Consider the following 56,625-nt stretch of genomic DNA (forward strand, 5'->3'; position numbering starts at 1 on the left):
CTTACGGGGTGGTGGGGTGGGGCGGGTTGGGGGTGCGGGTTGTCCCGTAGGGGGTGGGTGGGCCCCCGGGCTGATCCCTGCCCGGCGGGCGGCACGGGTACGGCGGGAGGGCCCCTGGGATCTCCCTGGGATCTCCCTGATCTCGCCCCGGGTCCTCCCGGGCGGGTCCTCCCGGGCGGGTCCTCCCGCTGGGCTGCCGGACGGTTCTCCCGCGACGCTCCCGGAACACCCCCGCGACGCCACCGGAACACCCCGCGACGCTCCCCCAGCTCCACCCCAGTTCTCCCCTCCCCTAGCTCTCCCTGATCTCCCGTACCCACCCCGTCAGCCCGGCCAGGAATCCGGCGCGTTCGTCGGGTGTGAGGGTGTCGAGGGCGCGCAGCAGGGGTTCGGAGCGGCGGGCGACGAATGTTTCGAGGGCCGGGCGGTAGGCGTCGGCGAGGTCGACCAGGATGCGGCGGCGGTTGGCCGGGTCCTCGGTGCGGGTGACCATTCCGGCGCGGTGGAGCGCGCCGACCAGTTCGCTCGCGGTCGGCAGGGACACCTGGAGCCGCCGCGCGATCTCGCCGACGGGCAGCGGGCCGCCGGAGAGCAGCTGCGGCAGGACCGCGCCGTGCCGGGCGGTCAGCCCGTGCTCCGCCATCGTCCGCCGCATCTTCTCCGGCATGAGGTCGGCGACGGCCCCGGCCCGGAAGAACGGCGCCAACAGCGGTACGAGGCCGATGACTTCGAGTTCCGCGGGGTTCGGCACCCGGGGGCTCTTCCCCGGCTCGTACGCATGAGGCATACTCCGATCCTAAACGCTTCGGATATCCAAACTGTTAAGGAACCCGAACTCAAGGAACCCGAACTCACTTCGGAGATCCGCACCGGACTCACTTCAGGGTTCCGCACCGAATCCACTTCAGGGATCCGCACCAACCCGCCCTCGCCCCACACCACCCAGAACGGGGAGACCATGCCGTCGACCGGATACCACGACGCCCTCAACGACGCCCTGGAGCGGATGGACGACCTCGGCTACGAACGCGGGCAGGGCGTCGACCTCGCCAGCCACGGTCCCATGGGCGCCGAGGCGCTCGCCGCGCTCGGCCACGAGGACGACGTCGCCCGCTGGGTCGGCCGCTACCGCAACGCCCTCGACCACCACGCCCCGCCCACCGCCCGCTTCCCCCTCGACCCCGCCGACCCGTCCTCCTGGCGCCCCGCCCTCGGCGCCTTCGACCGGGCGGGCGACTGGGAGGCCCTCTTCGCCCGGGAACTCGCCGACTCCCCCTGGCGCGACGTCCTCGTCCGCTGGTGGCCGCGGCTGCTCCCCGGCCTGTTCGCAGGGTTGACCCACGGTCTGATCCGTACCGCCCACGCCGTCCGTGGCCTGCACGCGACCGGCGCCGACGCCACCCCGCTCCAGCTCACCGAACTCGCCCGCGGCCTCGCCTACTGGGCCGCCCGCCACACCGAACTCCCCGGCGTGCCCCACCTGCACGGCACCTTCGCCCTCCCGTCCGCCGTCGCCGCCCTCCCCCGCGACCCGCAGGACGGCGGCCTCACCCCGGGCGCGGTCCGGCAGCGTCTGGACGCCCTCACCGACCACCCCGGCTACCACGAGAGCCTGGGCCGCCTCGCCCCCGAGCACGCGCCGCGCCTGCTCGGCGACATGACGCTCCAGTTCACCGACGTCTACCTCGGCCACCCCGAGGTCCCCCCGGTCCCCCTCATCCACGGCGTCACCGCCCCCGCCGCCGTCCGCCTCGTCCTGCCCCACCTCCCGTACGAGCTGTACGAGCCGACGCTGGCCCGGCTCTGGCAGGTGCACACCGCGTTCCTGCTGGCGTTCACCACCGACCGGCGCGGCGAGGGCACCGACGCCTGGCGCGACGAGGTCCCCGACCTGCCGCCCCTCGCCGATCAGGCCGGGCGCGCCGCCGAGCACGGCGACGAACACGTCATCAAGTTCACCGAGGCGTGTCTGCGCGAGTACGCGCTCCGCCCCGACCCCCGCTACCGGGCCGCCGCGCACGCCGCCCAGCAGCGCATCCCCCGCCTCGACGCGGGCGGCGCGGTCGGCACGGTGGCCCGCCGCGCGGTCTGAGGCAGCGGACCGGCCCTCACCGCTCCCCGGCCACCAGCACATCCACCACGTACCGCTCCTCGACCACCCCACCGGGAAATTCCGCCGCCAACCGCTCGCGCTCCGCGTCGAGGAAGGCGCGGCGCGCGGCCGGTGCGAGGACGAGGAGGGCGGAGCGGCTGCCGACGTTGGCGAGGTGGGTGCCGAGCGGCACGGCGCGCCCCCAGGGGAGCAGCCGCCGTACGACGCGCAGCTCCGTGAGGCCCGCCAGCCGGATCGCCGTCGCGTCGTCGGGCCGGGTCGCGGCGCGCGGGGCCACCCCGCAGTGGCGGGCGATCCGCTCGTGCTGCGCCCGCAGCCACGGCACATCGAAGGCGGTGGTGTTCCACCAGACCGCCAACGCCCCGCCCGCCCGCACCACCCGCCGCGCCTCCGGCACCGCCCGCGCGGTGTCGGTCCACTGCCAGGACTGCGCGTACGTGACGAGGTCGCAGCTGCCGTCGGCGAGCGGCAGCGCGTTGCCGTCGCCCCGGACCAGCGGCACCTGCGGCAACGCCCGCCGCAGCTCCGCCGCCATCGCCGCCCCCGGCTCCACCGCGACCACCGCGGCGCCGCGCTCCCGCAGCAACGCGGTCGCGATCCCGGTCCCCGCCCCGACATCGGCGACCCGGACCCCGGCCCAGGGCCGCCCCAGGCACTCCCCCACGAAGTCGAACAGCTCAGCCGGATACGAGGGCCTGCTCACCGCGTAGCGGACCGCATCCCCCTCGAACGCCAGGGCCCGCCCCCGACCGGTCACGTCACTCATCGCCCCAGCATCACCCGGAGCCCGGCGCCACGGGGCGGAAACCTCCGTACGGCGCACGTCCGATCACGCAGCCGCGGGGTGAGGGCCGTCGCCCACGTACTGGCCCCGTCCCTCTGCACCGCCGCGACGAACCGGTGCCGGGCCACCGCCGGAACCACGGGCCGGGGCCCACCCGGCGCCACCTTCAGGCCACGGACGGGGACGACGAGGCGATCCCCCGCCCCCGGGGCTTCGCCCCTCCGCCCCAACCGAAAGCCCCGTGCCACCTCCCCCACAGAGGTGACACGGGGTTCCAGTCTGACGCGCCGCGCGGGATGGCTCCATAGGGGGTAGCGGGTTTCTTACGGAGGAGTCAGGTCGCGTGGGTCACTTCGGGTGGCTCGTGTGGGCCGCCCGATCGGAGCGTGCGGGGCGCGCGGGGCCGCCCCCCGAGGGACGGGTCAGGGCCCCGTACGGGTCACCCCGACCCGGGCCCCGCCTCGTACAGGTCCTCGATCCGGTCGGTGAACTGGCGGGTCACCTCCGCCCGGCGGAGCTTGTGGGACGGCGTCAGCTGGCCGGCGCGTTCGGTGAACTCGACGGGGAGGACCGCGAAGCGGCGGATCGACTCCGGGCGGGAGACCAGGCGGTTGGCGTCGTCGACGGCGCGCTGGAGGGTGGCGCGGAGGTCCGGGTCGTCGACGAGGGCGGCGAGCGGGACGTCCGTCTTCCGGGCCCTGCGGCGCCAGTGGGTCAGGGCCTCGGGGTCCAGGGTGAGGAGCGCGGTGACGTAGGGGCGGTTGTCGCCGGTGACCAGGCAGTGGGCTATCAGGGGGTGCGCCCGGACCCGGTCCTCCAGGGGCGCCGGGGCGACCCGCTTGCCGCCGGTGGTCACGATCATGTCCGTCTTGCGGCCGGTGAGGGTGAGGTGGCCGTCCGGGTCCAGGGTGCCGAGGTCGCCGGTGGCGAACCAGCCGTCGGTGGTGGCGGGGACGGCCGTGGCGCGGGACGCCTCCCAGTACCCGGCGAAGACCTGGCCGCCGCGCAGCAGCACCTCGCCGTCGTCCGCGATCCGTACGGCACCGCCGGGCAGCGGCAGTCCGACGGTGCCGGGGCGCGGCCCCAGCGGCGGGGCGGCGGTGGCGGCGCCGCAGGTCTCGGCCAGACCGTAACCCTCCAGGAGCGTGACCCCGGCGCCGGTGCAGAAGTGCGCCAGATCCCGGTCGAGCGGGGAGCCGCCGCAGATCAGATGCCGTACGCGGCCACCGAGCGTCGCGGAAGGGGCGGTAGGCCACCGGCTCGTGGAGGCGGCGGGCCGCTTTCAGGCCGGGGCCCGGCCCTCTCCCGGTGCCGCGGTCGCGGGCGGCGACCGCCTCCCCGTAGCCGCGGGCGACGCGGACCGCCCGGTCGAAGGCGGCGCCCCGGCCCGCGGCCTCGGCGGCGGCGCGAGCGGTGCGGCAGACCTTCTCCAGGACGTACGGGACGGCGTGGAGGAAGGTCGGGCGGAAGTCGGCCAGGTCGGCGAGGAGGTCGTCGGTGCGGAGGCTGGGCGCGTGGCCGAGGCGTACCCGGGCGCGCAGGCAGACCAGCGCGGCCATCCGGCCGAAGACATGGGAGAGCGGGAGGAAGAGGAGGGTGGACGCCGGTTCGGCGCCGTCGGGGCGGAGGACGGGGCCGAGCAGCGCCACCGCGTTGTCGATCTCGGCGTGGACGTTGCCGTGGGTCAGCGCGCAGCCCTTGGGGCGGCCGGTGGTGCCGGAGGTGTAGACGAGGGTGGCGAGGTCGGCGGGGCCGATGGTGGCGCGCCGTTCGTCGACCACCGTGTCGGGCAGTTCCCGTCCGGCGGCGACGAGGTGGGCGACGGCGCCGGTGTCGAACTGCCAGAGGTGGACGAGGGCGGGCAGCCCGCCGCGGACGCCGGTGATCAGCCGGGTCTCCGTGACGCTCTCCCCGACGCAGGCGGCGGCCCCGGAGTCGTGGAGGATCCACGCCACCTGGTGGGCGGAGGCAGTGGGGTGGACGGGGACGGTGATCAGCCCGGCGGCCCAGGCGGCGCAGTCGATGAGGGTCCACTCGTAGGTGGTACGGGCCATGAGCGCCAGCCGGTCGCCGCGGCGCAGCCCGTGGGCGATCAGGCCCTTGGCGACGGCCCGGACCTCGTCCGCGAAGTCCGCGCAGGTCAGGTCGGACCAGCCGCCGTCGGCCTGCCGCCGGGCCAGCGCGACCGCCCCGGGCGCTTGGGCGGCGTTGACGAACGGCAGGTCACCCAGGGAACCGCGGACGAGCGGCGCCGCCAGCGGGGGCAGCGCGACCTCGCGGACGGTGCCGTCGTGGACCGTCAGCGCGGGCGCGGCGGGCGGGGGCGGGGCGGAATCCTGGCGGAACACGGGCGGCTCCTCGTCGGTGGTGGAGTCGCCGCCGGGCACGGTCGAACCCGACGGGCGGCGGCCACCACCGCGTACGCGGGGGACGGACGCGGGACGTGACCGGGTGCGCTACGTGGGGAGGGAGAGCGGGAGTGGGTGAGCGAGGGGAGCGGGGCGACGGGGCGCTTGATGAGCAGCCAACTGCCTTACGTATGACGGCAGTTGGGGTTTCGGCAGGTGGCGTTCGGCAGGCGGCAAGGGGTGGCCTGTGCCGACCGTTCGCGCCGACCGGCCGGTAACCTTACTTCGCGGTAAATTTACGCCAGGGTCGCGCGTCGGCCAATGCCTGACGCCGGGCTTTGTGCGCCGGATCCGGGCGCCGCCCCGCCGCCCGCCGCGCAGGGCTCACGGCTCGGCCCGGCGCTGCCACAGCATCTCCAGTCCCAGCACGATGGCGCACACCACCGCGACCGTGCCGGGAACGGCCACGAGCGCCACATGGATCGGGCTGCCCTCGTCCGGCAGGAAGAGATCCACCCACCCCAGGGCCAGGGCCAGCGCGGTGGCGATCCCGCCGACCCGGGAGGCGCCCTCGAAGAGGCGCGCGTGCCACGGTCCGGAGCCCGGCGACTCCCTCGCCCGCACATCGATGCTGAAGAAGATCAGCAGGACGGCGAGGAACGAGATCAAGGTGACCATCTCGGACGACGGCATCTGGCGCATGTCGCGCTCCCTTGGTGGGCGAGGGCGGCTCCGCCCCGGCGCCGCTCCCGCCGGGATGGACACCGGGCAACATAAGAGGCCGTGCGACCGATCGGGGAGAGCGGAAAAGCCCTCCGCTCCCGCTTCACCCGGATGGCGCCACGCCGCCCGGCCCGCCGGGCCACCGTCGTAACCGTCCCGGGCCGAGGGCGGGATCCCCGTACGGGTCCGCGTGTGGCACCCCGGGGCCCCCTCAGTCGCCCACCCCCGGCGACTCAGCGGCCACCCCCGGCCCCCACCGCTCCCCCGTCATCATCCGGTGCAGCCCGGTCCAGGCGAAGTTCATCAGCGTGGCGGCCGTGCGCTCCGCCGCCGCCCGCGGGTCCGCCGGGGGCGCATCGTCCGAACCGGCGCCCTCCGGTGGGACGTTGGCCCACTCCGCCAGCGATTCGGCCGCGCCGACCAGGGCGTGGGCGAGGCCCGCCACCTCGCGCGCGGGCAGATCGGCGGCGCACTCCGACTCCCGGGCGGCGGCGCCGATCAGATCGGCCACGAAGTCGACCAGCCCGGCGCGCATCGCGGCCACCTCGTGCGCGAACGGCTCGCCCTGTGTGCGCGCCTGCTGGTGGAGGACCGCCCAGCTGTCGGGGTGCGCCGCGGTGTGCGCGAAGAAGCCGGTCAGCCCGCTCCACAGCTGGCGGTCGGCGGGCGCGTGCGGCTCGACCGCCGCCGTCACCGCGGCGACCAGCGCCGCCGCCTCCCGCCGGATGACGGCGCTGAACAGCTCCTCCTTGGAGTGCAGATAGAGGTAGACGAGCGGTTTGGAGACACCGGCCAGCTCCGCGATGCCGTCCATCGAGGCGGCGCGGTAGCCGTGCCGGGCGAAGGTGATCACCGCCGCGTCCAACATCTGCTGCTCGCGGACCGCACGCGGCACCCGCTTCCCCTTCACCGCACCCACGCCGAACGTCCTTCCGTCCCACCCCTCGACCGCACCGAAGTTTACGATCTTCGGCTCGCACACCCCTTCCCTTGACGCCCTCCCCACTTAACGAGACGATACGTCTCGTTGCGAAGCGAGACGCCACGTCTCGCCTGACGTCGCCGCGCCGTGCCCGCGGACAGGCCCGCGAACGGGCCCGTACGCCCCTTCCCGTCACCGCCCCCGGAGGTCCCCCATGCAGCAGTACGTCGAAACCGCCCCCGGCGTCCGCCTCTGGACCGAGCAGCGCGGTCCGGCCGACGCGCCGCCGCTGCTCCTGGTCATGGGCGCGCAGGCGTCCGGCATCGGCTGGCCCGAGCCGTTCGTCGACGCGCTCGCCGAGCACCACCGCGTGATCCGCTACGACCACCGCGACACCGGCCGCTCCACCTGGTCGTTCGACACCGACCCCTATCCGATCTCCGCGCTCGCCGAGGACGTCGTCGCCCTCCTCGACGGGCTCGGCATCGCCCGCGCCCACCTCGCCGGGCTCTCCCTCGGCGGGATGCTGGGCCAACTCGTCCTCGCCGACCACCCCGAACGGGTCGCCTCCGCCACCCTGATGGGCACCAACGCGCTCAGCACCCGCCCGTACACCGCACCGGACGGCACCGAGACCCCCGTCGAGGAGTTGCCGGGCATCGCGCCGGAGATCCTGGAGTTCTGGGCGCGGCCGGTCGAGGACCACGGCGAGGAGGCCGAACTGGACCGGCGCGTCGCACACTGGCGGCTGCTCGCGGGCGGGCGGCTCCCCTTCGACCCGGAGTGGTACCGCGACCTGGAGCGGCAGATCATCGCGCACACCGGGACGTACACCCCGCCGAGCGCCCACTCCCGCGCCGACCCCGACGGACTGCTGCGCACCGAGGAACTGGCCGCCAACCGCGTCCCGGTGCAGGTCGTCGTGGCCCCCGCCGAGCCGGTGTTCCCGCCGCCCCACCCGCACCACCTCGCCCGGTGCCTCAACGCCGTACGGGTCACGGAGATCCCGGGCATGGGCCATGCGCTGCCCCCGGCCGTCCAGGGTCCGCTCGCCGCGGCGATCCTCGCGCACACCGGCGCCACGGGGTGAGCCCGCCGGTACGACGACGGCGCCCCCGGAACCACGAGGGTTCCGGGGGCGCCGTGGCGCGCGCGGACCGGGGGACGGACGGCCCGCGCGGACGGCTCAGCCCGCAGCCGCCGCGGCGGGCACCGGGGCGGGCTGCTCGGCGGGGACGACGTCCGCCGCGTCCGCCTCCAGGGTGCTGCCGTGGGCGGTGGCGTACGCGTCGCGGTCGAGGATCTTCTCCTTGGCGGCGACGATGATCGGGATCGCCGACTGGCCCGCGACGTTGGTGGCGGTGCGCATCATGTCGACGATCGGGTCGATCGCCATCAGCAGACCGACGCCCTCCAGGGGCAGGCCCAGGGTGGACAGGGTCAGGGTCAGCATGACCGTCGCGCCGGTCAGACCGGCGGTCGCCGCCGAGCCGATGACCGAGACGAAGGCGATCAGGACGTAGTCGCCGATGCTCAGCGGCACATCGAAGATCTGGGCGATGAAGATCGCGGCGATCGCCGGGTAGATCGAGGCGCAGCCGTCCATCTTGGTCGTCGAGCCGAACGGCACCGCGAAGGACGCGTACTCCTTGGGCACACCGAGGCGCTCGGTGACCTTCTGGGTGACCGGCATGGTGCCGACCGAGGAGCGGGAGACGAACGCCAGCTGGATCGCGGGCCAGGCGCCCTTGAAGAACTGGATCGGGTTGACCTTGGCGACCGTCGAGAGCAGCAGCGGGTAGACGCCGAAGAGGACCAGGGCGCAGCCGACGTAGATGTCGACGGTGAACGTCGCGTACTTGCCGATGAGGTTCCAGCCGTACGTCGCGATGGCGTTGCCGATGAGGCCGACGGTGCCGATCGGGGCGAGGCGGATGACCCACCACAGGGCCTTCTGGAGCAGCTCCAGACCGGAGCGGCTGATCTTGAGGACCGGTTCGGCCTTCTCGCCGAGCTGGAGGGCGGCGACACCGGCGACGGCGCCCATGAAGACGATCTGCATGACCTTCAGCTCGGTGAAGGGCGTGATCACGTCGGTGGGGACGATGCCGGTCAGGAAGTCGATCCAGGATCCGGCGTGGTCGGGCGCCTGCCCGTCCTTCGGCGTCAGGCCGGTGCCCGCGCCGGGGTGGGTCAGCAGGCCGATCGCGAGGCCGATGGCGACCGCGATCAGCGAGGTGACCATGAACCACAGCAGGGTGCGGGTGGCGAGCCGGGCGGCGTTGTTGACCTGCCGCAGGTTGGTGATCGACACCAGGATCGCGAAGAAGACCAGCGGGGCGACGACGAGCTTCAGCAGCTGCACGAACATGTCGCCGATGTGCCCCAGCGTGGACGTCAGCCAGGCGACGTCACCGCTCTTGGCGACCCAGCCGAGCAGGACGCCGAGGACCAGACCGGACAGGATCTGGACCCAGAACGGGATCTTGGGTATTCGGGGTCTCGCGGGCGCGGAAGTCTCGGAAGGCGTGGACAACGGACACACTCCTGGGCAGGTCAGGCTCGGGTGAGGTGCAGAGGTGAAGGGGCGTCAGGCCGCCCGGAGGTCCGTACGCGGATCTCCGGCCGCTCTCAGAGGTCAGCGGCGGCAACAAGCCGCGGAGACACAGCGGCAAAGATCGACGTGCAGGCGCGCCACGAGCCGGATGCCCGGCGGGAGCGTGTGCGCGGCTGCTGTCTTCATGTCGATTACGTTAACACTCAAGCTTTGAGGAACCCAAAGAAAATCTTTGGTCTCGGCGTCCACGGAACCGCTCATACATGCCGAACGCCCCGCCACGGAAAGGAAATTCCGGGGCGGGGCGTCCAGGACGGTGCGGTGCGGGTGTGAGGTGTCCGACACCCGTGGCGGACGGACCGGCGTGCGGCCCGGCGGCTTCAGAGGAGGCCGTCCTCCTGGCTGCGGTTGGCGGCCAGCCGCTCGCGCTGCCGGTCGACCTTGTCGACGATCTGTACGGACATCTGGTCCCGCTGCTTGCGCAGCAGCACCAGGCTGAGCGGCGCGGAGACCACGATGGCGACCAGCAGCAGCCAGATCACCTGCGAACCCTTGGTCGCGAGCGGGATGACCCCGAGCCAGGCGAGCCCCCACGCCACCACGAAGCAGGCGAGGAAGAGGCCGAGGCGAAGCGCGGTGTAGCGGAGTGTGGCGTACTTGGGGCTGCTCACGGTGCGGAACCTTCTTCTCAACGGCAACCAAAGGGTCGCCAACCAGTCAAGCACAGCGCCAGGGGCGATCTTCCGTGGCCCCGGCGGGCGTTGCCGGGCCGCCGGCAGGGCGTCCCGGACCAGCGAGAACGCCCCCCGGCCGGAGCCGGGGGGCGTTGTCGGTGAACGGCGTCAGACGCGCATCGCCTGCGGCGACTCACGGCGGTCCGGGTCCGGACCCGGGTACTCGCGGATCGCCTCGTAGCGGGTGTTGCGCTCGACGGGGCGGAACCCGGCGTCGCGGATCAGGTCGAGGAGGTCCTCACGGGTCAGCTTGTTGGGCGTCCCGTAGTTGTCCGCGTCGTGCGTGATCTTGTACTCGACGACCGAGCCGTCCATGTCGTCCGCGCCGTGCTGGAGCGCCAGCTGCGTGGTCTGCAGCCCGTGCATCACCCAGAAGCACTTGACGTGCGGGACGTTGTCGAAGAGCAGTCGGGAGACGGCGAAGGTCTTCAGCGCCTCGGCGCCGGTGGCCATCGTCGTACGCGCCTGGAGCTTGTTACGGACCTTGCCGTCCTGCATGTCGACGAAGTCGTGCTGGTAGCGGAGCGGGATGAAGACCTGGAAGCCGCCGGTCTCGTCCTGCAGCTCCCGCAGGCGCAGCACGTGGTCGACGCGGTGGCGCGGCTCCTCGATGTGGCCGTAGAGCATCGTGCACGGGGTCTTCAGACCCTTCTCGTGCGCGAGGCGGTGGATGCGCGACCAGTCCTCCCAGTGGGTGCGGTGGTCGACGATGTGCTGCCGGACCTCCCAGTCGAAGATCTCCGCGCCGCCGCCGGTCAGCGACTCCAGACCCGCCTCGATCAGCTCGTCGAGGATCTCGGAGGCGGAGAGACCGGAGATGGTCTCGAAGTGGTGGATCTCGGTGGCGGTGAACGCCTTCAGCGAGACGTTCGGCAGCGCCTTCTTCAGCTCGCTGAGGGAGCGCGGGTAGTAGCGCCACGGCAGGTTCGGGTGGAGCCCGTTGACGATGTGCAGCTCGGTGAGATTGTCGTTCTCCATCGCCTTGGCGAGGCGGACGGCCTCCTCGATGCGCATGGTGTACGCGTCCTTCTCGCCCGGCTTGCGCTGGAACGAGCAGTAGGCGCACGACGCGGTGCACACATTCGTCATGTTGAGGTGACGGTTGACGTTGAAGTGGACGACGTCGCCGTTCTTACGGGTACGCACCTCGTGGGCGAGACCGCCCAGCCACGCCAGGTCGTCGGACTCGTAGAGGGCGATGCCGTCCTCGCGGGTGAGCCGCTCACCGGCGTGGACCTTCGCCTCCAGCTCGCGCTTGAGCCCCGCATCCATCGACGCAGCCATCCGGTCGCCTCCCAGTCCTGCCGTGTCCGTGTCTGTCCCGTTCCGGCCCTGCGAACGAGCCGGACCGAGCCTACTCCCCCGCGCGCGAGGCGGGCGGAGACCCCTGACGGGCCCCCGCCCGGCCCCGGTCTGCTACGCGGGCTCCTCCGGCAGCTCACCGACGCGGTTCTCCCACTTGGTGGAGAGCACGATGGTGGTGCGCGTACGGGAGACGCCCTTGGTGCCGGAGAGCCGCCGGATCGTGGTCTCCAGGCCGTCGACGTCGCCGACGCGGACCTTGAGCATGTAGGAGTCGTCCCCGGCGATGAACCAGCAGTCCTCGATCTCCTCCAGGTCGCGCAGCCGCTGGGCGACGTCCTCGTGGTCGGCGGCGTCCGAGAGGGAGATGCCGACCAGCGCGGTGACGCCGAGCCCGAGGGACTTGGCGTCGATCGTCGCGCGGTAGCCGGTGATCACTCCGGCCGCCTCCAGACGGTTGATGCGGTCCGTGACGCTGGGCCCGGAGAGGCCGACGAGCCGGCCCAGCTCCGCGTACGAGGCCCGCCCGTTTTCGCGAAGTGCCTGGATGAGCTGCCTATCCACCGCGTCCATGCCCTCTAGCCTTCCAATCTTTATGAATTTTCGAGTCCTGCATGTAGAATCTAAGGCATACAGGGCCCGATGCCCTGTGATTCTCTCAAATGATCAAGGACGATCTTCACAGGAGTTGTCACCGTGTACTCGATCGAGATGGCCTACGCCCGCATGCGCGAGCTGCAGGACCGGGCCAATCGTTCCCGTGCTCACCAGCCCGCCGCCCCGCGGGCCCGGCGCCGTACGCTGCGCGCCGCCAAGAAGCGCTGATCCGCGCCCCGCGGGCGCCGCGCCACCGGCCGGACCGGCCCCCGCGGACCACTCACCGACGGACACCGGGGCCCTCCTCACGGGAGGCCCGCCCCAGTTCCCCCTCCCAGCGCCGGTACAGGCCGTGCGGCACACCCGCCGCATCGAGCACCCGGCCGGCGACGAAGTCCACCAGATCCTGGATGTGCGTCGCCCCCGCGTAGAACGCCGGAGAGGCGGGCAGCACCACGGCGCCCGCCTCGTCCAGCGCCACCAGCTGCTTCAGCGTCGGTCCGCTCAGCGGGGTCTCCCGCACCGTGACCACCAGCGGCCGCCGCTCCTTGAGCGTCACGCTCGCCGTCCGCTGGAGCAGATCCTTCGAGAGTCCGAGCGCCACCCCGGCGACGCACGCCGTGCTCGCCGGGACGATCACCATCCCCTTCGCCGGATACGAACCCGACGACGGTCCGGCCGCCAGATCCCCGGCCGGCCAGCACCGCACATCCGCCAGATCCGCCTCGGTCACCGGGAACGTCTCCGGTCGGCCGTCGGCGCCGCGCGCCAGCCACTGCCGAAGATCCGCCTGCCAGTGCGCGTCCCGGAAGGCGATGCCGGTCTCGTCCAGCAGCGTCAACCGGGACGCCCGGCTCACCACCAGATCGACCGCCTCCCCGGCGGCGAGCAATGCGCGTAGCACCGAGGCGGCGAACGGCGTGCCGGAGGCGCCGGAGACCCCGACGACCCACGGGCGGCGCGGGCCGGGGACCGGCTGCGGGGCGCCGGATGAACTGGTGTCGCTGGGCGTGAACTCCACGACATCGACCCTATCCGGCGGAACCACCGGCCCCGTCACGGCCGTTCTCCCACCGGAACCCCGCCGCCCGGGCGGGCCACCGCACCGAGGAGGCCGGACGATGAGCCGAGCGAGGCCCGCGCTCTTCCTGATGCTGGGCTGGACCGCGCTCCTGTGGGTCCTGGAGATCGCCGACACCGTCAGCGGCCACGCCCTGGACACCTTCGGGATCCGGCCGCGGGAGCTGTCCGAACTGGTCGACATCGTGCCCGCCGCCTTCATCCACTTCGGCTTCGACCACCTCCTCGCCAACACCCTGCCCCTCTTCGTCCTCGGCTTCCTCGCCGCGCTCCGCCTCGGCGTCCGCCGCTTCCTGTGGGTGGTCGCGCTGATCACCGTCGTCAGCGGGCTCGGCGTCTGGCTGACGGCCTTCCCGCACAGCAACACCGCGGGCGCCTCCGGCGTCGTCTTCGGCATCCTCGGCTTCCTCCTCGTCCGCGGCTTCACCGACCGCTCGCTGCCCGACGTCCTCATCGGTCTGGGCGTGCTGGTCGTCTACGGCTCGCTGCTGTGGGGCGTGCTGCCCGGCGCCGGGGACGTCAGCTGGCAGGGCCACCTCTTCGGACTGGCCGGTGGGGTGCTCGCCGCGTTCCTGCTCCGTGCGCTGCCGCGGCGCACCGCCCGGCCCGCTGTCGGACCCGTCCCGTAATCTCTCGGTAACGGCAGAGCGCCGGGCGGGGACGACCGTCCGGCCGCAGTACTACGGGGTGAGCAGATGTCCGACCAGCAGCCCGGTTACGGCTACGGCCCACAGGGCCAGCCGCAGCAGCCCTACGGCGCCCAGGGATGGCAGCAGTCCGCCCCGCCCGGCGGCTACGGCTATCCGTCCGCCGGTCCGTACCCGAGCCCGGGGTACGCCGCGCCGCCGCCGTCGGCGCCGTCCCACTCCACCGCGATGTGGGCGCATCTGAGCGCGCTGTTGACGGTCACCGCGGGCTCGGCGATCTGCTGCGGGATCGGCGCGTTCCTCGGCTGGATCGGCCCGATGTCGATGCGCAACGACTCCCGCAACAAGAACGACCCGTATCTGCGCCACCACACCACCGAGGCGCTGAACTTCGGGCTCACCCAGGCGATCATGGCCGTCATCGGCACCGTGCTCTACTTCAGCACGATGATCGTCTACGGCATGGTCGCCAACGCCGCGCAGCGGGCGTCCGCCGGGCTCGCCGTCCCGATGCTGACGATCATCGTGATGATGGGCGGCTACGCCCTCAGCAGCGTCGTCTGCTCGATCATCGCCACCATGAAGGCCAACCGCGGCGAGTGGTGGACCTACCCCCGCCTGGTCGCCTGGCCGATGCTCAAGCCGTGAGCCGCCCGCCCCGCCGGTGACGGCCGGGGCACGGCCCGCGAAGACAGCTACGGCCCGGAGCCTCCCGCTCCGGGCCGTACGCCGTTTCCGTGCCGTGCCGTCAGAGCGTCAGACCGCGGACCACCAGATCGGCCAGCGCGCAGACGAAGAGCGCGATACCGATGAAGCCGTTGACGCTGAAGAACGCGCGGTTCAGGCGCGACAGGTCGTGCGGCCGGACGATCGTGTGCTCGTAGAGGAACGCCCCGACGACGATCACCAGGCCGACCCAGAAGCACACCCCGGCGCCGGTGGCCAGCGCGTACCAGACCAGCAGTGCGGTGGTGACGGCGTGAGCGGCGCGGGCGCCGTGCAGCGCCGCCGGGATGCCGAAGCGGGCGGGGACGGACTTCACGCCGTGCGCCCGGTCCGCCTGCACGTCCTGGCAGGCGAAGATCAGGTCGAAGCCGCCGATCCACACCCCGACCGCCAGCCCCAGGATCACCGCGTCCCACGACCAGCTGCCGGTGATCGCCAGCCAGGCGCCGACCGGCCCCATCGCCTGCGCCAGCCCGAGGATCGCGTGCGGGAAGTGGGTGAACCGCTTGCCGTACGGATAGACCACCATCGGCACCACCGCGACCGGCGCCAGCGCCAGGCACAACGGGTTGAGCAGCGCCGCGGCGCCCAGGAAGACGACGACGGCGATCAGCGCGCCGGTCCACGCCGAGCGGACCGACACCGCGCCGGTCACCAGCTCCCGCCCGGCGGTGCGCGGGTTCCGGGCGTCGATCTCGCGGTCGATGATGCGGTTGGCGGCCATCGCGAACGTCCGCAGCCCGACCATCGCCACCGTCACCAGCAGCAGCCGCCCCCACTGGACGGTCCCGTCCACCTCGTACATCGCGGTCAGCGCCGCGATGTAGGCGAAGGGCAGCGCGAAGACCGAGTGCTCGATCATGACCAGGCGGAGGAACGCCTTGGTGCGGCCGGGGCGCGGGGGCGCGGCGGGCAGCTGCGCGCCGCCGTCGCCGGGGAGGGCTTCGCTGCTCACAGGCCGTACTCCTTCCACCGGCGGTCGACCAGCGCCGCCGTCCGGGCGTCCGACTCGACCATGTCCGGCCAGCCGCCGTCGCGGGTGTAGCCCTCCTCGGGCCACTTCTTCGTCGCGTCGATCCCCGCCTTGCCGCCCCAGAACTGCTGGTAGGAGGCGTGGTCGAGGTGGTCGACCGGGCCCTCGACGACGGTCAGGTCGCGGGCGTAGTCGGTGTTGCCCAGCGCCCGCCAGGAGACCTCGTGGAGGTTGTGGACGTCGCAGTCGGCGTCGACCACGACGATCAGTTTGGTCAGCGACATCATGTGGGCGCCCCAGATGGCGTGCATGACCTTCTGTGCGTGCTTGGGGTACTTCTTGTCGATCGAGACGATCGCGCAGTTGTGGAAGCCGCCGGACTCGGGCAGGTGGTAGTCGACGATGTCCGGGACGATGATCTTCAGCAGCGGGAGGAAGAAGCGTTCCGTCGCCCGGCCCAGCGGTCCGTCCTCCGTCGGCGGGCGGCCCACCACGATCGACTGGAGGATCGGCCGCTTCCGCATCGTCACGCAGTCGATCTTCAGCGCCGGGAACGGCTCCTGCGGCGTGTAGAAACCGGTGTGGTCGCCGAACGGGCCCTCCGGCAGCATCTCGCCGGGCTCCAGCCAGCCCTCGATGACGACCTCCGCCTGCGCCGGGACCTGGAGCGGGACGGTCTTGCAGTCGACCATCTCGATCCGCTTGCCCTGGAGGAACCCGGCGAAGAGGTACTCGTCGATGTCGCCGGGGAGCGGCGCGGTCGAGGCGTACGTGACGGCCGGGGGGCAGCCGAAGGCGATGGCGACCGGGAGCTTCTCACCGCGGCGGGCGGCGACCTGGTAGTGGTTCCGGCTGTCCTTGTGGATCTGCCAGTGCATCCCGATGGTGCGCCTGTCGTGGCGCTGGAGGCGGTAGAGACCGAGGTTGCGGATGCCGGTCTCGGGGTCCTTGGTGTGCGTCAGGCCCAGGTTGAAGAAGGAGCCGCCGTCCTTCGGCCAGGTGAAGAGCGCCGGGAGCGCGTCCAGATCGACGTCCTCGCCGCGGAGCACGACCTCCTGCACGGGCGCATCGTCGCCCTTGACCTTCTTCGGCGGGACGTGCGTCATCCCGGCGAGCTTGCCGAACGCCTCGCGCATCCCGACGAAGCCCTGCGGCAGCTCGGGCCGGAGCAGTCCGCCGATCTTGTCGCTGATGTCGCCGTACGACGTCAGGCCGAGGGCCTTCAGCAGGCGGCGGTCGGTGCCGTAGACGTTCATGGCCAGCGGCATCGCCGAGCCCTTGACGTTCTCGAAGAGAAGCGCGGGGCCGCCCGCCTTCTGGACCCGGTCAACGATCTCGCCGACCTCCAGATGGGGGTCGACCTCGGCCTTGATGCGCTTGAGGTCGCCCTCCCGGTCGAGCGCGCGCAGAAACGAGCGAAGATCGTCATAAGCCATACGTCCCAGTATCGGGTACGCACTACCCTGGACGGGTCACCGGGCCCCGCAGCGGGCCCGCCGCCGCGTCCAGGGGGCCGCCTCCGCCATGCTCAGGTATCTGCCGTTCCTTCTGGTCCTGGCGCTGTGGATCTACGCCTTCATCGACTGCGTCAACACCCCCGAGTCGCAGATCCGCGGCCTGCCCAAGGTCGTCTGGGTGCTCATCATCCTGCTCTTCGGCGAGGTGCTGGTCGGGCCGATCGCCTGGCTCGTCGCGGGCAAGGTCCGCGAGACCGCGGGCGGCGCGCCGCGCGGCCGGGCCACCTGGGTGGCGCCCGACGACAACCCGGAGTTCCTCGACTCCCTCAAGGACGGGCGGCGCAAGCAGGAGAGCGAGCGGGACGAGGCACTGCTCAAGGACTGGGAGGCCGATCTGCGCCGCCGCGAGGAGGAGCTGCGCCGCCGCGACGACGACGGCACTCCGAACGGCCCCGGCCAGACCCCGCCGCCGTCGAAGGACTGACAGGCTGGGCGGCATGGACGACCCCACGGAGTCCGGCCGCCGGGAATGGGCGCGCGACCGTGACGCGCTGATGCGCGACGGCACGGACGACCGCCCCGCCCCCGACCTGCCGGGCGATCCGCGCCATCTCCAGGAGCAGGCCCGGACGATGCTGGCGACCGCGCTGGCCGAGGCGCGCGCCGGGCGCGACGAGGGCGGGGTGCCGATCGGCGCGGCGCTCTACGGGCCCGACGGCACGCTCTGGGGCCGTGGCCGCAACCGCCGGGTCCAGGACGGCGATCCGTCCGCCCACGCCGAGACCGCCGCCTTCCGCGCGGCCGGGCGCCGCCCCGGCTACCGCGGCACCACGATGGTCACCACCCTCTCGCCGTGCTGGTACTGCAGCGGTCTGGTGCGGCAGTTCGGCATCTCCCGGCTCGTCGTCGGCGAGGCCCGCACCTTCCACGGCGGCCACGACTGGCTGGCCCGCCACGGCGTCCGCATCGTGGTGCTGGACGATCCGGAGTGCGTCCGGCTGATGCGGGAGTTCACCGAGGAGCGGCCGGAGCTGTGGCGGGAGGACATCGGGGGCGCCGGGGCGGAGTGAGCGCCGGGAACCCGGGCCTGTCCGGCGCCCCCGGAGACGCCCGGAGGCGGCCCCGTGCCGGGACCGCCTCCGAGGGTGTGGGTACGGGTGGGTCAGACCCCGGCGTACGAGTGCAGGCCGGTGACGAAGATGTTCACGCCGTAGTAGTTGAAGAGGTAGCAGGCGAAGGCGATCAGGCCCAGCCAGGCGGCCTTGCGGCCCTTCCACCCGGCGGTGGCGCGGGCGTGCAGATAGCAGGCGTACGCGACCCAGGTGATGAAGGACCAGACCTCCTTGGGGTCCCAGCCCCAGTAGCGGCCCCACGCGGCCTCGGCCCAGATGGCGCCCGCGATGATGGTGAACGTCCACAGCGGGAAGACCGTGGCGTTGACCCGGTAGGCGAACTTGTCGAACGAGGCGGCGGCGGGCAGCCGGGACATCACGTCGTTACCGGCGATCCGCACCCGCAGCCAGAACGTCGACTCCTCCTTGTTCTTGCCGGTGCGGCGCAGGGTGTCCAGCCGCTCGTGCAGCGCGGCGACCCGGCCGTCGGCGACCCGCTCCTCGTAACGGTCGCGGAAGAGGAAGAGCAGCGTGGCGACGGCGCCCATGTAGAGGACGGCGCCGGAGATGATGGCGCAGCTGACGTGGATCCACAGCCAGTACGAGTGGAGCGCCGGGACGAGCTGGTCGCTGGCGGTGTAGAGGACGGAGACCGCGAGGCCGAGGGTGAGCAGGACGGTGGTGACCAGCGGCAGGCCGAGCCAGCGGACGCTCTTCCTCGCCACCAGCAGGACCAGGTACGCGGTGACCGCGACGGCGGCGAACGTCGTCGAGAACTCGTACATGTTGCCCCAGGGGGCGCGCTGCACGGACATCGCGCGGGTGACCACGCCGCCGACGTGCAGCGCCCAGGCCAGCACCGTCAGGGAGATGGCGATCCGGCCGTAGAGGTCGCCCTGCTCGGTGCCGCCGGCCGCGCCGGGGCCGTCGGGGACGTCCCGGCTGCCGGGCGCGGAGCGGGTGTGGACCACGGGCCGGTCCAGCACGGCGGTGCCGCCCTTGGCCGATGCGCGGACGGTGACGGTGGCGGGCTTCGCCGCCTCGGCGGTCAGCGCGGCGGCCGTGCGGCCGACCTTGCTGCGGCTGCCGAACACCCACTCGGCCATGTGCGCGAGGAAGGCCAGGGTGTAGACGGCCATCGCGCCGTAGACCAGCAGATTGCTGTTGTGCGCCAGTGTCTCGTTGGCTGCGGCCGCGATGTTCACGCGCGCGCTCCTTCGGAGGGGTCAGCGGGGTCGGCGGAGTCGGTGGGCTGCGCCGGGTCTTCGGGGGCTGCGGGGGCCGCCTCGTCGGGGGACGCCGCCTTCTCCTCGGTCGGCGCCTCGCCGGTGGCCGGGGCCGCGTCGTCCGGCTGTGGCTCCGCGTCCGGGGCGACCGGGGCGTCCGGGGTCAGGGCGGCGGCCAGATCGGCCAGCTCCTCCGGGAGGCGGGCCGACTCGCTGCGGCCCAGACCGGCGATCTCGACGACGGTGGTGCCGTCCGGGCCCGGCTCGGCGCGGACCCACACCCGGCGGCGCTGGACGAAGAGCGAGGCCGCCAGGCCCAGCAGCGCCGCCACCGCGCCGGTCAGCGCGAGACCGTTGCCCGGCTGGTGGGTGATCTTGAAGGTGGCCCAGGTCTTGACGCCGGTGAAGGTGATGGAGCCGTCGCCGTTCGGCAGCTTCATCGTCTCGCCCGGCAGCATCATCTTCGCGAGCTTGCGGTCCTTGACCTGGTACTGCTTGAGGTTCTTCTGGTCGAGTTGGTAGACGTTCTGCGAGGGGCCCGAGCCCAGCCCCAGGTCACCGTGGTACGCGGTGAGCGTGAGCACCGGGTAGTCGAGCGCCGGGAACGTCGAGAACATCGAGCCGGAGCCCTTGCCGCCGAAGGTCGGCACGAAGAAGCCCTGGAAGCCGAGCTGATTGCGCTTGCCGTCCTTGGTCTGCGCGGCAGGCACCTTGATCACACCGGTGGAGGTGAAGTTCTTCGGATCCTGCGTCAGGAACGGCACCGCGCCGTCGTAGACGGTCTTGCCGCGGCCGTCCTTGACCTTGACCTGCGGCGCGTAGCCGTGGCTGAGGAGGTAGACCCGCGAGCCGGCGATGTCGAGCGGCTCGTTGACCTCGATCTTGGTGCGGTGCTCCGCGCCGTCCGCGCCGGTGTAGTACGTGACGTTGGCACGGAAGGTCCGCGGCGTGCCGCGCTCCGGGCCGGTCCGCTCGTACGTCGCGTCGAAGCTGTTGAGGGTGAAGCCGAAGGGCTCCATCGCGTCCGGGTCGTAGAACGGGCCGGACTTGAAGTCGTCGTACTGCGTGAGGTTGTTGGCGAAGCCGTCGCCCTCGGTGATGAGCTTGCCGCCCTCGGACTTCCACAGGCTGCCGACGGCGAACGCCACCAGCATCACGATCAGCGCGACATGGAAGACGAGGTTGCCCAGCTCCCGCAGGTACCCCTTCTCGGACGCCACCGCCGTACCGGCCCGGTGGACGCGGAACCGCCGCTTCTTCAGCAGCCGGTGCGCCGCGTCGAGCACCGCCTCCGGCTCCGCCTCCGTACGCCAGGTCGCGTACGCGGGCAGCCGGGTCAGACGGCGCGGTGCGCCCGGCGGACGGCCGCGGAGCTGGCCGACGAACTGCCAGGTGCGCGGCACGATGCAGCCGATGAGGGAGATGAAGAGCAGCAGGTAGATCGCGGAGAACCACACCGAGCTGTAGACGTGGAACATCCCGAGCTTGTCGTAGACGCCCGCGAGCGAGGGGTGGTCGGTCTTGAACGCGTCGACCTTGACGGGGTCGATGGAGGTCTGCGGGATCAGCGATCCGGGGATGGCGCCGATCGACAGCAGGAAGAGCAGCAGCAGCGCCACCCGCATCGAGGTGAGCTGGCGCCAGAACCACCGCACCCAGCCGATCGGGCCGAGCGAGGGGAAGCTGATCTCCTCCTTGGGCGCGGTGGAGAGCTGCGCTCCGGCCGCGCCGAGATCGGAGCCCGCGTCGCCGTCGCGCGGGGCGCCGGACTCCGCGTCGCGAGAGGTGTCGGTCGTGGTGGACATCGGTTCAGATCCCAACGGTGGAGCTTTGCGTCCAGCTCTGCAGCCCGGACATCATTCCGTCCCAGACGCCGGTGACCAGGAGGATGCCGAGGACGACCATCATGCCGCCGCCGATCCGCATCACCCATACGTAGTGCCGCTTGACCCAGCCGAACGCGCCGAGCACCCGGCGGAACGCCAGCGCCACGGCGATGAACGGCAGGCCCAGGCCCAGGCAGTAGACGACGGTGAGCAGTGCGCCGCGCGGGGCGCTCGCCTGGTTGAAGGCGAGGGTGTTGACGGCGGTGAGGGTGGGGCCCAGGCACGGCGTCCAGCCGACGCCGAAGAGCGCGCCGAGCAGCGGCGCACCGGCCAGCCCCATCGCGGGCTTCTTGTGGAAGCGCAGCTCACGCTGGCCGAACCGCTTGAGGACACCGGCGAAGGCCAGGCCGAGCAGGATCATCAGGACGCCGAGGACCTGGGAGATGATCTCCTTGTGCTCCTGGAGCCGCTGCCCGAAGAAGCCGAAGAGCGCGCCGCCGGAGACGAAGACGGCGGTGAAGCCGAGGACGAAGAGCAGCGCCCCGGCGACCATCCGGCCGCGCCGGGCCTCGCCGAGGTCGGTGCCGGTGACGCCGGTGACGTACGACATGTAGCCCGGTACGAGCGGCAGCACGCAGGGGGAGAAGAAGGAGACCAGCCCGCCGAGGAGGGCGAGGGGGACCGCCGCCAGCAGGGCGCCGGTCATGACGGTGTCGTTGTACGCAGCGGCGGCGAGCGTGATCACGGGGTCACTTCTCGGCGATCAGCGGCTTGATCATCGCGCGCAGATCGTACTCGGCGAGCGGGCCGAGGGAGCGCGCGGCGATCTTCCCGTGCCGGTCGATGACGATGGTCGACGGGATGGACTGCGGGTTGAGGCTGCCCTTGGGGAAGCGGAGCATCAGCTTGCCGGTCGGGTCGAAGAGACTCGGGTACGGCATCTTGTGCTGGTCCTCGAAGCTGGTCGCCTGTGTCTTGTTGTCGCGGGTGTTGATCCCGACGAACTGGACGCCCTGCTTCTCGGTGTCCTTGGCGACCTTCGCGAAGTTCGGCGCCTCCGCGATGCACGGACCGCACCACGAGCCCCAGACGTTGAGGACGACGACCTTGCCCTTGTAGGAGGAGAGGTCGAGCTGCTTGCCGGTGGTGGTCTCGCCCGAGATGTCCGGCACCTTCTGCCGGTCGGCCGCGTCGACCCGGGCGATGCCGTTCTTGCCCTGGACGAACCGGGTCTGCGAGGAGCCGCCCGAGGTGCCCTCACCGCAGGCGCTCAGCGTCAGCGACGCGAGCACCGTCCCCGCGGCGAGCAGGGTGAGGCGACGGCGGCCGGTGAGGCGGCGTGGGGCACGGCAGGCACTCATGTGAAAAGTTTCGCATGGGCGGATTCCGGATCTTTGGCGCCCCCCTCACCGGGCGGATCACGCCACGAAAGGGCATGTCACGGCCGTGCGCGGCCCGTCGGACGGACCGCGCACGCACCGCTTCGGGCCGACCGTCAGGCGGCGAGGTAGCTCTTCCAGCCGCCGGTGGGCTGCTGGCCGACCTGGAGCGCCTGGAGCTTGGCGAGGACCGCGGGGTCCTGGGCGTCGAGCCAGTCGGTGAACTGCCGGAAGGAGACCATCCGCACATCCTTGTTCTGCTCGTTGGCGATGTGCTTGAGCGCCTCCTCGACGGCGTCCATGTAGACGCCGCCGTTCCACTCCTCGAAGTGGTTGCCGATGAAGAACGGCGCCCGGTTGGTCTCGTACGCCCGCTGGAAGCCGGAGATGTACGAGTCGGTGGCCTGGCGGCGCCAGCCCGGGTAGTTGACGGACGGGGCGCGGGTGGAGTTCTTCGACTGGTTGGCGAGGATGTTGTAGTCCATCGACAGCACCTCGAAGGTGTGGCCGGGGAACGGGATCTGCTGGAGCGGGTAGTCCCAGATGTTCCCCTTCTTACGGGGCCACATCTGGAGGCCGCCGGGCGAGCTGGCGTCGTAGCGCCAGCCGAGCTTCTCGGCGGTGGGCAGCAGGTTCTCCTGGCCCAGGAGGCAGGGGGTGCGGCCGCCGACCAGCTCCTTGCGGTAGTCGAAGGGGAGCGGCTCCATGTCGGTGAAGCCGGTGTTGGTCCGCCACTTCGTCACGAAGTCGACCGCCTGGTCGATCTCGGAGCGCCACTGGTCGGGCGTCCACCTCTGGACCGTGCCGGACCCGGAGCAGAAGTGGCCGTTGAAGTGGGTGCCGATCTCGTGCCCGTCGAGCCACGCCTGGCGGACGCTCTTGAGCGTCGCCTTGATGTGCTCGTCGGTGAGGTAGCCGATGTCGGAGGCGCCGGGGGCGTTGTTGGGCGGGAGGTAGAGGTGCTTCTTGCTCTCGGGCAGGAGGTAGAGCCCGGAGAGGAAGAAGGTCATGGCCGCGCCGTGGTCCCGGGCGAGCTGGAGGAAGCGGGGGAAGAGACCGTTGCCGACCTCGCCCGCGCCGTCCCAGGAGAAGATCACGAACTGTGGTGGCGTCTGGCCCGGTTCCAATCGTTCCGGTGCCTTGGGCTGGTGGGGCTGGCGTCCGTAGTCGGCGGTCGAGCCGTCGCCGATGAGCTTCGGCCGTGCCTGGATCGCGTTCTTCACCCGTTGTTTGTCGGAGGCGGTGTCCGAGCCGGTCGAGCAGCCGGCGACGCCCAGCGCCGCAGCCGCCCCGATACCCATTCCCAGCAGGTTCCGCCGACTGATTGCGCGCATAGCGTCGTCCCCATCCGTACTCGCCGATTTCAATATCCATATAAATGGACAATCGGTTAGATGGCCCGACGAAGAAGGTGGTTCCGTGCTATTCGGTTATATCTCATGACTTTTGACACATCCGGCGAGTCATCCTTGACAAGCCGTCAGCCCGACCCGCGATCCGGCCCCCGTGAACGACGACGGGGCGGCCCCGGCGGGGCCGCCCCGAGCACATCCGCTCACGTCACGCGCCGAACGCCTTGGCCTTCCCCTTGACCGGCTTGGCGCCCGCCAACAGATGAGACGGCACGAGGTCCCTCGCCGGTTCGCTGTAACCCACGGAAATAATCTTGTCGCCCTGGAACGTGAAGGACGTCAGGGACGCCAGCGTGCACTGCCGCTTGCGCGGGTCGTGCCACAGCCGCCGCCGCTCCGCGAAGCTGCGCACGATCCAGATCGGCAGCTGATGGCTGACCGCCACCGCCTCGTGCCCGCGCGCCGCGTCCCGCGCCGCGCCGAGCGCCGCCATCATCCGGACGACCTGCTCGATGTACGGCTCGCCCCAGGACGGGCGGAACGGGTTCGTCAGGTACTTCCAGTTGCCCGGCTTCTTCAGCGCGCCGTCGCCGACGCCGAACGTCTTCCCCTCGAAGACGTTGGCCGCCTCGATCAGCCGCTCGTCGGTCGCCGTCGTCAGCCCCAGCGCCGCCGAGATCGGCGCCGCCGTCTCCTGCGCCCGCTCCAGCGGCGAGGCGACGACATGTGTGATGTCGCGGTCCGCCAGATGCTCGGCGACCCGGTCGGCCATCTTCCGGCCCAGATCCGAGAGGTGGTACCCGGGGCGCCGCCCGTAGAGCACCCCCTCCGGGTTGTGCACCTCGCCGTGCCGCATCAGATGCACGACGGTGAAGTCTTCGCTGCTCATGTCACCCATTCATTCGGTCGTCGGTCCGTGGGGCCGTGACGGCACCGCCCCGCCGGGGGGCGTAGGGCCGACCGGTACGCGCCGGTCGGCCCTACGTCACGCTCCGGCTCAGGCGGTCGCCTCGGCGGCGGCGCGGGCCGCGGCGGGCAGCGCGGCGGCGATCCGCTCCACCGCGGCGGCGTCGTGCGCGGTCGACACGAACCAGGACTCGAACGCGGACGGCGGGAGGTAGACGCCCTGGGAGAGCATCGAGTGGAAGAACGCGGTGAAGCGGAACGACTCCTGCGCCTTCGCCTGGTCGTAGTTGGTGACCTCGGTGTCCGTGAAGAAGACCGAGAACATGTTGCCCGCCACCGAGACCTGGTGGGCCACACCCTCCTTGGTCAGCGCCTCGCCGACCAGCGCCCGCACCTCGGCGGAGACCGCGTCGACCTTCGCGTACGCCGCGTCGTCCAGCAGCCGCAGCTGCGCGACGCCCGCCGCGGTCGCGATCGGGTTACCGGACAGGGTCCCCGCCTGGTAGACGGGACCGACCGGCGCCAGGTGCGCCATCACATCGGCGCGCCCGCCGAACGCCGCCGCCGGGAAGCCGCCGCCCATCACCTTGCCGAACGTCATCAGATCCGGGGTGACCCCGTCGATGCCGTACCAACCGGCCTTCGAGACGCGGAAGCCGGTCATCACCTCGTCGGAGATGTAGAGCGCGCCGTTGTCCGCGCAGAGGTCCTTCAGACCCTGGTTGAAGCCGGGCAGCGGCGGGACGACGCCCATGTTGCCCGCGGACGCCTCGGTGATCACACAGGCGATCTCGCCCGGGTACGCCGCGAACGCCGCCCGGACCGCCTCGATGTCGTTGTACGGCAGCACGAGCGTGTCGCCCGCCTGCGCGCCCGTCACACCCGGGGTGTCCGGCAGACCGAAGGTCGCCACGCCCGAACCGGCCGCGGCCAGCAGCGCGTCCACATGGCCGTGGTAGCAACCGGCGAACTTCACGACCTTGGCCCGGCCGGTGTAGCCGCGCGCCAGCCGGATCGCGGACATCGTCGCCTCGGTGCCGGACGACACCAGCCGCACCTGCTCGACCGGTGCGATCCGGGCGACGATCTCCTCCGCCAGCTCCACCTCACCGGCACCGGGCGTACCGAAGGACGTACCGCGCGCGACCGCCTCCTGGACCGCCGCGATCACCTCGGGGTGGGAATGTCCGAGGATCATCGGTCCCCACGAGCACACGAGGTCGACGTACTCGCGACCGTCGGCGTCCGTCAGATACGGACCGGTACCGGACACCATGAACCGGGGCGTACCACCCACGGCCCGGAAGGCCCGCACCGGCGAATTCACGCCACCGGGCGTCACCTGGGACGCACGGTCGAACAGCGACTGCGAAACAGGGGCTTCATAAGGAAAAGTCACAGCGATCCTGACCTGCATATACGGGGGGATGGGCGGCGCCACACGGACACGGCCCGGCTGACAACGGTGCGGGAGACCCTGGCGCACGACCGGTACGGCCCTCGCCGTCCCTTGTCGGCCCCTGCGGAATCCTCCCGTTCCCGGCCGGGCGTCAGCCCCCGCGTGTCTGCAAAACTGGGGCATCGTACGAATGGGTCACGCCATCCATGGTCTCAGAGGCGCGCGGGGGCGTGCGGCGGGGCGGTTTCGCGCGCCCGTGACGGGGGAGATTCTGAGACGATGATCGGGTTGCGCGGCTGAGGCCGCGAGTGGTCGGGTGGGAGATATGCATCGCGGTGGCGGACTGGGCGAGGGGACCGATGACCGGGGTCCTGAGCGCGCCCAGCGTGGCCGCCACCGGCGCGACGGGATCAAGGGTGGGGACAGCAGAGGCGGCCGCATGGGGGTGACGTACAAGTACTTCGGCGCGCCCAACGGTGCCACCGCTGCCCGGGTGCCGATCTCGATGCGTCCCGAGGAGCTCGGCGGTGACGAGCTGGGCATGGGCGGCATGTTCACCAAGATCAAGCCGGAGACGATGGCCGCCATGGTCCTCACCGGCATCGAGGGCGTCCCGCTCCACAAGGTCCCGCCGCTCGAACTCGTCGTCCTCCACCCCGACTACGCGGTGGTCAAGCTGCCGATGACGGTCGTCGACCCGCTGCGCGGCATCGGCGAGGAGTCCGTCGGCGCCGCCGCGTTCATATGGTCCACCGTCCCCGACCGCGGTGGCCCGCGCGACGCCTACACCGTCTACCAGCTGCTCCACGAGTGGCAGGACTTCTCGCACCGGCTGCACGAGGCGGGCCACCAGGCGTACTGCCTGGTGTGGCCGTGATCGCGCCGCTTCCGTAGCCGCGGGACCGCCGGTCCACCGCCCGTCCCGGCCGGTGCGGGGCGGCTTCTACGCTGGTGCGCATGGTGATCGCCCGTTCCGTGCTGCTGTTCGTCCTCGCCGCGTTCTTCGAGATCGGCGGGGCGTGGCTCGTCTGGCAGGGCGTGCGAGAGCACAAGGGCTGGCTGTGGATCGGCGCGGGCGTCATCGCGCTGGGGATCTACGGATTCGCCGCCACCCTCCAGCCGGACGCCGAGTTCGGCCGGATCCTGGCCGCGTACGGCGGCGTCTTCGTGGCGGGCTCGCTCGCCTGGGGCATGGTCGCCGACGGCTACCGCCCCGACCGCTGGGACGTCGTCGGCGCCCTCATCTGCCTGGCCGGGATGGCCGTGATCATGTACGCGCCCCGGGGCCGCTGACCCCGCCCGGGAACGCCGCGCGGCCCCGGCGGGGGCCCGGAGCCCGCCGTCGGCCCAACACCCCGCCCCGGCAGGCCCGGTGACCGGCCGTCGGCCACCTCCCGTACCCCGCCCGGGGCACCGGGCGGAAGATCGCCGTGCCTATCCTGGAACACCCACCGTGCACCCGTCGTCGCTACGGGTGCCGCCGTCCCGTCCCGAGGAGTGTCCATGACCGCCGAGGAGCGCGCCGTCGGCGCCCGTACCGCCGTCGTCACCGGAGCGAGCAGCGGGATCGGCGCCGCGACCGCGCGGCAGCTGGCCGACGCCGGGTACCGCGTCGTGCTCACCGCGCGCCGCCGGGACCGTATCGAGCGGTTGGCCGCCGCGCTGCCGGACGCCGAGGCGTACGTCCTCGACGTCACCGACCGCGCCGCCGTCGAGGCGTTCGCCGCCTCCCTCGACCGCTGCGACGTCCTCGTCAACAACGCCGGGGGCGCGCTCGGCGCCGACCCGGTGGCCACCGGCGACCCGGCCGAGTGGCGCGCCATGTACGAGGTCAACGTCCTCGGCACGCTCCACATCACCCAGGCGCTGCTGCCCGCGCTCACCGCGTCCGGCGACGGCACCGTCGTGGTCGTGTCGTCCACCGCCGGGCACGGTACGTACGAGGGCGGCGGCGGGTACGTCGCCGCCAAGCACGGAGAGCACGTCCTCGCCGAGACGCTCCGGCTGGAGCTGTGCGGTCAGCCCGTCCGGGTCATCGAGATCGCGCCCGGCATGGTGAAGACCGAGGAGTTCGCCACCACCCGCTTCCGCGGGGACACCGCGAAGGCGGCGAAGGTCTACGAGGGCGTGGCCGAGCCGCTCGACGCCGACGACATCGCCGAGACGATCGCCTGGGCCGTCGCCCGCCCGTCCCACGTCAACATCGACCTGCTGGTGGTCCGCCCGCGCGCCCAGGCGTCCAACTCCAAGGTCCACCGCACCTCCTGAGGCCACCGGCGGGGCCGCCGCACGGTCCGCCGGGAGGGCTTCCGGGGCCGCCGCGGCGGCCGCTCACACCGTCCGCACATCACCCACAGAAAGATCACTATGAAGATCAACATCTGGGCCCGCCGGGCCACATGTATCGCGCGTCGCGGGGAACGGGGACAGGCGTGAGTACCTTCCGTATCCCCCTCCCCCGTATCCGCCGCTCCGGCCGCGCCCTCAAGCGCGCCGCCGTGCTGACCGTCGCCGCGGGCGCGCTGACCACCGGCCTCTCCGCCGGACCGGCCTTCGCCGCCATGGGCGACAACCTCGTCGACACCCCCGCCGCCTGCGCGTTCTACGAAGGCCGCCAGACCACCTCCTTCGGTGATCAGGGCGACCGCGTCTCGCAGATCCAGTGCCTGCTCGCCAACCGCAAGTACCTGGGCTGGAACCACCTCAGCGGGACGTTCGACGCCCCCACCCTCGTGGCCATCGTCAACTTCCAGCGGAACTACGGTCTGGTGCCGGACGGCGCCGTGACCCCCGAGACCTGGAACGCGCTCTACCACGCCGGTACCGTCGGCGCCTGATCGTCTCCCGCTCCACCCGTGAGGGCCGTCCCCGGACGGCCCTCACGGCTGTCCGGGGCCGCTCAGTCCAGGCCGCCGATGCCGACCAGCGCCAGCGTGATGTTGTCCGGCCCGCCCGCCTCGATCGCCGCCTTCCACAGCGTGAACGCGGCCTTGCTGTTGTCGTCCGGGTACCGGCGCAGCACGTCGTCGATCTCCTCTTCCGGTACGGGGTCGGTGAGGCCGTCGGTGCAGATCAGGTAGCGCGCGTCCGGGGTGTGCGGGACGGTGGCGACATGCGGGACGACGGGGGTGAAGTGCAGCCCGCCGCCGAGGGACTGGGTGAGGAGCGAGGTGGTGCGGCGCCCCTGGGTGAGCGGCGGGTTGTCGTCCACGCTGAGCCGCCGCGCGCCGTCCGTTCCGGCGTCGATCACCCGGCTGTCGCCGACGTTGAAGGCGAGGACGGAGTCCGCCAGCGCGACCACCCCGGCGACGGTGGTGCCCATGGTGGCCAGGGCGCGGTTACGGTCGGCGGCGTCGTAGACCGCGCGGTTGCAGACGGCGAGCGCGTCGCGCAGCGCCTCCTCGGAGTGCAACGACGCGCCCGCCACGGAGAGTTGGCGGACGGTCAGCTCGCTGGCGACCTCGCCGCCCGGCTGGCCGCCGATACCGTCGGCGACCGCCACGACCAGCGGGTGGCCGAGCGGGAAGACCAGGGTCTGCGGGTTCTCGGTGACGGTGCCGCAGAGCGTCCAGGGGCCCGCCACCAGACTGTCCTCGTTCTGCTCCCGGACCAGCCCCGTGTGGCTGAGCGCGGTCACGGTGACGTACCGCATCGGCACACTCCCCGCCGCCCGCCCCCGTCCGGGCGCCTCGACGTCGGCTGCCGAGACACGCCTGCCGCACGCCTCCCCTCCATTGTGTGCCCGGGCCCGGGGACCCCGCCCGACGGGACGGCGGTACGGGGTCGGGCGCGGGGCACGGCGGCGTTTCCGCGCAATGCGCGGTGCGGAAAGCGCGGTGCGGAAAGCGCGGGAGGGAAAACGCGGGGGGAATTCCCGAATTCAGCGGGTCAGGGTGTGGTGCATGCCGACGGTGTCAGCGGCGGAACGGGGTCGAGAAAGAAACGGCCGTCGCTCTTCTCGACATCCCATGTCAGACAGAGATGCGGCGCACTCAACTGCACCTGCTCACCACTCGCCCGGGAAACCGAGATCTTTCCGGATTCCCCGGAATCCTTCACCTTGCCGACCAGATTCTTGGCGTATTCATCCGCGCCGTCACCGTTGACATAACGGGCCAGACTTTCCGCATCGCCCTTGTGCAGATTCTCCGCCACATCGGAGGCGAGTTTCCCGTACGAGGCCGCGCCGGGATCGGGCTCCTGCGCGATTCCGACGACCACGACGGCGATCCACGCCGCGAACACGGCGAGACCGAGCGGAAGGAGGAGGCGGCTGCTTTTTCGCTTGGCCCCCCGGGGCTGCGTCGTCGGCGTCGCGCTCTTCCGGGCTGTCAGCATCTGCCCTCCTCGTGTCACCTGCTCCGTGCGCCGGAGGCGCCGTGGGCGGGGCTCGCCCGGCGGTGGATGCGGCCCACCCACCGCCGGGCAAGACTACCGGATCACATTCCGGTCAGGAGCACCGGATCATTTGTGAATCTTGATGCACGCCTTGGTGCCCGGGTACTTGCTCCAGTAACCGCACATCACGGTGTTGTTCGGAAAGCTCTTGTTGATGGTCTTGGTGACTTTCTTCGTCTCGACGCGGCGGGCGCTGACGGTCGCACCCGTCCACTTCCATTTCCCCGCGGTGACGACCGGCTTGTCCTTCCAGTCGCGGTTGTTCGACTTCTTGTCGAGGGTGAATTTGTTGACCTTGAGCTTGGTCCCCTTGACGTCGAGGCAGACGGAACCCGAGCCGTCGGTGGAACCGGGATTCCCGGCACATCCCTTCGCCGAGGCGGCAGCCGGCGAGGTGGCCAGCGCCAGCAGCGACACACAGCCCACCATGACGCCCGCCGCGTACCGCGTACGTCGTATCCGCTCTGTCATTACTTCTCCCCTGAGTGGTGCGTTCCCTCGTTACGGTCAGCACGACGCCGCGTCAGCCGCCCGGGATACCCGCGGGCTGACGCGGCGCCAGCTTTCCTTACCACTCTTTTACTACAGAGACAGGGCGGACCGCCCCCACTTCTACGCGGAAGACCGCACCCCGGTGCCGTCCGGGACGCCCCCTCGGAAGAAGCGACCGCTCACCCCTTCACGCAAACAACCTGCTTCAGCTTCGCGACCACCTGGACCAGGTCCTGCTGCTGCTCGATGACCTTGCCGATCGGCTTGTACGCGCCGGGGATCTCGTCCACGACGCCGGAGTCCTTGCGGCACTCGACGCCCGCCGTCTGCTGCTCCAGGTCCTTGGTCGAGAAGCGCTTCTTCGCGGCGTTCCGGCTCATCCGGCGGCCCGCGCCGTGGGAGGCGGAGTTGAAGGACTTCTCGTTGCCGAGCCCGCGGACGATGTACGACTCGGTGCCCATCGAGCCGGGGATGATGCCGTACTCGCCGCTGCCCGCGCGGATGGCGCCCTTGCGGGTCACCAGCAGGTCCATCCCCTCGTACCGCTCCTCGCTGACGTAGTTGTGGTGGCAGCTGATGACCGGATCGAAGACCGGGCGGGCCCGGCGGAACTCCTTGCGGACGACGTCCTGGAAGAGGGCCATCATCACGGCGCGGTTGTGCTTGGCGTACTCCTGGGCCCAGAAGAGGTCGTTGCGGTACGCGGCCATCTGCGGGGTGTCGGCGATGAAGACGGCGAGGTCGCGGTCGACCAGACCCTGGTTGTGCGGGAGGCTCCGCGCCCGTCCGATGTGGAAGTCGGCCAGCTCCTTGCCGATGTTGCGGGAGCCGGAGTGGAGCATCAGCCAGACGCTGCCGTCCTCGTCGAGGCAGCACTCGATGAAGTGGTTGCCGGAACCGAGGGAGCCCATCTGCTTGGTGGCGCGGTCCTGGCGGAAGTGGACGGCGTCGGCGACGCCGTCGAAGCGGGACCAGAAGTCGGCCCACCCGGCGGTCGGGTACCCGTGCAGGGCGCCGGGGTCGACCGGGTCGTCGTGCATCCCGCGGCCGACCGGGATGGCCTGCTCGATGCGGGAGCGCAGCCGGGAGAGGTCGTCGGGGAGGTCGGCGGCGGTGAGGGAGGTCTTGACGGCGGACATCCCGCAGCCGATGTCGACGCCGACGGCGGCGGGGCAGACCGCGCCGTGCATGGCGATCACCGAGCCGACGGTGGCGCCCTTGCCGTAGTGGACGTCGGGCATCACGGCGAGGCCCTTGATCCACGGCAGGGTGGCGACGTTGCGGAGCTGCTGCATCGCGACGTCCTCGACGGTGGACGGATCCGCCCACATCCGGATCGGCACCTGCGCACCGGGCAGCTCGGTGTACGACATACCTTCCTCATTCCCCCGAAAAGTCATAGAACGCAAAACGCGGACCATCCATGCGATGCGGGACGGTCGAACGGCGCCTGCGGTGAGACGTGCGGTAGACATTGTGTCCATCGCCCGCCTCCCGGCGGCAACCGGATTTCCCGGGCATTCGCAGGAAGGAGCCCCGGACGATGCAGCGCAGGTCGTTCGTCCCCACTGCCGCGTTGGCGGCCGCCGCGGCGCTGACCGTCGGCCTCGCCGGCTGCTCGGGCGGCTCCTCCGCCACGGGCGGCGGCGACGCCAAGGGCGGTGAACCGGCGCTGGCGCAGTCCGGCGAGCCGGGCCGCTACTCCTCACTCCCGGACGCGTGCCGACTGCCCGCCGCCTCGACCGTGCGCGCCATGCTGCCCGGCGACGGCAAGCATCTGTCGGGCGACGAGGCCGCGCAGGTCTACCGCGGGCAGGCGGACGTCACCTACGACACCGACCGCCGCGTCGGCTGCCGCTGGAAGCGGGAGACCACCGCCGGTACCCGGCATCTGACGCTCGACATCCAGCGGGTCGTCTCGTACGACACGAAGATCAGCGACGACGACCGGGCGCGGGAGATCTACGGGCAGCGGGCGCAGGCCGCGGGGGTGCCGCAGGAGGGCACGGAGTCCGCGCCGCCGAGCGATGCGCCGAGCGCCTCCACCGAGCCCGGCAAGGGCGGCAAGGACGCGAAGGGCGGGAAGGACGCGAAGGGCGGCGCCGGGGACACCGAGGCGCGGAAGACGGCGGGCGACGCCGCGGACGTGCTCACGGGGGACGGGAAGACCGGCGGGAAGGGCAAGGACGGCGGCAAGGGCGGCAAGGCCGGTACGCCGAGCGGTGCGCCGTCGACCGGGACCACCGCGCACACCTTCGACGACCTCGGCGACGCCGGATTCCTCCAGGACGCGCTGGCCACCGCGGACTCCGGGGTGCACCGCGACATCACTGTGGTGTTTCGCACGTCGAACGTGGTCGTGACGGTCACCTACGACCAGTGGTCGACCGACAAGACGCGGGTGCCGGAAAGCCAGGAACTGCAGGACAAGGCGCATGCGCTGGCCGAGGAGCTGGCCGACTCCCTCAGCGAGTAATGCACCGTTCGAGGTAAATGATCCTTCTGTCGGGTTGTCGGCGAACAGTCCGTTTCTGCCGGTGATCTCCGGGGCGAATCGTCCGCGCGCCGCGTAGGGTCTGACGCCGTACGCCTGGTCCGGGCCCCCGTCGGTGCCGTACGTTCCGGCGCACCGGAACGGCCCTGATGTGCCGGAACAACGACGAACAGCGAAGGAACCATGCACCGTTCATCCAAGCGACTCGCCAGCATTCTCGCCTGCGCGGCCGTACCGGTGATGCTCGTCGCCGGTTGCTCCGATTCCGGCTCGAAGGACGCCGCCGACGCCTCGGACCCGTCGGCCCCGGCCTCCTCCGCCGCGAAGCCGTCGCCGAGCCTGGCCCCGGCGAAGTACGCGAAGCTGCCCGACCCGTGCACGGTGTTCGCCAACGGCACCCTCAAGCAGCTGCTGCCCAAGCCGAAGAGCAGCGCCGGGGAGAAGGGCAAGTCCTCCGACCCGAACGCCGGCGCCACCTGCTCCTGGTACAGCTCGAAGTCCGAGGGTGTGGACGGCAGCCAGTTCCGCTGGCTGGACGTCAGCTTCAAGCGGTACGACTCCGAGGCGGCGGTGAACGCCACCGGCGAGAAGCGCGCCGAGGACTTCTACGCGAAGCAGGTCGACCTGGCGAAGGCCACCAAGGACGCCACGAAGGTGAAGTCCGGCGCGGTCGACGGCGTGGGCTCCGCGGCGACCTGGGTCACGTACAACCTGAAGAGCAAGGGCAACGACTACCGCAACCAGACGGTCGTGGTCCGGGCCGACAACATCGTGGTGACGCTCAACTACAACGGCGCGGGGCTCGCCGGTGGTGACACCCCCGACAGCAGCGACCTGCTCAAGGACGCCGAGAAGGCCGTGAAGGAAGCCGTCGAGGCGGCCACCGGCAAGTCCGCCGCCCCGGACGCCTCGCAGAGCGCCTCCGGCAAGGCGACCGACGGGGCCAAGAAGGACGACACGTCCGACAGCAAGTCCGATGCGAAGGACGGCAAGGACTCCAAGGACGCCAAGGACGCCAAGAGCTGATCGCGTACCGGTCCCGGACGCGGCTGCGCCCGCCACCCCCGAGGGGATGGCGGGCGCAGCCGCGTTTCTCCGCCGCTACGGGCCGGGCGTCAGCCGCCCAGCAGGGTGCGGACGCGGTCGGCGCCGACCGCGAGCAGCAGGGTGGGCAGCCGCGGGCCGGTGTCCTTGCCGACCAGCAGGTGGTACAGGAGCGCGAAGAACGTCCGCTGGGCGACCTTGATCTCCGGCGGCAGCTCCTTCGGCGTGGCATCCGCCGAGAACCCGGCCTGTACCTTCGGCACGCCGTAGACGAGGTGCGTCAGGCCGTCCAGCGACCAGTGGGTGTCGAGCCCGTCGAGCAGCAGCCGCAGCGAGGCGCGCGCCGCGTCGTCCAGCGAGCCCAGCAGCTCGGCGTCCGGCTCGGCGCGGACGACGGTGCGCTGATCGGCCGGGACCTGGCTGGTGATCCAGTGCTCGGCGCGGTCCAGCCGGGGCCGGACCTCGTCGAGCGAGGTGACCGGGTTGGCCGGGTCCAGGTCGCTGAGGATGCGGCGGGTCTGCTCGTCGTGTCCGGCGGTGATGTCGGCGACCGAGGCGAGCGTGCGGTACGGCAGCGGGCGCGGCGTCTTCGGCAGCTCACCGGCGGCGGTGCCGACGGCGCGGGCGTGGGCGGCGGCGTCCGCGGGGAGCACGGAGCCGTCGGCGACCTTCGCGCCGAGGCGGTCCCACTCGTCGTACAGCCGCTGGATCTCCTGGTCGAAGGCGATCTTGAACGACTGGTTGGGACGGCGGCGGGCGTAGAGCCAGCGGAGCAGCTGCGGCTCCATGATCTTCAGCGCGTCGCCCGGGGTCGGCACGCCGCCCTTGGACGACGACATCTTCGCCATGCCGCTGATGCCGACGAAGGCGTACATCGGGCCGATCGGCTGCGTACCGTCGAAGATCCCGACGATCTGGCCGCCGACCTGGAACGACGAGCCGGGCGAGGAGTGGTCGACGCCGCTCGGCTCGAAGATCACGCCCTCGTAGGCCCAGCGCATCGGCCAGTCGACCTTCCAGACCAGCTTGCCGCGGTTGAACTCGCTGAGCTTGACCGTTTCGCCGTGGCCGCAGGCGCAGGTGTAGGTCAGCTCGGTGGTGTCGTCGTCGTAGGCGGTGACGGTGGTGAGGTCCTTGCCGCACGCGCCGCAGTACGGCTTGTACGGGAAGTAGCCCGCGCCCCCGGCGCTGCCGTCGTCCTCACCGGCGGCGCCGGAGCCCTCGGCCGCCTCCAGCTCCGCCTCGTCGACGGGCTTCTGCGACTTCTTGGCGGGCGCCTTCTTGGTGCGGTACTGCGCCAGGATCGCGTCGATGTCGCCGCGGTGCCTCATCGCGTGCAGGATCTGCTCGCGGTAGACGCCCGAGGTGTACTGCGCGGTCTGGCTGATGCCGTCGTACTCCACGCCCATCTCGGCGAGGGCGGCGGTCATGGCCGCCTTGAAGTGCTCGGCCCAGTTCGAGAACGCGGAGCCCTTCGGCGCCGGGACGGAGGTCAGCGGCTTGCCGATGTGCTCGGCCCAGGACTCGTCGACGCCGTCGACGCCCGCGGGGACCTTGCGGTAGCGGTCGTAGTCGTCCCAGGAGATCAGGTGCCGGACCTCGTGGCCGCGGCGGCGGATCTCGTCGGCGACCAGGTGCGGGGTCATGACCTCGCGGAGGTTGCCGAGGTGGATCGGGCCGGAGGGCGAGAGTCCGGAGGCGACGACGACCGGTTTGCCAGGCGCGCGACGCTCCGACTCGGCGATGACCTCATCCGCGTAACGGGAGACCCAGTCGGTTGTCTCGGTGCTCTGAGCCACGGTCGGCCCTTCCTTTTCTGCGCTCACGGCGCTCTCCGCGCAGCACTCTGCGCTCGATCGCTCACGGTTGCCGTGCCGGGACAAACGCCCGGCGCTCCCATTCTCCCAGACGGAAAACCGATGGAACCTCCGTGGGATACTGATCGGCAAACCCTTTACCGCCAGATCAGCTCTCTGATCACCCTCAACGGAACGGCAGCACTCCATGGCTTCGGTCCCCTCCCTCGCAGCTACGGTCCACCAGCGCGTCGCGGACGCCCTCTCGGCAGCCCTGCCGGAGGCCGGCGCCGCCGACCCGCTGCTGCGACGAAGCGACCGGGCCGACTTCCAGGCCAACGGCATGCTGGCGCTCGCCAAGAAGCTCAAGGGCAACCCCCGGGAGCTGGCCGGGAAGGTCGTGGACGGCATCTCGGCGCCGGAGCTGATCAAGGAGATCGAGGTCTCCGGGCCCGGCTTCCTCAACATCACGCTCACCGACGAGGCGATCGTGCGGACGCTGGCGGGACGCGCCGCCGACGACCGCCTCGGTGTGCCGTACGCGGAGAACGCCGGTACGACGGTGATCGACTACGCGCAGCCGAACGTCGCCAAGGAGATGCACGTCGGCCATCTGCGCTCCGCGGTGATCGGTGACGCGCTGCGGCACATCCTGGAGTTCACCGGCGAGAAGACGATCGGCCGCCACCACATCGGCGACTGGGGCACCCAGTTCGGGATGCTCATCCAGTACCTCATCGAGCACCCCGACGAGCTGGCCCCGGCCACCGACGTCGACGGCGAGCAGGCGATGAGCAATCTGAACCGCGTCTACAAGGCGTCGCGTGCCGTCTTCGACGCGGACGAGGAGTTCAAGGAGCGGGCCCGCAGGCGGGTGGTGGCCCTCCAGTCCGGCGACAAGGAGACCCTGGAGATCTGGCAGCGGTTCGTGGACGAGTCGAAGGTCTACTTCTACTCGGTCTTCGAGAAGCTGGACATGGAGATCCGGGACGACGAGATCGTCGGCGAGTCCGCGTACAACGACATGATGGCCGAGACCGCCCGGCTGCTGGAGGAGTCCGGCGTCGCGGTCCGCTCCGAGGGCGCCCTCGTCGTCTTCTTCGACGACATCAAGGGCAAGGACGACCGGCCGGTCCCGCTGATCGTGCAGAAGGCGGACGGCGGCTTCGGCTACGCGGCGTCCGACCTCTCCGCGATCCGCGACCGCGCGCTCGGTCTGAAGGCGACGAACCTGCTGTACGTCGTGGACGTCCGCCAGTCCCTGCACTTCAAGATGGTCTTCGAGACGGCCCGCCGGATGGGCTGGCTGAACGAGCGGGTCACGGCCCACAACATGGGCTACGGCACGGTGCTCGGCGCCGACGGCAAGCCGTTCAAGACCCGGGCGGGCGAGACCGTCCGGCTGGAGGACCTGCTCGACGAGGCGGCCCAGCGCGCCGCCGAGGTGGTGCGGGAGAAGGCGCGCGACCTCACCGAGGAGGAGATCCAGGAGCGGGGCGCGCAGGTCGGCATCGGCGCGGTGAAGTACGCGGACCTCTCGACGTCCCCGTCCCGCGACTACAAGTTCGACCTGGACCAGATGGTGTCGCTCAACGGCGACACCTCCGTCTACATCCAGTACGCGTACGCCCGGATCAGGTCCATCCTGCGCAAGGCGGGCGAGACCGGCCCCGTGGCCCGTCCCGAGCTGCCGCTCGCCCCGGCGGAGCGGGCGCTGGGCCTCCACCTGGACGCGTTCGGCGACACCGTCGCCGAGGCCGCCGGGGAGTACGCGCCGCACAAGGTGACCGCGTACCTCTACCAGCTCGCGTCGCTCTACACGACCTTCTACGACCAGTGCCCGGTCCTGAAGGCGGAGACGCCCGCGCAGGTCGAGAACCGTCTCTTCCTCTGCGACCTGACCGCCCGCACCCTCCACCGGGGCATGGCGCTGCTGGGCATCCGCACCCCCGAGCGCCTCTGAGCCACCCCGCGCCCGCCCGGGCGCACCACGAACGGCCCCGGCTTCCCGCCGGGGCCGTTTCGCGTGTCCGGGGGCTCAGCCCGTGGTGGCCTCCTTACGGGCCGGGCGGTGGGTGCGCCCCTGGGCCGGGCGGCCCCAACTCGACTGGAGGGCGCAGTGGGTGAGGTCGGCGGCGGGCCCGGAGAGCTGGGAGCCGGAGCGCCAGACGGCCCGCAGCCGACGGCGCAGATCGACGTCCTCGACGGCGACCTCGCGCAGCCGCCCGCCCCGGATGTCGTCGCTGATCGCGAACCGGCTGAGCACGCCGACGCCCTGCCCGGTCAGCACCGCCGTACGGATCGCGGCGGTCGAGGCCAGTTCGAGGCGGGGTGCGGCGGCGCCCTCGGCACCGGCGCGGGCGAGGGCGTGGTCGAGGGTGTCGCGGGTGCCGGAGCCCTTCTCGCGGGCGATGAGCGGGGTGGCGGCGAGTTCGGCGACGGTCAGCGGGCGGCGGCGCCGGGACCAGGGGTGGCCCGGCGCCACCACGATGACGAGGTCGTCGACGGCGACGACCCGGGCGTGCAGCCCGCCGGTGGTGCGCGGGCCCTCGATGAAGCCGAGGTCGGCGGCGCCGTGCAGCACGTCCTGGGCCGCCTGCTCGGAGTTGCACATCCGCAGCGCGACGCCCGTCTCCGGTGAGCGCAGCCGCAGATCGGCGAGCCACCGGGGCAGCAGGTACTCGGCGACGGTCAGGCTCGCGGACACGGTCAGCTGGGAGTCGTGGCTGCGGCGGAGCGCGGCGACGCCGGTCTCCAACTGGTCCGAGGCGCCGAGGACTTCGCGCGCCCAGTCGGCGACCGCGACGCCCTCGTCGGTGAGTCGGCAGCCGCGCGGGGAGCGGACGACCAGGGTCAGCCCGAGATGTCGCTCCAGCCGTTTGATGCGGTTGGTGACCGAGGGCTGCGCGACCTGCAGGGCCCGCGCGGCGCCACCGATGCTGCCCTGGTCGACGACCGCGAGCAGCATCTCCAGCGACCGCAGGTCCGTCCTCATAGCGTATTGGCCGTCCATAGCACAAGTCTATGGGTGCATAGGGGGTTGGTGGCTACCGCGAACTGTCCCCCGATCGGACGATCGGGACATGCCCTCTCTTGACGGGACCGCCCGCCCCGACCGCCGCAGCGACCCGGAACCGGCCGCCACCCCCCACCTCCCCACCGCCGGGGACGCCCCCGCGGAGAGCGCCGCGCCGCCCTCCGCCCCGCCGCCCGCACCCGGCGACGGCAGCGGCGACGGCCCCGGTTGGCTGGCCCACCACGGACCCGGGCTCGCCGTGGTCGTCGTCGGCGTCGCCGTCTCGTACGGGCTCAACCGCCTCGTCCCGGCGGTCAGCGCCCTGACGATCGCGGTGCTGCTGGGCGCGCTGGCCCGGAACACCGGGCTGCTCGGCGACCGGGTGCTGCCCGGCGCGAAGCTTGCCACGAAGAAGCTGCTGCGCATCGGCGTCGTCCTGCTGGGACTCCAGCTCGCCCTCTCCCAGGTGCTCCAACTCGACCCCGGCGTGCTGCTGGTGGTCGCGGTGACGGTGGCCGGGACGTTCGCCGGGACGGTGTGGCTGGGCCGCCGGATGGGCGTCCGCCCCGGCACCACCCTCCTCGTCGCCACCGGCTTCTCCATCTGCGGCGCCTCCGCCGCCGCGGCGATGGACGCGGTCAGCGACAGCGACGAGGAGGACCTCGCCACCGGCGTCGCCCTGGTGACGATCTTCGGCAGCCTGGCGATCGTCCTGCTCCCGCTGCTCCAGCACCCGCTGGGCCTGTCCGACACCTCCTTCGGCGTCTGGTCCGGCGCCAGCGTCCACGAGGTCGCGCAGGTCGTCGCCACCGCCTCGGTCGCCGGTCCCGCCGCCCTCGCCGTCGCCACCGTCGTCAAGCTCACCCGCGTCGTACTGCTCGCCCCGCTCATCGCCGGATACAGCATCGTCCGCCGCCGCAAGGGCACCGCCGACGCGACCGGCAAGCGCCCGCCGCTGGTCCCGCTCTTCGTCCTCGGCTTCATCGCGATGGTCGCCGTCCGCAGCTCCGGCGTGCTGCCCGCCGCCGTCCTCACCGCCGCCCAGACGCTGACCACCCTGCTGCTGGCGGGCGCGCTCTTCGGGCTCGGCACCTCGGTGCACCTGATGTCGCTGATCCGCACGGGGGCGCGCCCGGTCGCGCTCGGCGCCGGGTCGACGGTCCTCGCGGGGGCCCTGTCGCTGGCCGGGATCCTCGCCTTCACCTGACGTACGCGGACGAGCGCGCCGCCCCGGAACCGTCCGGGGCGGCGCGCCGCCGTGTCATGCCCGGGCCGTCAGCTGCCGCCGCCGCTCCTCGTCGGGCGTACGGAGCGCGGTGAGCACCGCCCGCGCCACCGCGTCCGCGTCGCCGAGGATGACGGAGTCGACGCCGGGGCGGACGCCCGCCGCCGTCGCCCAGTGGACGCCCTCGGTGGGGACGCCGAACGCGTAGAGGTCCGGGTGCGGGGCGCCGGTGGCGTCGACGACGCGGTAGGGCGGGCCGGTGACCTCCAGGGCGCCGGTGGTGTGGACGGCGTCGCCGTGCCGCAGGGTGTGCAGCCGGGCCAGACCGTCGGTGAGGAGTTGGCCGGTCAGCGGGTCGTCGGTGTGGGCGATGCCCGCCGGGGGCAGCCGCGCGTCGATCAGGACGCGGGCCTCGCGGCGGCTGCCGGGCAGCCCCGGGGCGTGGCCGGTGAAGTGGCCGTCCGGGTGCGCCTCGACGGTGAAGCCGGGGCCGCCGACGGTGACGATGCCCGCCTTCATCAGCGCGATCAGCTCCTCGATCCGGCGGGCGGGCGGCCCGATGGAGACGAAGGCGTTGAGCGGGGTGTAGTGGCCGTCGAGGGCGTCGCGGTGCGAGTCGGGCAGGATCCCGCCGTGGTCGACGACCTGCCGGACCTCGTTGCGCAGATCCCGCAGCGCGTCCAGCGCCGCCTTGCGCGGATTGCGGACGTTGCCGCCGACGGCGTCCCGGACGTCCTGCGCCAGATGGTCGAGCAGCCAGGCGGAGAACGCGCCGTGGTCGGCGAAGGCGGCGTCGCGGTACGGGGTGCGCACATCCGCCCAGTCCCAGTGGTCCTCCGCGGTGAACCCGAGGGCGGCCAGGGCGCGCGCCTTGACCGCGGGGTCGCCCGCCACCGCGGCGAGCAGGGCGTCGTCATCGGCGCACCCGGCGCCGGACCGCTCCGCCCCGTCCGCGTCCGCCCCGTCCGCCCACCGGGCCCGCTCCTCCCCCAGCGCCCGGTAGTAGACGTACTCGACCTCCCGGCAGACCAGCGGCCACACGTCCCGGTCGAAGTCGAGACCGCCGTCGGCCGCGCGCCGCCGGAGGCCGGATATCGCCCCGGGCGTGAGGAAGCGCGGCAGATGGCGGCCGGTGACGCCCTTCTGGTTGTGGCCGCGGGCGTGGTACGGGACGCCGCGGCGGGAACCGGCGTGCAGATACGGCTCGGCGCCGGACGGCAGATACTTCAGGCCGTCGCCGGTCTCCACGAAGCGGCCGCCGCGCCCGGTGGTGAGCAGCGCGAGGTAGTCGAAGAAGTTCAGACCGAGACCGCAGACGAGGACGCCCTCGCCCGGCTCGATGTCCCGCAGATCGACATCGGCGGGGTTGGCCATCGGGTAGTAGCGCAGCCCGTGGCGGGCGGCGAAGTCGCGCAGCCCGCGCTCGCGGGGGCCGGACGCACCCGGCAGATGACCCAACGTCAGTACGCACTGGTCGGCGCTGATCCGGCCGCTGTCGGAGGTCTCCAGGACCAGCCGCCCCTCCGGCCCGCGGGTGATCGCACGGACCCGGGTGTGCCGGGGCACCAGGTGCACGGTGGCGGGCAGCCGGGCCGAGACGTGCTCCAGGACCCACTGGAGGTAGCGGCCGTACAGCGCCCGGGTCGGATAGTCGTCCGGGCCGAGCCGGGCCGCCTCCGCCTCCAGGTGCGGGGCGGTGGTGCGCAGTTGGGCGAGGTGGACGGCGTTGCGGGCCCACTCGTACAGGCTCGGGCCGGGGACGACCGGGCCCGCGCAGCTGACGCTGTCGTCGGTGAAGAGGGTCACCTGGGAGGCGACGGTGTTCATCAGCAGCTCGGGCGACTGCTCGGGCCGCCAGACCCGGCCGGAGCCGAGGGCGTGGGAGTCGATGAGGTGGACGGTGAGGTGCTCGGTGGCGTCGTGCCGGGCGTTCTCCGCGAGTCTCTCCAGGACGGAAAGGCCCCGCGGGCCGAGCCCGACGACGGCGACGGTTCGGCTGGTCATTTCCGCTTCTCCGATCGGACGGATTCACATCGGACGGTTCACATCGGACGGATCACACGGTGCGAACGGCCCACGTGGTGGCTGTGAGGACGTGGTGCCGGTGGTGCGTGTCGTGCTGTCGTGCCGGTGGTGCGTGCGGTGCCTGTCGTACGAACGGTGCGCCCGGGTGGCCCGCGGGCCGGTGGTGCGGCCCGCGGGGCGGGTGAGCGGGGTTCGGGGGGCGGTCAGTCCCGGTGCAGGGCGGCGGAGGCGTCGGCCCACAGCCGCTCGGTCAGCTCCCCGGCCGGAACGCACTCCGCCTTGCGGTAGTTGACGCCCGCCCACAGGCTCAGCCCGTGGGCGTCACCGGCGGCCGCGGCGGCGGCCCGCAGCGGCTTGGTGAGCTGGTTGACGAGGGGGTAGGCGACCGGCGCGGCGGCGTCGTGCTCCTCGATGAAGCGGTTGCGCAGCCCGCGCGCGTAGCGGCCGGAGAACGCCCGGGTGACGACGGTGGTGTCGAACTCCGGCCGGGTCAGCGCCTCCTGGTACGCCGCGGCGGTACCCGCCTCCGGGGTCCGCAGATACGCGGTGCCCAGCTGTGCGGCCGTCGCCCCGGCGTTCAGCACGCCCGCGACATCCGCGCCGGTCGCCAGGCCACCGGCGGCGATCAGCGGCAGCCGGGTGCCCGCCGCGACGGCCGCCAGCAGCTCGGCCAGCGGGGTCGCGTCGGGCTCGGCGTACGGGTCGAAGGTGCCGCGGTGCCCGCCCGCCTCCGGGCCCTGCACACAGAGCGCGTCGACGCCCAGCGCCGCCGCCTCCTTCGCCTCGGCGGGCGTGGTGACCGTCGCGACCACCCGGCTGCCCACCCGCTGCAGCGCCTCGACGGTCTCCGCGGGCGGCGCGCCGAAGGTGAACGACACGACCGGCACCGGGCTCTGTGTCAGCAGCGCGATCTTCTCGTCCCAGGAGTCGGTGTCGCCCTGGTCGGGCTCGGGCAGGGCCACCGCCCGGCGCTCGGCGTCCGCGGTCAGCTCGGCGCGGTAGGGCGCGACGGTGTCGGGGTGCGGGACCTCCTGCGGGACGAAGACGTTCACCCCGAACGGGGCGTCGGTCCCCGCCCGCACCCCGGCGATCTGCTCGGCGAGCTGCGCGGGCGTCTTGTACCCGGCGGCGAGGGTGCCGAGGCCACCGGCCCGGCTGACGGCGACCGCCAGCGCGACGGAGCCCGGGCCCCCGGCCATCGGGGCCTGCACGATCGGGATACGCAGGTGGGAGAGGTCGAACACGGTGGCTCCTTCGGTGCGGGGAGGGTGGGTGGCGAGCGGCGGGGAGCCGGGGCCGACGGCGGACGGCACGCGGGAGGAGCGGATGCGGCACCGTGCGACCGGCGGCGGGGCGCCCCGGGTCGGGAGGTCGAGGTGGCGGGCGGCGGGACGATCACGCCCGGCGGGCGCACCGGCACCCTACGGGCGGCGCGCCGTCCGAGGAGCCCGGGCGCGGCGCCCCGGCCCGTCCCCGTTTCCACGCCGCGGCCCCCACCCCCTGACGTCCTCCGTGGCCGTGCGGACCGCGCAGCCGCGCCACGGAGTAAAGAACTGCCCGAAAAGTCCCGGTCGTTCGGTAAGCCTACGGAGCCCCCGGAGCGCTGAGAAATGCTTCTCGCTGCTGAACTATGCTTCCCGGGCATGGACCTGGAACTGCGGCATTTACGCGCGTTCACCGCGCTCGCCCACCACCGCTCCTACACCCGCGCCGCGACCGAATTAATGGTCACCCAGCCCGCACTCTCCCGCACGATTCAACAACTGGAAGCGACGCTGGGCATTCGCCTCGTCGACCGCTCGTCCCGGCATGTCGCCCTCACCGCGGCCGGGCAGGAATTCCTCTTCCACGCCCGCCGGGTCCTCGGCAACCTCGACCAGGCGGCGCGGGACATGCGCGTCCACCGCACCCTCCGCCTCGGCTTCAGCTGGCTGCTGCCGGACCCGTGGGCGCAGCGCACCATCGCCCGCTTCGAGCGCGCCACCGACGCCGAAGTCACCCTCGCCCGCGTCGACAATCCCGTCGCCACCCTGGAAACGGCCCGCATCGACATCGCCGTATTACGTGGCCACCTGGAACTCACCGGGGCGACGGTTCACCCGCTCTTCGACGAACAGCGCATAGCCGCGATATCAACATCTTCTTTTCTCGCGACACGAAAAAGCATCGACTGGTCGGAATTCCACCAGTGGCCGCTCGTGGTGAATACCGTCACCGGCACCACCAACCCCGGCTCCTGGCACCCCGCCGCCGCCCCGCGCACCGTCGTCCCGTGCGCCAATTACGACGAGTGGCTGGAGACCGTCGCCGCCGACCGGGGCGTCGGCGTCGTCCCGGCGCTGGCCGCCCGCCGCGCCGCCCACTCCGGCGTCCGCTTCATCCCGCTCACCAACGCCCCCACCATCCCCGTCCGGCTCGCCCACCTCCCCTCCGGCGGGCGCCGCCCGCTGCTCCGGGAGTTCCTGCACGCCGCCACCGCCCCCGAGTGCACGGCCACCACCGGCACCCACGCCGACGGTCCCGGGAACGACAACGGCGTCCGGTGACCGTGGAGCCGGTCACCGGACGCCGTCACGGCAGGCGCGCACCGCACGGCGCGCGCCCCCGCTCACAACCCCTGCGCGACCTCCGTCGCCCAGTACGTGAGGATCAGGTCGGCGCCCGCCCGCTTGATGCCGGTCAGCGTCTCCAGGATCGCCTTGTCCCGGTCGATCCAGCCCTTCTCCGCCGCCGCCTCGACCATCGCCAGCTCACCGGAGATCTGGTACGCCGCGACCGGCACGTCCACCGCGTCCGCGACCTTCGCCAGCACGTCCAGGTAGGGCAGCGCCGGCTTCACCATCACCATGTCGGCGCCCTCGTCGAGGTCGAGCGCCAGCTCCCGCAGGGACTCGCGGAGGTTCGCCGGGTCCTGCTGGTAGGTCTTGCGGTCGCCCTGGAGCGAGGAGCCGACCGCCTCACGGAACGGCCCGTAGAACGCCGAGGAGTACTTCGCGGTGTACGCGAGGATCGACACCTCCTCGTGGCCGGTCTGGTCCAGCGCGTCCCGGATGACGCCCACCTGGCCGTCCATCATGCCGCTGGGCGCCACCACATGGGCGCCCGCGTCCGCCTGGACCTGCGCCATCTCGGCGTACCGCTCCAGCGTCGCGTCGTTGTCGACCCGCCCGTCCGCGTCCAGCACCCCGCAGTGCCCGTGGTCGGTGAACTCGTCCAGGCACAGGTCCGACATGACCACCAGGTCGTCGCCGACCTCGGCGCGGACGTCGCGCAGCGCGACCTGGAGGATGCCGTCCGGGTCCGTGCCGACGGTGCCCGCCGCGTCCTTCTTCGCCTCCTCGGGCACGCCGAAGAGCATGATCCCGGAGACACCCGCCGCGACCGCCTCGACCGCCGCCTTACGGAGCGTGTCCCGGGTGTGCTGGACGACCCCGGGCATCGCCGAGATCGGCACCGGCTCCGAGATCCCCTCGCGGACGAACGCCGGGAGGATCAGATCGGCCGGGTGCAAACGGTGTTCGGCAACCATCCGCCGCATGGCGGGGGTGGTCCGCAGCCGCCGGGGCCGCGCGCCGGGGAAGGTTCCGTACTTCGTCATACCGTCCACGCTACGCCCGCCTCCCCGCTGCCTTTGCCGACGCGGCGTCGGCCGCGTACCCCCACGAAACGCCCCTGCCCCGCACCCGCCGGAGCGGATACGGGGCAGGGCGCGGGAGGTCTCCCGCTACGGCGTCGCGCGGCGGCGGCGCGAGCCGGGGCGCCGCTCGCTGGGGCGGGTCACCGGGTCACCCGCCTCGATCGCGGCGTCCCGGCGGGCGGCGCCGAAGTCCGCCAGCGCCTCCGCCAGCTTGTGCACCGACGGCTCGGGCGAGAGCACGTCCACCCGCAGCCCGTGCTCCTCCGCCGTCTTCGCGGTCGCCGGGCCGATACAGGCGATCACCGTGACGTTGTGCGGCTTCCCGGCGATGCCGACGAGGTTGCGGACGGTCGAGGACGAGGTGAAGAGCACCGCGTCGAAACCGCCGCCCTTGATCGCCTCCCGGGTCTCGGCCGGCGGCGGCGACGCCCGCACCGTGCGGTACGCGGTGACGTCGTCGACCTCCCAACCCAGCTCGATCAGGCCCGCCACCAGCGTCTCGGTGGCGATGTCGGCGCGCGGCAGGAAGACCCGGTCGATCGGGTCGAAGACCGCGTCGTAGGGCGGCCAGTCCTCCAGCAGCCCGGCCGCCGACTGCTCGCCGGACGGCACCAGATCGGGCTTCACACCGAAGGCGATCAGCGCCTTGGCGGTCTGCTCACCGACCGCCGCGACCTTGATCCCGGCGAACGCCCGGGCGTCGAGACCGTACTCCTCGAACTTCTCCCGGACCGCCTTGACGGCGTTGACCGAGGTGAAGGCGATCCACTCGTACCGGCCGGTGACCAGGCCCTTGACCGCCCGCTCCATCTGCTGCGGGGTGCGCGGCGGCTCGACGGCGATCGTCGGGACCTCGTGCGGCACCGCGCCGTACGAGACGAGCTGGTCGGAGAGCGACGCGGCCTGCTCCTTCGTCCGCGGCACGAGGACCTTCCAGCCGAACAGCGGCTTGGACTCGAACCACGACAGCTGGTCGCGCTGCGCCACGGCGCCCCGCTCACCGACCACGGCTATGACCGGCTGCCCGCCGTCCGGCGACGGCAGCACCTTGGCGGCCTTCAGCACCTGGGCGACCGTCCCGAGGGTGGCGTTCCAGGTGCGCTGGCGGGTGGTCGTACCGGCGACGGTGACCGTCATCGAGGTGTCGGGCTTACGGCCCGCCGACACCAGCTCACCGGCGGCCGCGGCCACCGAGTCGAGGGTGGTGGAGACGACCGCGGTCGCATCGCTGCCGCCCAGCTCGGCCCAGCAGCGGTCGGTCGCGGTGCGCGCGTCGACGAACCGGACGTCGGCGCCCTCGGCGTCGCGCAGCGGCACACCGGCGTACGCGGGAACCCCCACGGCGGCGGCGATGCCCGGCACGACCTCGAAGACGATGCCCTCGGCCGCGCAGGCCAGCATCTCCTCGGCGACATCGCCGTCCAGACCGGGGTCACCGGTCACGGCACGCACGACCCGCTTGCCGGTGCGCGCGGCCGCCATGACAAGATTGGAAGTGTCACGCAGCGAGGAAACTTCTGCGGGCATGACGGGCTTTGACGCCTCGTCAGCTGACGCCTGCAGCGGTGTGTCCACCTGTGCGCGGGCGTGCACGCGCACGACATCCAGCACCTGCGGGTCGGCGATCAGCACGTCCGCCTGGGCCAGTGCCTCCACGGCACGCAGCGTCAGCAGACCCGGGTCTCCCGGCCCGGCACCGAGGAAGGTGACCTGACCGGAGGCGGAGTGATTCGGGGCGGTGGGGTTCAAAGTGCTCGCTCCCCCATAAGACCGGCCGCACCCTTGGCGAGCATCTCGGCGGCGAGTTCACGGCCCATGCGCAGCGGCATCGTGGTGTCGTCGGGAGAGGCGGGTACGTGCCCGGTGGTGGACAGCTGCACCAGCGCGCTGCCGTCGGTCGTGCCGACGACGCCGCGCAGGCGCATTTCGGTGACAGCCTGCTCGTCGGCCATGGGGCCTCCCCCGCTCGAACGGAGTCGAGAGCTCGGGGAAACCTCGGCCAGCGCACCCACAGGTGCGCTGCATCCGGCTTCCAGGGCGGCGAGCAGGGAACGCTCGGCGGTCACGGCGACCCGGGTGAAGGGGTCGTCGAGTCCGGCGAGCTCGGCGGCGAGGTCCGCGTTGACCGCAGCACACTCGACCGCCAGTGCCCCCTGGCCGGGGGCGGGCAGAACCATGTCGGGCGACAGCAGCTGCGTCGCCTCGGAGATACGGCCGAGCCGGGTGAGCCCGGCGGCCGCCAGTACGACGCCGTCCAGCTCGCCCTTCTCGACGAAGGCGATGCGGGTGTCGACGTTCCCGCGGATCGGGACCGCCTCGATGCGGCGGCCCAGCTGCCGCGCCCAGGCGTTGAGCTGCGCCATCCGCCGCGGCGAGCCCGTCCCCACCCGGGCGCCGTCCGGCAGCTCCTCGAAGGCGAGCCCGTCCCTGGCTATGAGCGCGTCCCGCGGGTCCGCACGCCGCGGCACGGCCGCCAGCGTCAGGTCGTCGGGCTGCGTCGTCGGCAGGTCCTTGAGCGAGTGGACCGCGAAGTCGATCTCCCCGGCGAGCAGCGCATCGCGCAGCGCGGAGACGAAGACGCCGGTGCCGCCGATCCGCGCGAGCTGCTCGCGGGAGGTGTCGCCGTACGTGGTGATCTCCACCAGCTCGACGGGGCGGCCCGTCAGCTCGCGGACCGCGTCGGCGACCTGTCCGGACTGGGCCACGGCGAGCTTGCTCCGCCGTGTGCCCAGCCGAAGGGGCGTGCCCCTCGTTGTGCTGTCAGTCATGCCCGCTCCCGTGCTGCATCGTGCCTGTCGGCCCGCGTGTCGGCCCTGCTGACGGCGGCGACCGTCTCGGGGTCGAGATCGAAGAGTTCCCGCAGCGCGTCCGCGTACCCGGCGCCGCCGGGCTCGCTGGCGAGCTGCTTGACCCGCACGGTGGGCGCGTGCAGGAGTTTGTCGACGACCCGGCGCACGGTCTGGGTGATCTCCGCGCGCTCCTTGTCGTCCAGATCGGGGAGGCGGCCGTCGAGCCGGGCCATCTCGCCCGCCACGACACCGGCGGCCATGGTGCGCAGCGCGACCACGGTCGGCGTGATGTGCGCCGCGCGCTGGGCCGCGCCGAAGGCGGCGACCTCGTCCGCGACCAGGGACCGCACCTTGTCCACATCGGCCGCCATCGGCGCGTCCGCGGAGGCGTCGGCGAGCGATTCGATGTCGACGAGGTGCGCACCCTCGACACGGTGCACGGCGGCGTCGATGTCCCGCGGCATCGCCAGGTCGAGCAGGGCCAGGTCCGCGGTGCGCCCGGCGCGGGCGGCGGCGACCGCCTCGGCGCCGAGCACCAGACCGGTCGCCCCGGTACAGGAGACGACCACATCGGCGGCGGCCAGCTCCTCGTCCACCGCGGACATCGCGACGGCACGGGCCCGCAGGCCGGTGGCGGCGCCCGGGCCGCCCGGCTCGGTGAGGATCTGGGCGAGCCGCTCGGCGCGCTCGACGGTGCGGTTGGCGACGGCCAGCTCGCCGATCCCGGCGCGGGCCAGCGTGGTCGCGGCCAGCGACGACATCGAACCGGCGCCGATCACCAGCGCCCGCCTGCCCCGCGCCCAGTCGGCGACGTCCGCGCCGCCCGCGAGCTGCTCCAGGCCGAAGGTGACGAGCGACTGCCCGGCCTTGTCGATCCCGGTCTCGCTGTGCGCGCGCTTGCCGACCCGCAGCGCCTGCTGGAAGAGGTCGTTCAGCAGGCGACCTGCGGTGTGCTGCTCCTGGGCGACGGCGAGCGCGTCCTTGATCTGCCCGAGGATCTGCCCCTCGCCGACGACCATCGAGTCCAGGCCGCAGGCCACCGAGAAGAGGTGGTGGACGGCGCGGTCCTCGTAGTGGACGTAGAGGTAGGGCGTCAGCTCGTCCAGCTCGGCGGCGCCGTGCCGGGCCAGCAGCGTGGACAGCTCGGCGACACCGGCGTGGAACTTGTCCACGTCGGCGTAGAGCTCGATGCGGTTGCAGGTGGAGAGCACGGCGGCTTCGCTGACCGGCTCGGCCGCGACGGCCTCCTGGAGCAGCTTCCCCCGCACCTCGGGCGCGAGCGCGGCCCGCTCCAGCGCACTGACCGGGGCGGTGCGGTGACTCAGTCCTACGACAAGCAAACTCATGCCGGCATCACGGCGGGGACGTCCCCGTCCGGTCCCTTGCGGTCGTCGTCCGACGACGCGGAGGCGTCCACGGCGGCACGGGCCGCGGCGGCCGTCACCGCGCCCTCGTCGCCCGCCTTGCGCTGCTCGTGGAAGGCGAGGATCTGCAGCTCTATGGAGAGGTCGACCTTCCGTACGTCCACCCCGTCCGGGACGGTCAGCACGGTCGGCGCGAAGTTGAGGATCGAGGTGACACCGGCGGCGACGAGGCGGTCGCAGACCTGCTGGGCGGCGCCCGCGGGCGTCGCGATCACGCCGATCGAGACGCCGTTGTCGTCGATGATGTGCTCCAGCTCGTCGGTGTGCTGCACCGCGATACCGGCGACGGGCTTCCCGGCCATGGCGGGATCGGCGTCGATCAGCGCGGCCACCCGGAAACCACGCGAGGCGAAGCCGCCGTAGTTGGCGAGCGCGGCGCCGAGATTACCGATGCCGACGATGACAACCGGCCAATCCTGGGTCAGGCCGAGTTCCCGCGAGATCTGGTAGACGAGATACTCCACGTCGTAACCGACACCACGCGTCCCGTAGGAGCCGAGGTACGAGAAGTCCTTGCGCAGCTTGGCGGAGTTGACCCCCGCCGCGGCGGCCAGTTCCTCGGAGGAGACCGTGGGGACCGAGCGCTCGGAGAGCGCGGTCAGTGCACGCAGATACAGCGGAAGCCGGGCGACGGTGGCCTCGGGAATCCCTCGGCTTCGGGTCGCCGGTCGGTGAGTTCGGCCAGTTGCCACGGTGCTCCTGCGGGTAGAGCGGGGCTGCGGGCGGCCATACGTCACCCGACCGCCCTGTCCTGTGCAGGCTATGTCTTTGTGAACGCGTGCACAAAGATGATGTCCGCTTTGTCTGGCCAAAGTGATCGGTGTCACGCGGGTTTTGACGCGGTCCGTGGAACCAACTTCCCCACCACGCCGTTCGCCCGCTACCCGCAGGTCACACGGGGTAGCCGACGGGAGCACGGGTCCTCACTCCTCACCGCTATGCCCCCGGAAACCTACAAATCGCCCACCGATGGTAGTCGACCTCCGGGCCGTCCCGCGCCGCCGCGCTCCCGGCACAATGGCCCCATGGCCCCCTCGTTCGGCATGTTCCAGCGCGCCCCCCGCAAGAGCCCCGCGGAGCGCACCGTCACCCTCATCGGCAGGCCCGGCTGCCACCTCTGCGACGACGCCCAGGCCGTGATCGAGCGGATCTGCGCCGAGACCGGCGCCTCCTGGGAGAAGAAGGACATCACCGAGGACGCCGAGCTGCACCGCAAATACTGGGAGCAGATTCCGGTCATCCTCGTCGACGGCGCCCAGCACGACTTCTGGCGCGTGGACCCCAAGCGCCTCCGCACGGCACTCGGCGCCTGACCCGGCGCCCGCCCCGCCACCCGCTCTTCGCCGCCCCACCCGTAGCGCGACACCGGGCCGTCACCGGAACCACGGAACCGACTGGCTACGCTGTCCGTATGGCCCGCCCGTCGCCCGACCACCGCCCCGGTAGGAGTCCCTTCGGGACGCCCGAAGCACCCCAGCCCGACACCCCGTCCCCCACCCCCGCCCACCGTCTCGGTGCCGCGCTCGCCGGGGTGCGCGCGCCCGCCTGGCTCGGCCGCCGCCGTCGCCCCGCCACCGCCCGCAGCGTGCTGGCCGGGGAGGCCGCCGCCGAGGCCGCCCGCAAGACCTCCCAGGAGGCCGAGGAGGCGGAGGCGGAGCAGGCCGAGGGGGCGGCGGAGGAGCCGGAGTTCCCGGTCGTCGGCGACGACCGCGCCGCGGCCTTCTTCGACCTCGACAACACCGTCATGCAGGGCGCCGCCCTCTTCCACTTCGGCCGCGGCCTCTACAAGCGCCACTTCTTCCACAAGCGCGAACTGGCCCGCTTCGCCTGGCAGCAGATCTACTTCCGGCTGGCCGGCTCGGAGAACCCCGAGCACATGGCCGACGTCCGCAACAGCGCCCTCTCCATCGTCCAGGGCCACCGCGTCTCCGAGCTGATGTCCATCGGCGAGGAGATCTACGACGAGTACATGGCCGAACGCGTCTGGCCCGGCACCCGCGCCCTCGCCCAGGCCCACCTCGACGCCGGACAGAAGGTCTGGCTGGTCACCGCGGCGCCGGTCGAGACCGCGACGATCATCGCCCGGCGGCTCGGCCTGACCGGCGCGCTCGGCACCGTCGCGGAGTCCGTCGGCGGCGTCTACACCGGCAAGCTCGTCGGCGAACCGCTGCACGGCCCCGCCAAGGCCGAGGCGGTCCGCGCGCTCGCCGCCGCCGAGGGCCTCCAGCTCGCCCGCTGCGCCGCGTACAGCGACTCCGCCAACGACATCCCGATGCTCTCGCTCGTCGGCCACCCCTACGCCATCAACCCCGACGGGCGGCTGCGCAAGCACGCCCGGGAGCACGGCTGGCGGCTGCGCGACTACCGCACGGGCCGCAAGGCCGTCCGTATCGGCATCCCGGCGGCCGCCGGGGTCGGCGCGCTCGCGGGCGGCGCGGCGGCCGCCGTGGCCCTCCAGCGCCGCCGCCGCTGACCGGCCCGGCACCCGCCTACCGCCACCGCTGACCAGGATTGATCATCGGCAGGCGGGCGCGTCCGTTCACCCCGGAGCCTCGCCCCGCCCCACCTGCGGTCCGGTTGCTGGCGCTCCACCACAACACGCCCTCCAACCTGGCAGATTGCGTCACCTTTCGATCAAAAGCTGCTCAGTAATCGATACTACTTCCGCCACCAACCAGGCACGGATCGTAAGTAATCGATGATTTGAACAACTGGGTGTAGCGCTGCCTATACGAAGCGTTATTCTCCTCAGACGCATTCCGGAACCCACACGTCCCTACGACGAGTGAATGGTCCCGCACTGCACGTGATGGAAGCTCTGCCTCTGGGAGTCCCGTGTACCCACACGTCGGGGTTGACGCCTCGGGCCTGGCTACGCTGCGTACGACACTCGTCGACCACCTGCGCAGTTTTGTCCCCACCGCGTACGCCGTCCCCGCATTCGCCACAGCCGTCCCCGCCGGCCCCTGCTACGCCCTGGCCGACGGGAGCGCGGCGGTCGGCAAGCCCGCGACCGCCGGCAGATCCCGCCGCTCCGGCACCGGCACGACCACCGCCCGACGCCCCGTCGACAGCGACAGCCGTCGCATGATGGACCTCGTCGAACGCGCCCAGTCCGGAGAGGCCGAAGCCTTCGGCCGCCTCTACGACCAGTACGCCGACACCGTCTACCGCTACATCTACTACCGCGTCGGCGGCCGGGCCACCGCCGAGGACCTCACCAGCGAGACGTTCCTGCGGGCCCTGCGCCGCATCGGCACCTTCACCTGGCAGGGCCGCGACTTCGGCGCCTGGCTGGTGACGATCGCCCGCAACCTCGTCGCCGACCACTTCAAGTCCTCCCGGTTCCGCCTGGAGGTCACCACCGGCGAGATGCTCGACGCCAACGAGGTCGAGCGCAGCCCCGAGGACTCCGTCCTCGAATCGCTCTCCAACGCCGCCCTGCTGGAGGCGGTCCGCAAGCTCAACCCCCAGCAGCAGGAGTGCGTGACCCTGCGCTTCCTGCAGGGTCTCTCGGTCGCCGAGACCGCCCGTGTGATGGGCAAGAACGAAGGCGCGATCAAGACCCTCCAGTACCGCGCGGTGCGCACCCTCGCCCGGCTGCTGCCCGAAGACGCCCGCTGACCGACCGCCCACCCCCCGCCCCCTCGTTCGCCTTCCGGTCACCCGTACGCCCGCATCCGGTGACGTACGGTGAGCGGTTGTGCCCCCTCGGTCAGATCATCGTGTGTGCGTAACCCGTGTGCCGCGCCGCTCGTTGTGCGGGATGCAGGCTCCAAGCGGTCACGCCCTGTCCGCTGCCTCTCACTCCTACGAGTGGCCGCGGAGGGTGGCGTACAACCGTCCGGCCCGTCTGGATGGTCCAAGTCCAGTCAGGGGAGTCGAGCGGGATACGAGAGGAGGTGCCGCCCGTGATCGCGAATATCTCGGTGCACCGGCGGGCCAACGCCTTCGCCCAGGCCCTGGAGGACCAGACCTCCCGGGGCGCGGCCGAGGACCAGGACGACACCGCGGCACAGACGCCGGGTGAAGCACGACTGTTGGGGGTGGCGGACGGCCTCGGGGAACTCCCGAAGCCGGAGATGGCCACCGAGGTCAAGACCGTCCAGCGCGCCCAGCTGATGGCCGCGATGGAGGCCGCCTTCACCGAAGGCAGCCCCTCCGACGGCGCCCGGGTGCCCGAACAACGCACCCACCGCGCCGCCGAGCAGCTCGGGAGGCTGCGTCCACGCTCCCGGCTGACGAAGCGGCTGGCAGCCGGCGGACTGACGGTCGGGGTCGCCGCGGGGGCGCTCAGCGGCGTCGCCGCCGCCAGCTCCGACGCACTCCCGGGCGACTCCCTCTACGGCCTCAAGCGGGGCATGGAGGACTTCAAGCTCGGCCTGAGCGACGACGACACCGACCGCGGTCGGCTCTACCTCGACCAGGCCGCCACCCGGATGCTGGAGGCCCGCCGTCTGATGGAGCGCGGCCGGGTCGCCGACCTCGACCACGAATCGCTCGCCGAGGTCCGCCGGACGCTCGCCGGGATCACCCACGACGCCGGAGAGGGCCACCGCCTGCTGTACGCCGCGTACCAGCGGGACGGCTCCCTCGGCCCCATCGAGGCGCTGGACTCCTTCGCCACGTCCCACCGCGCCACCTGGTCACAGCTGCGCGACCGGCTCCCGGTGCAGCTCACCGATGCGCGGGACGAGGTCAGCTCGGTCTTCGACGCGATGGACAAGCAGGTCAAGCCGTTGCGCGGGCTGCTGCCCACCCCGGAGAAGGCGGCCCGGCAGGGCTCCTCCCCCGCCTCGCCGGACCACTCCTCCGGGCAGCCGCACCCGTCGCCGTCCGTGGAGCGGGCCCCGTCCGGTACGCCCGGTGAGGCGGGCCGCCCGACGCGGCCCTCGTCCAGCCCCTCCGAGGAGCAGGGGCTGCTCGGCGGCGACACCGGCGGACTGCTCGGGGGTCCCGACCGCGACGACACCCCGACGCCCTCGCACGGCGGCGGCAAGGGGCTCACCGACCACCCCGACATCACCGTGCCGCCGCTCATCCCGGGTCTGCTGCCCGGTCTGGGCATCGACGGCGAGAACAGCCACGGCTGACGGATCGCGGCCCGCTCCCCCTCGGCCCTGCGCCGGACGGGGAGCGGGCCGCGGTGCGGTCAGAAGAAGACCGACCGGCGCTGCACCAGCAGCTTGTACAGCGTGTGCTGAATCGTTTCCCGGACCTGGTCGGTGAGGTTGAACATCAGCATCGGGTCGTCGGCCGCCTCCGGCGGATAGCCGTCCGTCGCGATCGGCTCGCCGAACTGGATCGTCCACTTCGTCGGCAGCGGCAGCGCGCCCACCGGCCCGAGCCACGGGAACGTCGGCGTCAGCGGGAAGTACGGCAGCCCCAGCACCCGCGCCAGCGTCCGGGCGTTGCCGATCATCGGGTAGATCTCCTCGGCGCCCACGATCGAGCACGGCACGATCGGCACCCCGGCACGCAGCGCCGTCGAGACGAAACCGCCCCGCCCGAAGCGCTGGAGCTTGTAGCGGTCCGCGAACGGCTTGCCGATGCCCTTGAACCCCTCGGGCATCACCCCGACGACCTCACCGCGCTCCAGCAGCTGCTGCGCGTCCTCCGCGCACGCCAGGGTGTGCCCGGCCTTCCGCGCCAGCGCGCTGACCACCGGCAGTACGAAGACCAGATCGGCCGCGAGGAACCGCAGGTGGCGCTCGGCCGGGTGGTGGTCGTGGATCGCGGTCTGCAGCATCAGGCCGTCCAGCGGCAGCGTCCCGGAGTGGTTCGCGACGACCAGCGCGCCGCCCTCCGCCGGGATGTTCTCCACGCCCCGGACGTCGACCCGGAAGTACTTCTCGGCCAGCGGGCGCAGCAGCGACATCAGGACCTGGTCGGTCAGCTCCTCGTCGTAGCCGAAGTCGTCGACCTCGTACTCGCCGGTCAGTCGCCGCCGCAGGAAGCGCAGGCCCCCGGCGAGCCGTTCGTCCAGCGAGCGGCCGCCGCGGGCCGCCGGGGGCGCCGGGCGCGGCCGGTCGCCCGTGCGGGCCTCCGGTACGGGCGTGAGCGGGACCGCGGTGCCGTTCACCGGCCGCCGGGCCGTGCGGCGCGCCCGGGGGTCCTCGCCG

52 protein-coding genes and 1 pseudogene (1 of these 53 only partly in view) are annotated in these 56,625 nt (G+C 72.2%); 20 read left to right on the top strand and 33 right to left on the bottom strand.

Annotation, left to right across the window (positions count from 1 at the left end; translation table 11 throughout):
• Nucleotides 1-292 precede the first annotated feature (292 nt).
• A complete protein-coding gene (locus IF23_RS0125665; RefSeq protein ID WP_030287650.1) occupies nt 293-787 on the bottom strand; it encodes a MarR family winged helix-turn-helix transcriptional regulator in 495 nt (164 codons plus the stop codon).
• A 171-nt stretch (nt 788-958) separates the two neighbouring features.
• Between IF23_RS0125665 and IF23_RS0125670 the strand changes: the two genes are divergently transcribed.
• Nucleotides 959-2,092, top strand: a complete 1,134-nt coding sequence (locus IF23_RS0125670) for a questin oxidase family protein (protein ID WP_037679669.1) — start codon at nt 959-961, stop codon at nt 2,090-2,092.
• 16 nt (nt 2,093-2,108) lie between these two features.
• Here IF23_RS0125670 and IF23_RS0125675 read toward each other — a convergent pair whose 3' ends face one another.
• The 4 genes and pseudogenes from IF23_RS0125675 to IF23_RS0125690 all read right to left on the bottom strand — a co-directional run bounded on the left by IF23_RS0125675 (nt 2,109) and on the right by IF23_RS0125690 (nt 6,836).
• Nucleotides 2,109-2,870: a class I SAM-dependent methyltransferase gene (locus IF23_RS0125675; RefSeq protein WP_030287654.1), complete on the bottom strand. Its 762-nt coding sequence runs from the start codon at nt 2,868-2,870 to the stop codon at nt 2,109-2,111.
• A gap of 466 nt (nt 2,871-3,336) precedes the next feature.
• Nucleotides 3,337-5,245 (bottom strand): annotated as a pseudogene (locus tag IF23_RS31610) (AMP-dependent synthetase/ligase).
• A gap of 384 nt (nt 5,246-5,629) precedes the next feature.
• Nucleotides 5,630-5,947, bottom strand: coding sequence for a hypothetical protein (locus IF23_RS0125685; RefSeq protein WP_030287656.1), 318 nt, complete (start codon nt 5,945-5,947; stop codon nt 5,630-5,632).
• A gap of 232 nt (nt 5,948-6,179) precedes the next feature.
• Entirely contained in the window at nt 6,180-6,836 is a 657-nt protein-coding gene (locus tag IF23_RS0125690) for a TetR/AcrR family transcriptional regulator (RefSeq protein WP_078654262.1), read from the bottom strand.
• 268 nt (nt 6,837-7,104) lie between these two features.
• Here IF23_RS0125690 and IF23_RS0125695 point away from each other — a divergent pair, with 268 nt between their 5' ends.
• A complete protein-coding gene (locus tag IF23_RS0125695; RefSeq protein WP_030287660.1) occupies nt 7,105-7,980 on the top strand; it encodes an alpha/beta fold hydrolase in 876 nt (291 codons plus the stop codon).
• Nucleotides 7,981-8,076: 96 nt separating this feature from the next.
• Here the strand turns inward: IF23_RS0125695 and IF23_RS0125700 are convergent, their stop codons facing one another.
• The 4 genes from IF23_RS0125700 to IF23_RS0125715 all read right to left on the bottom strand — a co-directional run bounded on the left by IF23_RS0125700 (nt 8,077) and on the right by IF23_RS0125715 (nt 12,056).
• A complete protein-coding gene (locus tag IF23_RS0125700; protein ID WP_030287662.1) occupies nt 8,077-9,426 on the bottom strand; it encodes a dicarboxylate/amino acid:cation symporter in 1,350 nt (449 codons plus the stop codon).
• 401 nt (nt 9,427-9,827) lie between these two features.
• Complete coding sequence (locus tag IF23_RS0125705) at nt 9,828-10,118, bottom strand: DUF4229 domain-containing protein (RefSeq protein WP_030287664.1); 291 nt, start codon at nt 10,116-10,118, stop codon at nt 9,828-9,830.
• 171 nt (nt 10,119-10,289) lie between these two features.
• A complete protein-coding gene (gene mqnE / locus IF23_RS0125710) occupies nt 10,290-11,453 on the bottom strand; it encodes an aminofutalosine synthase MqnE (protein ID WP_030287665.1) in 1,164 nt (387 codons plus the stop codon).
• Between the two features lie 144 nt (nt 11,454-11,597).
• Nucleotides 11,598-12,056 (bottom strand): Lrp/AsnC family transcriptional regulator, encoded by a 459-nt coding sequence (locus IF23_RS0125715; RefSeq protein ID WP_030287666.1) that lies wholly within the window; start codon nt 12,054-12,056, stop codon nt 11,598-11,600.
• Between the two features lie 123 nt (nt 12,057-12,179).
• Here IF23_RS0125715 and IF23_RS35470 point away from each other — a divergent pair, with 123 nt between their 5' ends.
• Nucleotides 12,180-12,308, top strand: coding sequence for a hypothetical protein (locus IF23_RS35470; protein ID WP_281180012.1), 129 nt, complete (start codon nt 12,180-12,182; stop codon nt 12,306-12,308).
• 52 nt (nt 12,309-12,360) lie between these two features.
• Here the strand turns inward: IF23_RS35470 and IF23_RS0125725 are convergent, their stop codons facing one another.
• Nucleotides 12,361-13,101, bottom strand: coding sequence for a UbiX family flavin prenyltransferase (locus IF23_RS0125725; protein WP_051739897.1), 741 nt, complete (start codon nt 13,099-13,101; stop codon nt 12,361-12,363).
• A 100-nt stretch (nt 13,102-13,201) separates the two neighbouring features.
• Between IF23_RS0125725 and IF23_RS0125730 the strand changes: the two genes are divergently transcribed.
• Complete coding sequence (locus IF23_RS0125730) at nt 13,202-13,789, top strand: rhomboid family intramembrane serine protease (RefSeq protein ID WP_037679672.1); 588 nt, start codon at nt 13,202-13,204, stop codon at nt 13,787-13,789.
• A gap of 66 nt (nt 13,790-13,855) precedes the next feature.
• Nucleotides 13,856-14,455: a DUF4870 domain-containing protein gene (locus IF23_RS0125735; RefSeq protein WP_030287669.1), complete on the top strand. Its 600-nt coding sequence runs from the start codon at nt 13,856-13,858 to the stop codon at nt 14,453-14,455.
• 100 nt (nt 14,456-14,555) lie between these two features.
• Here the strand turns inward: IF23_RS0125735 and mqnP are convergent, their stop codons facing one another.
• Together mqnP and IF23_RS0125745 are read right to left on the bottom strand one after the other, a co-directional pair.
• The gene (gene mqnP / locus IF23_RS0125740) at nt 14,556-15,449 is read right to left on the bottom strand and encodes a menaquinone biosynthesis prenyltransferase MqnP (RefSeq protein ID WP_030287670.1); all 894 of its coding nucleotides are present in this window, start codon (nt 15,447-15,449) and stop codon (nt 14,556-14,558) included.
• A gap of 35 nt (nt 15,450-15,484) precedes the next feature.
• Complete coding sequence (locus IF23_RS0125745) at nt 15,485-16,942, bottom strand: menaquinone biosynthesis decarboxylase (protein ID WP_030287672.1); 1,458 nt, start codon at nt 16,940-16,942, stop codon at nt 15,485-15,487.
• A gap of 88 nt (nt 16,943-17,030) precedes the next feature.
• On the opposite strand from IF23_RS0125745, the gene IF23_RS0125750 reads away from it, so the two are divergent.
• Entirely contained in the window at nt 17,031-17,447 is a 417-nt protein-coding gene (locus tag IF23_RS0125750; protein WP_030287674.1) for a PLD nuclease N-terminal domain-containing protein, read from the top strand.
• 70 nt (nt 17,448-17,517) lie between these two features.
• Nucleotides 17,518-18,033: a nucleoside deaminase gene (locus IF23_RS31615; protein ID WP_107127018.1), complete on the top strand. Its 516-nt coding sequence runs from the start codon at nt 17,518-17,520 to the stop codon at nt 18,031-18,033.
• Between the two features lie 92 nt (nt 18,034-18,125).
• On the opposite strand, the gene ccsB is transcribed toward IF23_RS31615, so the two are convergent.
• From ccsB to hemL, 7 genes are all read right to left on the bottom strand, one after another.
• Entirely contained in the window at nt 18,126-19,280 is a 1,155-nt protein-coding gene (gene ccsB / locus IF23_RS0125760; protein WP_030287678.1) for a c-type cytochrome biogenesis protein CcsB, read from the bottom strand.
• Nucleotides 19,277-21,106, bottom strand: coding sequence for a cytochrome c biogenesis protein ResB (gene resB, locus IF23_RS0125765; RefSeq protein WP_030287680.1), 1,830 nt, complete (start codon nt 21,104-21,106; stop codon nt 19,277-19,279). Before resB ends, ccsB begins: the two co-directional genes overlap by 4 nt.
• Nucleotides 21,107-21,110: 4 nt before the next feature.
• On the bottom strand, nt 21,111-21,872 hold the full coding sequence (locus IF23_RS0125770) for a cytochrome c biogenesis CcdA family protein (protein ID WP_030287682.1): 762 nt from the start codon (nt 21,870-21,872) through the stop codon (nt 21,111-21,113).
• A gap of 4 nt (nt 21,873-21,876) precedes the next feature.
• Nucleotides 21,877-22,488: a TlpA family protein disulfide reductase gene (locus IF23_RS0125775; RefSeq protein WP_030287684.1), complete on the bottom strand. Its 612-nt coding sequence runs from the start codon at nt 22,486-22,488 to the stop codon at nt 21,877-21,879.
• Nucleotides 22,489-22,622: 134 nt separating this feature from the next.
• Complete coding sequence (locus tag IF23_RS0125780) at nt 22,623-23,840, bottom strand: polysaccharide deacetylase family protein (protein WP_030287685.1); 1,218 nt, start codon at nt 23,838-23,840, stop codon at nt 22,623-22,625.
• Nucleotides 23,841-24,066: 226 nt separating this feature from the next.
• Complete coding sequence (locus tag IF23_RS0125785; protein ID WP_030287687.1) at nt 24,067-24,747, bottom strand: histidine phosphatase family protein; 681 nt, start codon at nt 24,745-24,747, stop codon at nt 24,067-24,069.
• Nucleotides 24,748-24,855: 108 nt separating this feature from the next.
• Complete coding sequence (hemL, locus tag IF23_RS0125790) at nt 24,856-26,181, bottom strand: glutamate-1-semialdehyde 2,1-aminomutase (protein WP_078654257.1); 1,326 nt, start codon at nt 26,179-26,181, stop codon at nt 24,856-24,858.
• Between the two features lie 307 nt (nt 26,182-26,488).
• On the opposite strand from hemL, the gene IF23_RS0125795 reads away from it, so the two are divergent.
• The 4 genes from IF23_RS0125795 to IF23_RS0125810 all read left to right on the top strand — a co-directional run bounded on the left by IF23_RS0125795 (nt 26,489) and on the right by IF23_RS0125810 (nt 29,000).
• A complete protein-coding gene (locus IF23_RS0125795; protein WP_078654258.1) occupies nt 26,489-27,040 on the top strand; it encodes a hypothetical protein in 552 nt (183 codons plus the stop codon).
• Nucleotides 27,041-27,120: 80 nt separating this feature from the next.
• Nucleotides 27,121-27,456 carry a YnfA family protein gene (locus IF23_RS0125800; protein WP_030287690.1) on the top strand — a complete coding sequence of 112 codons (336 nt, stop codon included), beginning with the start codon at nt 27,121-27,123 and terminating at the stop codon, nt 27,454-27,456.
• A 210-nt stretch (nt 27,457-27,666) separates the two neighbouring features.
• Nucleotides 27,667-28,431, top strand: coding sequence for an SDR family oxidoreductase (locus IF23_RS0125805; RefSeq protein ID WP_030287691.1), 765 nt, complete (start codon nt 27,667-27,669; stop codon nt 28,429-28,431).
• A 164-nt stretch (nt 28,432-28,595) separates the two neighbouring features.
• Nucleotides 28,596-29,000, top strand: a complete 405-nt coding sequence (locus tag IF23_RS0125810) for a peptidoglycan-binding domain-containing protein (RefSeq protein WP_245655113.1) — start codon at nt 28,596-28,598, stop codon at nt 28,998-29,000.
• A gap of 62 nt (nt 29,001-29,062) precedes the next feature.
• Here the strand turns inward: IF23_RS0125810 and IF23_RS0125815 are convergent, their stop codons facing one another.
• The 4 genes from IF23_RS0125815 to IF23_RS0125830 form a co-directional block, all read right to left on the bottom strand.
• Nucleotides 29,063-29,815: a PP2C family protein-serine/threonine phosphatase gene (locus IF23_RS0125815; RefSeq protein ID WP_030287695.1), complete on the bottom strand. Its 753-nt coding sequence runs from the start codon at nt 29,813-29,815 to the stop codon at nt 29,063-29,065.
• 236 nt (nt 29,816-30,051) lie between these two features.
• Nucleotides 30,052-30,501, bottom strand: coding sequence for a hypothetical protein (locus IF23_RS0125820; protein ID WP_030287697.1), 450 nt, complete (start codon nt 30,499-30,501; stop codon nt 30,052-30,054).
• Between the two features lie 126 nt (nt 30,502-30,627).
• Nucleotides 30,628-31,032 carry a hypothetical protein gene (locus IF23_RS0125825; protein ID WP_157848083.1) on the bottom strand — a complete coding sequence of 135 codons (405 nt, stop codon included), beginning with the start codon at nt 31,030-31,032 and terminating at the stop codon, nt 30,628-30,630.
• Nucleotides 31,033-31,232: 200 nt separating this feature from the next.
• Nucleotides 31,233-32,426 carry an RtcB family protein gene (locus tag IF23_RS0125830; RefSeq protein ID WP_030287700.1) on the bottom strand — a complete coding sequence of 398 codons (1,194 nt, stop codon included), beginning with the start codon at nt 32,424-32,426 and terminating at the stop codon, nt 31,233-31,235.
• A gap of 170 nt (nt 32,427-32,596) precedes the next feature.
• Here IF23_RS0125830 and IF23_RS0125835 point away from each other — a divergent pair, with 170 nt between their 5' ends.
• Together IF23_RS0125835 and IF23_RS0125840 are read left to right on the top strand one after the other, a co-directional pair.
• Nucleotides 32,597-33,529: a hypothetical protein gene (locus tag IF23_RS0125835; protein ID WP_030287702.1), complete on the top strand. Its 933-nt coding sequence runs from the start codon at nt 32,597-32,599 to the stop codon at nt 33,527-33,529.
• 201 nt (nt 33,530-33,730) lie between these two features.
• Nucleotides 33,731-34,573, top strand: coding sequence for a DUF3558 family protein (locus IF23_RS0125840; protein WP_030287703.1), 843 nt, complete (start codon nt 33,731-33,733; stop codon nt 34,571-34,573).
• An 89-nt stretch (nt 34,574-34,662) separates the two neighbouring features.
• On the opposite strand, the gene lysS is transcribed toward IF23_RS0125840, so the two are convergent.
• Nucleotides 34,663-36,417 carry a lysine--tRNA ligase gene (gene lysS / locus IF23_RS0125845; RefSeq protein WP_425423887.1) on the bottom strand — a complete coding sequence of 585 codons (1,755 nt, stop codon included), beginning with the start codon at nt 36,415-36,417 and terminating at the stop codon, nt 34,663-34,665.
• 178 nt (nt 36,418-36,595) lie between these two features.
• Between lysS and argS the strand changes: the two genes are divergently transcribed.
• Entirely contained in the window at nt 36,596-38,350 is a 1,755-nt protein-coding gene (gene argS, locus IF23_RS0125850; protein ID WP_030287707.1) for an arginine--tRNA ligase, read from the top strand.
• A 75-nt stretch (nt 38,351-38,425) separates the two neighbouring features.
• On the opposite strand, the gene IF23_RS0125855 is transcribed toward argS, so the two are convergent.
• Nucleotides 38,426-39,400, bottom strand: a complete 975-nt coding sequence (locus IF23_RS0125855) for a LysR family transcriptional regulator (protein WP_078654260.1) — start codon at nt 39,398-39,400, stop codon at nt 38,426-38,428.
• 70 nt (nt 39,401-39,470) lie between these two features.
• On the opposite strand from IF23_RS0125855, the gene IF23_RS0125860 reads away from it, so the two are divergent.
• Nucleotides 39,471-40,610, top strand: a complete 1,140-nt coding sequence (locus tag IF23_RS0125860) for a YeiH family protein (protein ID WP_078654261.1) — start codon at nt 39,471-39,473, stop codon at nt 40,608-40,610.
• Between the two features lie 54 nt (nt 40,611-40,664).
• On the opposite strand, the gene IF23_RS0125865 is transcribed toward IF23_RS0125860, so the two are convergent.
• Nucleotides 40,665-42,632, bottom strand: coding sequence for an FAD/NAD(P)-binding protein (locus IF23_RS0125865; RefSeq protein ID WP_030287712.1), 1,968 nt, complete (start codon nt 42,630-42,632; stop codon nt 40,665-40,667).
• Nucleotides 42,633-42,856: 224 nt separating this feature from the next.
• Entirely contained in the window at nt 42,857-43,897 is a 1,041-nt protein-coding gene (locus IF23_RS0125870) for an NAD(P)H-dependent flavin oxidoreductase (protein WP_030287714.1), read from the bottom strand.
• 399 nt (nt 43,898-44,296) lie between these two features.
• Between IF23_RS0125870 and IF23_RS0125875 the strand changes: the two genes are divergently transcribed.
• Entirely contained in the window at nt 44,297-45,199 is a 903-nt protein-coding gene (locus tag IF23_RS0125875) for a LysR family transcriptional regulator (RefSeq protein ID WP_051739898.1), read from the top strand.
• Between the two features lie 62 nt (nt 45,200-45,261).
• Here the strand turns inward: IF23_RS0125875 and hemB are convergent, their stop codons facing one another.
• From hemB to IF23_RS0125900, 5 genes are all read right to left on the bottom strand, one after another.
• Complete coding sequence (gene hemB / locus IF23_RS0125880; RefSeq protein ID WP_030287718.1) at nt 45,262-46,251, bottom strand: porphobilinogen synthase; 990 nt, start codon at nt 46,249-46,251, stop codon at nt 45,262-45,264.
• 126 nt (nt 46,252-46,377) lie between these two features.
• Nucleotides 46,378-48,039: a bifunctional uroporphyrinogen-III C-methyltransferase/uroporphyrinogen-III synthase gene (locus IF23_RS0125885; protein WP_030287720.1), complete on the bottom strand. Its 1,662-nt coding sequence runs from the start codon at nt 48,037-48,039 to the stop codon at nt 46,378-46,380.
• Nucleotides 48,036-49,058 (bottom strand): hydroxymethylbilane synthase, encoded by a 1,023-nt coding sequence (gene hemC, locus IF23_RS0125890; RefSeq protein ID WP_030287722.1) that lies wholly within the window; start codon nt 49,056-49,058, stop codon nt 48,036-48,038. Before hemC ends, IF23_RS0125885 begins: the two co-directional genes overlap by 4 nt.
• Nucleotides 49,055-50,425 carry a glutamyl-tRNA reductase gene (locus IF23_RS0125895; protein ID WP_030287725.1) on the bottom strand — a complete coding sequence of 457 codons (1,371 nt, stop codon included), beginning with the start codon at nt 50,423-50,425 and terminating at the stop codon, nt 49,055-49,057. Before IF23_RS0125895 ends, hemC begins: the two co-directional genes overlap by 4 nt.
• Nucleotides 50,422-51,195, bottom strand: a complete 774-nt coding sequence (locus IF23_RS0125900) for a redox-sensing transcriptional repressor Rex (RefSeq protein ID WP_030287727.1) — start codon at nt 51,193-51,195, stop codon at nt 50,422-50,424. Before IF23_RS0125900 ends, IF23_RS0125895 begins: the two co-directional genes overlap by 4 nt.
• A 333-nt stretch (nt 51,196-51,528) precedes the next feature.
• Here IF23_RS0125900 and IF23_RS0125905 point away from each other — a divergent pair, with 333 nt between their 5' ends.
• From IF23_RS0125905 to IF23_RS0125920, 4 genes are all read left to right on the top strand, one after another.
• Nucleotides 51,529-51,816, top strand: coding sequence for a glutaredoxin family protein (locus IF23_RS0125905; RefSeq protein WP_030287729.1), 288 nt, complete (start codon nt 51,529-51,531; stop codon nt 51,814-51,816).
• A 218-nt stretch (nt 51,817-52,034) separates the two neighbouring features.
• Nucleotides 52,035-52,976 carry an HAD family hydrolase gene (locus IF23_RS0125910; protein ID WP_030287731.1) on the top strand — a complete coding sequence of 314 codons (942 nt, stop codon included), beginning with the start codon at nt 52,035-52,037 and terminating at the stop codon, nt 52,974-52,976.
• 362 nt (nt 52,977-53,338) lie between these two features.
• Nucleotides 53,339-54,127, top strand: coding sequence for an ECF subfamily RNA polymerase sigma factor, BldN family (locus IF23_RS0125915; RefSeq protein ID WP_030287733.1), 789 nt, complete (start codon nt 53,339-53,341; stop codon nt 54,125-54,127).
• A gap of 287 nt (nt 54,128-54,414) precedes the next feature.
• Complete coding sequence (locus IF23_RS0125920; protein WP_030287735.1) at nt 54,415-55,596, top strand: DUF5667 domain-containing protein; 1,182 nt, start codon at nt 54,415-54,417, stop codon at nt 55,594-55,596.
• A 59-nt stretch (nt 55,597-55,655) separates the two neighbouring features.
• Here the strand turns inward: IF23_RS0125920 and IF23_RS0125925 are convergent, their stop codons facing one another.
• Nucleotides 55,656-56,625 carry the 3' portion of a lysophospholipid acyltransferase family protein gene (locus IF23_RS0125925; protein ID WP_030287737.1) on the bottom strand. The gene runs 26 nt beyond the window's last position, so 970 of the gene's 996 nt are visible here — the last part of the coding sequence; its start codon lies off the right edge, out of view; the stop codon is at nt 55,656-55,658.

Source organism: Streptomyces catenulae (genome assembly GCF_000718015.1).
Classification (GTDB): domain Bacteria; phylum Actinomycetota; class Actinomycetes; order Streptomycetales; family Streptomycetaceae; genus Streptomyces; species Streptomyces catenulae.

Bases quoted from the DNA above. Each gene is read 5' to 3' on its own strand.
- IF23_RS0125665 (WP_030287650.1), bottom strand. From the start codon at position 787: ATGCCTCATGCGTACGAGCCGGGGAAGAGCCCCCGGGTGCCGAACCCC.
- IF23_RS0125670 (WP_037679669.1), top strand. From the start codon at position 959: ATGCCGTCGACCGGATACCACGACGCCCTCAACGACGCCCTGGAGCGG.
- IF23_RS0125685 (WP_030287656.1), bottom strand. From the start codon at position 5,947: ATGCGCCAGATGCCGTCGTCCGAGATGGTCACCTTGATCTCGTTCCTC.
- IF23_RS0125690 (WP_078654262.1), bottom strand. From the start codon at position 6,836: ATGTTGGACGCGGCGGTGATCACCTTCGCCCGGCACGGCTACCGCGCC.
- IF23_RS0125695 (WP_030287660.1), top strand. From the start codon at position 7,105: ATGCAGCAGTACGTCGAAACCGCCCCCGGCGTCCGCCTCTGGACCGAG.
- mqnE (WP_030287665.1), bottom strand. From the start codon at position 11,453: ATGGATGCGGGGCTCAAGCGCGAGCTGGAGGCGAAGGTCCACGCCGGT.
- IF23_RS0125715 (WP_030287666.1), bottom strand. From the start codon at position 12,056: ATGGACGCGGTGGATAGGCAGCTCATCCAGGCACTTCGCGAAAACGGG.
- IF23_RS0125730 (WP_037679672.1), top strand. From the start codon at position 13,202: ATGAGCCGAGCGAGGCCCGCGCTCTTCCTGATGCTGGGCTGGACCGCG.
- IF23_RS0125735 (WP_030287669.1), top strand. From the start codon at position 13,856: ATGTCCGACCAGCAGCCCGGTTACGGCTACGGCCCACAGGGCCAGCCG.
- IF23_RS0125745 (WP_030287672.1), bottom strand. From the start codon at position 16,942: ATGGCTTATGACGATCTTCGCTCGTTTCTGCGCGCGCTCGACCGGGAG.
- IF23_RS0125750 (WP_030287674.1), top strand. From the start codon at position 17,031: ATGCTCAGGTATCTGCCGTTCCTTCTGGTCCTGGCGCTGTGGATCTAC.
- IF23_RS31615 (WP_107127018.1), top strand. From the start codon at position 17,518: ATGCGCGACGGCACGGACGACCGCCCCGCCCCCGACCTGCCGGGCGAT.
- resB (WP_030287680.1), bottom strand. From the start codon at position 21,106: ATGTCCACCACGACCGACACCTCTCGCGACGCGGAGTCCGGCGCCCCG.
- IF23_RS0125775 (WP_030287684.1), bottom strand. From the start codon at position 22,488: ATGAGTGCCTGCCGTGCCCCACGCCGCCTCACCGGCCGCCGTCGCCTC.
- IF23_RS0125780 (WP_030287685.1), bottom strand. From the start codon at position 23,840: ATGCGCGCAATCAGTCGGCGGAACCTGCTGGGAATGGGTATCGGGGCG.
- IF23_RS0125785 (WP_030287687.1), bottom strand. From the start codon at position 24,747: ATGAGCAGCGAAGACTTCACCGTCGTGCATCTGATGCGGCACGGCGAG.
- hemL (WP_078654257.1), bottom strand. From the start codon at position 26,181: ATGCAGGTCAGGATCGCTGTGACTTTTCCTTATGAAGCCCCTGTTTCG.
- IF23_RS0125795 (WP_078654258.1), top strand. From the start codon at position 26,489: ATGCATCGCGGTGGCGGACTGGGCGAGGGGACCGATGACCGGGGTCCT.
- IF23_RS0125800 (WP_030287690.1), top strand. From the start codon at position 27,121: ATGGTGATCGCCCGTTCCGTGCTGCTGTTCGTCCTCGCCGCGTTCTTC.
- IF23_RS0125805 (WP_030287691.1), top strand. From the start codon at position 27,667: ATGACCGCCGAGGAGCGCGCCGTCGGCGCCCGTACCGCCGTCGTCACC.
- IF23_RS0125815 (WP_030287695.1), bottom strand. From the start codon at position 29,815: ATGCGGTACGTCACCGTGACCGCGCTCAGCCACACGGGGCTGGTCCGG.
- IF23_RS0125820 (WP_030287697.1), bottom strand. From the start codon at position 30,501: ATGCTGACAGCCCGGAAGAGCGCGACGCCGACGACGCAGCCCCGGGGG.
- IF23_RS0125825 (WP_157848083.1), bottom strand. From the start codon at position 31,032: ATGACAGAGCGGATACGACGTACGCGGTACGCGGCGGGCGTCATGGTG.
- IF23_RS0125830 (WP_030287700.1), bottom strand. From the start codon at position 32,426: ATGTCGTACACCGAGCTGCCCGGTGCGCAGGTGCCGATCCGGATGTGG.
- IF23_RS0125835 (WP_030287702.1), top strand. From the start codon at position 32,597: ATGCAGCGCAGGTCGTTCGTCCCCACTGCCGCGTTGGCGGCCGCCGCG.
- IF23_RS0125840 (WP_030287703.1), top strand. From the start codon at position 33,731: ATGCACCGTTCATCCAAGCGACTCGCCAGCATTCTCGCCTGCGCGGCC.
- argS (WP_030287707.1), top strand. From the start codon at position 36,596: ATGGCTTCGGTCCCCTCCCTCGCAGCTACGGTCCACCAGCGCGTCGCG.
- IF23_RS0125855 (WP_078654260.1), bottom strand. From the start codon at position 39,400: ATGGACGGCCAATACGCTATGAGGACGGACCTGCGGTCGCTGGAGATG.
- IF23_RS0125860 (WP_078654261.1), top strand. From the start codon at position 39,471: ATGCCCTCTCTTGACGGGACCGCCCGCCCCGACCGCCGCAGCGACCCG.
- IF23_RS0125865 (WP_030287712.1), bottom strand. From the start codon at position 42,632: ATGACCAGCCGAACCGTCGCCGTCGTCGGGCTCGGCCCGCGGGGCCTT.
- IF23_RS0125875 (WP_051739898.1), top strand. From the start codon at position 44,297: ATGGACCTGGAACTGCGGCATTTACGCGCGTTCACCGCGCTCGCCCAC.
- hemB (WP_030287718.1), bottom strand. From the start codon at position 46,251: ATGACGAAGTACGGAACCTTCCCCGGCGCGCGGCCCCGGCGGCTGCGG.
- hemC (WP_030287722.1), bottom strand. From the start codon at position 49,058: ATGACTGACAGCACAACGAGGGGCACGCCCCTTCGGCTGGGCACACGG.
- IF23_RS0125895 (WP_030287725.1), bottom strand. From the start codon at position 50,425: ATGAGTTTGCTTGTCGTAGGACTGAGTCACCGCACCGCCCCGGTCAGT.
- IF23_RS0125905 (WP_030287729.1), top strand. From the start codon at position 51,529: ATGGCCCCCTCGTTCGGCATGTTCCAGCGCGCCCCCCGCAAGAGCCCC.